The organism is Burkholderia sp. AU30280 (assembly GCF_020420125.1).
In the GTDB taxonomy this organism is placed as follows: Bacteria; Pseudomonadota; Gammaproteobacteria; order Burkholderiales; family Burkholderiaceae; genus Burkholderia.
The window spans coordinates 57,079-114,749 of record NZ_JAIZRY010000013.1 but is presented as its reverse complement, the minus strand read 5'-3'; the positions used below and the strand labels follow the sequence as shown (position 1 = coordinate 114,749).

Here is a 57,671-nt window from a genome sequence, read left to right as displayed (position 1 = left end):
GTGCCCCACAGCAGCCGCACGCCGCTTGCCTCCTGACGCTCGCCGAGATAGTCGGCCATCCGCGCGAAATTGGCCGCATATTCCCGCAGGCTGTCGCCTTCCGGCGCGACGTCGGTGTCATGGAACGTATAGAACGGCGTGCCGAGCTTCGTGAAGAATTCGAACGCCGCATCCGCCTTCTGCCGCGCCCGCTCGAGCGCGTCGCCCGGCTGCTGCCACGGCCGCCGGAACGTGCCTTGCCCGAACATGTCGTTCCCCGGCCATACGAACGTGTGCCAGTAGCAGACCGCGATCCGCAGATGCTCGGCGAGCGTCTTGCCCAGCACGCGCTTCTCGGGGTCGTAATGGCGATAGGCCAGCGGATTGTCCGACTGCGGGCCTTCGTAGCGAATCGCGGGAATGTGTTCGAAATGCGACATGGCGTCTCCGTGTACGGTCTTGTTGCAGCGCAACGCGCGTCGCGGCGACGCACGCGGCCGAATTCGGTTGGCTGGATCGTGCCTGTGCGCCTGCCGGCCGGCAATTGCGAAATTGCGCAGCACGCTTAATGTTTCTTGCCAGCCGCTGCGTGCGGCGCACGTTCCGTCCTACAATCGCCGAACACCAGACCATCGCGCGCCGCCGCCCCGGGCGCGCCCCGGAGACAACGGCGCGGCGTCGCCCCGACGCGCGCGCCCCGAGATCGAGATGACACGCGCCCCTTCCGCCCAGACACCGCATCGCATCGCGCTGCTGTTCAACGCGAACAAGGTCTACGACCGCGAGATCATCAGCGGCATCGGCCAGTACCTGCACACGACGCGCGTCGTGTGGGACCTGTTTCTCGAAGACGACTTCCGCTGCCGGCTCACCGGCATCGAGCGCTTCGACGGCGACGGCATCATCGCGGACTTCGACGATCCCGCCGTCGCCGACGCGCTCGCCGGCTCGCCGCTGCCGATCGTCGCGGTCGGCTCGTCGTACGAGGATCTCGCGCAGTATCCGGACGATGTCCCCTATATCGCGACCGACAACCCGAAGCTCGTGTCGCTCGCCTACACGCACCTGATCGGCGCGGGGCTCGCGCATTTCGCGATGTACAGCCTGCCGGTCGCGCAGGAGAACCGCTGGGCGCAACAGCGCGAGCTCGCGTTCGACCGGCTCGCGCGCGCCGACGGGCTGGACGCCCCGATCTACCGCGGGCTGTCGACGAGCGCCTCGGGCTGGAATCACGCCATCGAGCAGCTGATCGGCTGGCTGCATGCGCTGCCGAAGCCCGTCGGCGTGATCGCGGTCACCGATGCGCGCGCGCGGCACCTGCTGCAGGCCTGCCTGATCGCGGGCATCGCGGTGCCGGAACAGGTCGCGATCATCGGCATCGACAACGATCCGCTCACGCGCACGCTGACGCGCATTCCGTTGTCGTCGGTGATCCAGGGCACCGAGGAAATGGGCCGCACCGCCGCGCACCTGCTGCACCGGATGCTGCGCGGCGCGCGCTTTCCGGGGCAGCGCATTCTCGTGCCGCCGGTCGGCATCAACGTGCTCGAGTCGACCCGCCACCAGCCGCTGGCGAGCCCGCACGTGATGCGTGCACGGCATTTCATTCGCCAGTACGCGTGCCAGGGGATCAAGACCGAACAGGTCGCCGACTATGTCGGCGTGTCGCGCTCGCTGCTCGAAGAGCATTTTCGGCGCGAACTGCAGCGCACCGTGCACCAGGAAATCCTGCGTCACAAGCTCGAGGCCGCGCAGGCGCTGCTCGCCGGCCGGCAGGCGTCGAGCGCGGAAGTCGCGATCCGTTGCGGGTTCACGTCGCTTCAGTACATGTACGCAGTGTTCAGGCGCGAGCTGGGCTGCACGCCGCGCGAATTCCAGGAACGCGCGGGCGCCCCATGCTGACGCCCGCCGCCAATCTGACTCCACCCATGCATATCGATACCGCTTCTTCCCACCTGACGCCCGGCGTGGCCCGCGTGCAGTCCGAACCGTGGGGCGCGTTGCCCGACGGCGAACCCGTGCGACGCTACACGCTGCGCAACGCGCACGGGATGCGTGTCGGCATCAGCGATCTCGGCGCGACCGTCGTGTCGTGGCTCGCCCCCGACCGCACGGGGCGTCTCGCCGACATCGTGCTCGCACACGACACGCCGGCCGAGTACCTCGAATCCGGCGCCTACCTCGGCGCGACGATCGGCCGATGGGCGAACCGGATCGCCGGTGCGCGCTTCGAGCTCGACGGCGTCGACTACCTGCTCGACCGTAACGAGAACGGCAACCTGCTGCACGGCGGTGCGAACGGCTTTCATCGCGCGCGCTGGGACGTGATCGACGACTGCGGCGGGCTGACACTGCGGCTCGATTCGCCGGAAGGCGACGCGGGATTCCCCGGCAACGTGTGCGTGCAGGTCCGCTACACGCTCGACGACGACGGCACGCTGACGATCGATTATGTGGGACGGACCGATGCACCGACGCCGCTGAACCTGACGAATCACAGCTACTTCAACCTGAGCGGGCGCCCGGGCAGCGATGTGCGCGGCCATTTGCTGCACATCGATGCCGACGCGTTCCTCGAGGTGGACGACGCGCTGATCCCGACCGGCACGGCCGACGTGACGGGCACCGCGTTCGATTTCCGTCAAAGCGCGCCGATCGGTGCGCGCCTCGACTGGCCGCATGCGCAACTGGCTCGCGCGCGCGGCTTCGACCACTGCTTCGTCCTGAGCGGCGGCGCGCACGAGGTCCGGCCCGTCGCGCGCATCTACGATCCGGAAAGCGGCCGTGAACTGATCGTGTCGACCGACCAGCGAGGCCTGCAGCTCTACACCGGAAACTATCTCGACGGCATGCGCGTGAGCGGCGGCACGCTTTGCGCGCGACACGCGGCGCTGTGCGTGGAGGCCGGCGGCTTCCCGGACCAGGTCAACATGGCCGGCCTGCGCGACGACGTGATCCTTTATCCGGGCGCCGTCTATCGACAGACCACCCGGTATCGGGTAGCCGTTCGTGCATAGTGTGCGCGGCCAGTGTCGCCGGCACCCCGGCCGCGGCCGCGCCGGCTTCGGCCGGTTGCCACGCCGGCTCGGCGCGCGTCAGGCCGGCATCGTCATGCGTCGGGATGCATGCCGGAAACCGGCGGCCCGACGATGCCGGCATGCACGGGCCCCGGCGTGCTGCCCGGGTGAAGCGCGTCGAGAAACCGGCGCCCCTTGTGCGTCAGGTAAGCATGGCGCCTGCCCGCGGCGCCATGCTCCAGCATGACCAGCTGGCGCTCGAGCAGCGCGTCGAGCTCGGTTCGGTGCAGGTCGATCTGGTCCGGCGCCTCGCGGACCAGCATCAGGGTCGCAAATTCGTGTGGGCTGAGCATGTCCATTTCCTGTCAACAATGGAATCGCGAATCGCGGCGGGGCGCGAAAGCCAACCGCGGGGTGCAGGCCTGCCCCCGCCCGCGGCATCGCACGGCCGACCACCGGCGGGCGGCCGTGTCCGCCGGCGCAGCACCGCGCACCGTGCTGCGCCGGTCCGTGCTGCCGATACGCCGGCCTATCCGACGCTCACCTGGATGCGTCGCGGTTTCGCCTCCTCGCGGCGCGGAATGGTCAGCTTGAGCACCCCGTCGCGCAGTTGCGCATCGATGCGCGAGACGTCGAAGTCAGGGCTGATGGTGAACGCCCGCCAGAAGCGCGGATGACGCACTTCGCCGTGCTGCAGCCGCAGTCCGGCCGGCGTCGGGATGACGGCTTCGGCCTCGACGGTCAGGTTGCCGTCCCGCACCTGCACGTCGAGCTTTTCGCGGGGCACGCCCGGCAAGTCCGCGTACAGCGTGATGCCGCGGTTGTCCTCGAAGACGTCGACGGCGGGCGCGACACGGGTGAGCGGCTTCGCCGGCGCCTCGCCGGCCGGGCCGGCAACATCGGTGCCGGCCCCGCGCGTCGTCAGTTCGTTGCTGTCGTTCATGATGTCCTCCGTTCGTTAGGTATCTGGATCAATCCTCACTGGACGGCAATGGCGCGCGGCTTCGAGGCCTCGGAGCGCCCGACGCTGATGGTCAGGCAACCGTTCACATAGCGCGCGTTGACCTTGTCCGGATCGGCGTGCTGCGGCAACTCGATGACCCGCCGGAACGCGCCCATGAAACGCTCCCGCGCATAGACGCGCGTTTCGGCGTCCTCGTTCGACTCGGGCGGCTTGCGCTCGCCGCTGATCGTCAGCAGCCCCTTGTCGATCGAGACGTCGATCGCGGCCGGATCGAGCCCCGGCGCGAATGCGACGATCTCGATGCTGTCGTCGGTGCTGCCGATGTTCACCGCAGGGAAGGTTTCGCTGCGCGTGGCGCGCAGACTGGCGGGATACCCCGCGAAGAGGCTGGCCATCTGCCGTTGCAGGCGGTCGAATTCGCCCAGCAGATCGGTGCCGAAGAGAAAATCGCTCATGACTGGCTCCTTGAATCGGGGGCCCTTCACGAGAGGCGAACGGAACCACGCGCTCCAGTTCGCCTGCCCGTGGGAAACCCCGCAGACAAACAAATCGAAACACGCAGCGCTTAGCGCGACTGCCTTGGCGATCCGTAACATAGCGCAAGAAGCGGAAATTTCAAGAGGCGGTTCGACAGCCCGCCCCGCGACACTTCACGGCCCTCGCCGACAGGCTTCGGGAACCGGCGGAGCGGGTGCGCATGCCGCCCATCCCGGCACGGTCACGGCCGCTGCGCAGGCAATCCGCCGCCCGCCTCATCGCCTCGGAAAGGGCCGTCGTCCCCCGACGCCAGGCTGAAACAAATTGTTACAAACAGGCATTTTGGCGCCCTCTTGAAGCGTGCGGCGGGCGCCTCTATTTCGGTTCCCGCCAGACAGTGGCGCGGCTGCCCGGCGGCGACGCACGAGTCGCGACGGCCGGCAGCCGGATTCCCTTTTTCGTGAACGTTCAATCGCTCAGGAGATGAGAATGCAGATTCGCCCCCTCTACGACCGGGTTATCGTCAAGCGAATCGAGACGCAGCGGACGACGGCGTCGGGCATCGTGATTCCCGACTCGGCCGCGGAAAAGCCCGAACAAGGCGAGGTCATCGCGGTCGGCAGCGGCCGGCTGCTCCAGGATGGAACGCTGCGTGCGCTCCAGTTGAAAGTCGGCGATCAGGTGCTCTTCGGCAAATACGCGGGGCAGACCGTCAAGGTCGATGGCGAGGAACTCCTCGTCATGCGCGAGGAGGACGTCATGGGCGTCCTCGAGGCCGACGCCGGCACCGCCCGCAAGGCCGCCTGAAAGCCTGAACCGGTCGCGAACACCCGAGCGGTGGTTCGCGACGCGTTGAGTCAACGACTATGATCCGGAGTCCAAACATGAGTGCAAAAGACGTCAAATTCCACGACAGTGCCCGCGGCCGCATCGTCAAGGGCGTGAACGTGCTCGCCGACGCCGTGAAGGTCACGCTCGGGCCGAAGGGCCGCAACGTGCTGATCGAGCGCGGCTTCGGCGCGCCCGTCATCACGAAGGACGGCGTGTCGGTCGCGAAGGAAATCGAGCTGAAGGAGCGCTTCGAAAACATGGGGGCGCAGATCGTCAAGCAGGTCGCATCGAAGACCGCGGATGTGGCCGGCGACGGCACCACCACGGCCACCGTGCTCGCGCAGGCGATCGTGCAGGAAGGCATGAAGCACGTCGCCGCCGGCGTGAATCCGATGGACCTGAAGCGCGGCATCGACAAGGTGGTGGCCGCCGTGCTCGACGCGCTTCGCGACCTGTCGAAGCCGATTTCCACGAGCAAGGAAATCGCGCAGGTCGGCTCGATCTCGGCGAACGCCGACGAGGCGATCGGCAAGATAATCGCCGACGCAATGGAGAAGGTCGGCAAGGAAGGGGTCATCACGGTCGAGGACGGCAAGTCCCTCGACAACGAACTCGATGTCGTCGAGGGGATGCAGTTCGACCGCGGCTACATCAGCCCCTACTTCATCAACGATCCCGACAAGCAGGCAGCCTACCTGGACGACGTGCTGATCCTGCTGCACGACAAGAAGATCTCGAACGTCCGGGATCTGCTGCCCATCCTCGAGGCGACCTCGAAGGCAGGCAAGCCCCTGCTGATCGTGGCGGAAGACATCGAAGGCGAAGCCCTGGCCACGCTCGTGGTGAACGCGATGCGAGGCATCCTGAAAGTCGCGGCCGTCAAGGCGCCCGGGTTCGGCGACCGTCGCAAGGCGATGCTGGAGGATATCGCGATCCTGACCGGCGCAACCGTCATCTCGGAAGAGACCGGCAAGCAGCTGCAAAAGGCAACCCTCGAGGATCTGGGGCAGGCAAAGCGCGTCGAGGTGCGCAAGGACGACACGATCATCATCGACGGCGCGGGCGACGAGCAGCGCATCGATGCGCGCGTGAAGTCCATCCGCGCGCAGATCGAGGAAGCCACCAGCGACTACGATCGCGAGAAGCTCCAGGAGCGCGTCGCGAAGCTCGCGGGCGGCGTGGCCGTCATCAAGGTCGGAGCGGCGACCGAAGTCGAGATGAAGGAGAAGAAAGACCGCGTGGACGACGCGCTGCACGCCACGCGCGCGGCGGTCGAGGAAGGGATCGTACCGGGCGGCGGCGTGGCGCTTCTGCGCGCGCGCTCGACGGTCACGGGCCTGAAAGGCGCCAACAGCGACCAGGACGCGGGGATCCAGATCGTGCTGCGCGCGCTCGAAGCGCCGCTGCGCGTCATCGCTTCGAATGCCGGGGACGAGCCGTCGGTCGTCATCGCGAAGGTACTGGAAGGCACGGGCAACTTCGGCTACAACGCGGCCACCGGCGAGTTTGTCGACCTCGTCGAAGCCGGTGTCGTCGATCCCACCAAGGTGACGCGCACGGCATTGCAAAATGCCGCGTCGATCGCCGGCCTGATCCTCACGACCGACGCATCGGTTGCCGACGCACCCAAGGACGAGAAGGCGGCGCCGCACGCGGCACCGGCACTCGAGTACTGACGTACTGACCTGCCAGCGGTTCGTGTCTGCGCCGGCTGAACAGTCGCGGCCGGCGCAACGCGTTCGGCGCCGCACGCGCGATGCGTGCTGCGGCGCCGCTTTTTGCCCGGAATCGACATGAAACTCGTGCTTCACATTGATTCGAAACCGCTCGACATCGAGATCGACGATGTCCTGGCAGGGTTGCTGGCCGCCCGCCTCGAGCTTCCCGGCGGCGCCGCCAACCAGGATGCGCTCGCACAGTACCTCGGTAAAAAGGGCGAACCCTGGATGCTCGACGAAGACCATATGCGAAAGCGCATCTTCCGTCGGCTGATCCTGGACATCGCGGATCCGGCGCTGATCATCAGTCATCTTATGGCAAACGATTGAGGCCGCGTGGCCGTGGCGTTCCTCGCCCGGCGGCGTCGGCGCCTGCGTCGACGCGACCTCGAAACGGCTCACCGCGCTGCGGAATCCCCTGTCACCATGCCCGGCAATTTTCGTTCGCCGGTTCCCGCTCCGACCCGGCTGCCGGTCGGCGTGCTCGGAATCGATTACCTCAAGTTTTTACAGCTTTCGGTCGACGATGCGATGCTGTTCGACACTTCGTTCGACATCGATGCGCTGGAGGAAGCCATCACATCCATCCGCTCGAATTCGATGCGCGCGGCACGGCCGGCAATGAAAGTGTTCTTCGACGGCTGCAGGTTCTGGCTCGCCAGTCACTTTCATCGCTACGAGGCGGCCCGCCGGCTCGGTGCGCGTCACCAGGAATTCTTCTGCGAGATCATGCCGGGCCGGAAAGCCGACGCCGCAGGTCGCACCTGAATCGCCATGGGAATCCCTGACTGCCTACCCGGGCAGCAACCATCTGATTTGACGAGGCTGTTGAGTGGGGACTTCCGCTGGACGATATACGGCCAGGATCGCCCTGACAGGAAAACTGCATGGAAATGCAGATCACCCCGTCCCCCGAAATTGTTAGCGATACTTATGCAAAAAACGAATCGACATTCGACGCGACATCCTGGGGCGGGGACCGGGCGATGCCGCTCGCCACACCTGCGCGCGACGGATATCTGCATTATGATGCTCGCCGCGCAGGCGTACCTGCTACTGCTGCGCTGATCATACGTCTGAAGTTCTGGAGCGAGCATGCGAGACATCATCGATGGCTTTTTGCGTTTTCAACGCGACATCTATCCGCAACGTGAGGCGCTTTTCAAGCAACTCGCCACGTCACAAAACCCCAAGGCGCTGTTCGTCACGTGCTCCGACAGCCGTGTCGTCCCTGAGCTGCTCACTCAGCGCGAGCCGGGCGAACTGTTCGTGATCCGCAATGCGGGCAATATCGTGCCGTCGTACGGCCCGGAACCCGGCGGCGTGTCCGCCACCGTGGAATACGCGGTCGCCGTTCTCGGCGTTCGGGATATCGTGATCTGCGGCCACTCCGATTGCGGCGCGATGGGCGCGATTTCGCGCTGCACCTGCCTCGATCATCTGCCGGCCGTCGCGAACTGGCTGCGTCATGCCGATTCCGCGCGCGTCATCAACGCCGCGCATGAATACGACACGCCGCGCGCGAAACTCGACGGGCTCGTGCGCGAAAACGTGATCGCGCAGCTGGCGAACCTGCGCACCCACCCGTCAGTCGCGCTTGCACTGGAGCAAGGACGCCTGAACCTGCACGGGTGGGTCTACGACATCGAGACGGGCGGCATCGACGCGCTGGACGGCACCTCCCGACGTTTCGTCCCGCTGGCCGAGTCGCCCACGGTGGTCGCCGTGAATTCGCGCGACCGCGCTCAAATCTAGCCCGCCGTTGTTCGCGCCCGATGCCCGGCATCGGGCGTGCACGACGATCCGCCGAACGGAGCGAGAGCGGGAACGCGCGCCGGTTCGTATCGCCCCACCCCACGCGCGAGTCTTGCGGCGTCAATGCGGACGCCGCACCACGTTGACGGGCATCGACACCATCACGCCGGCTCCATCGGCGTTATCCCGCCTTTCGCCATCGGCCACGGCTCCACGCATACGCGGAGTTCGACGTTGCGCCGGGCCCGATGGCGCCGTGCACGCGTGCTGCGTGCGGTCGCCCTAATGCGCGGTGCGCCGCAACATCGTCGTGTCGTAACCGAGCGCCCCAACCCGTTCGACAAGCGCCGCGGCCTGTTCGGCGGAGGGCTTCGCGTCGCGCGTCAGGATCCACAGGAACCGGCCCGACGGTTCACCGACGATCGACCACGCGTAGTCGTCGGCGCGATCGAGCACCCAATAATCGCCGAAGAAGAACGGCCCGAAGAACGACACTTTCAGCTTTGCGTTGCCGCTGTCGGCCACGATCCTTGCGCGCCCGTCGGCGGTTCGCGCGCGGCCGGCCGGCCCGCCTTCGCGGCAGATATTGCGCACGCCGACGAGACCGTCTTCCCGCTTCGCATACTCGGCCGTCACGCCGTCGCATCCGCGCTCGAAGCGGTTTTCATATCGCGCGAACTCGTACCATCTGCCGACGTAGCGATCGAGATCGACGGATTTCGCCGGTTGCGGAACATGGGCATTCCCGCTGGGCCCGCCGGCGAGGCCTGCACATCCCGCAAGCACCAGTGCGGCGCCCGCCACCCACAGCGGTCGGCCAACGATACTTCGCTTCATCGAATAGCTCTCCAGACACGAAACCCGGCCATTGTGCACGCAACCGACGGTGGTCTGCCGCCCTCGCCGCACGTTGCGGCTACCTGCATCCGCGCGGACGCGTCGCTCGTATCTGGCTGAGGATTTCACGGCGGCCGTCGCCCTGCGCAACGTGCAGCGGGCGCGCCGTCGATCGCTCAATCAGACGCATCCGAGAGTGCTATATTTCGCTCGACATTCACATCATGGCGATCCGCGCCATCCACTTCGCATGAGCGACACGCCAAGCGGTGCCAGCGGCTTCGATCAGTCAGCCCCTTCGCGCGATGCCGACGCGGATGCCGCGCGCCGCGAACATCTGAATCGGGTGATGCTTCAAGCGGCAGCCGGCGATCAGGCGGCTTTCGCGGAGTTGTACCGGCTAACCGCGTCGCGGGTGTTCGGGACAATCGTGCGCATGCTTCACGATCACGGGGAAGCCGAGGATCTCCTCCAGGAGGTCTACACGACCGCATGGCGGCGCCTTGACGCGTTCGACCCGGCGCGCGGCGGCGCGATGACGTGGCTGATCACGCTGGCGCGCAACAGGACGATCGACCGCTTGCGGCAGCATCGCGACGCGCAACTCGACGACGAGCAGGCGCTGGCGCTTCCCGCCGAAGATCCGACGCCCGCCGCACTGGCGGAGGCCTCGCAGGAGCGCCTGCGCCTGGAGCGCTGCCTCGCGCAACTCGATCCGCAGCAGGGCCGCGCGGTGCGCGAGGCCTTCTTCAGCGGCGCGACCTACAGTGAGTTGGCAGCGCGACTGCGTGTGCCGCTCGGAACCATGAAGAGCTGGATCCGGCGCAGCCTGATGCAGCTGAAGGTGTGCCTGGAGCAATGAATACGCCGGCCGATCACAATCCCGAATTGCGCTGCGCAGAATACGCGCTCGGCGTGCTCGACGCAGACGCGCGCCGCGAGCTGGAGCAGGCCGCCGCTCGCGACCCGGCATTGCAAGCCACGCTCGAGCGCTGGCAGCGCCGCCTCGCCCCGCTCGCGGACGACATCACGCCCGTCGACCCGCCCGCGCGAACCTGGACCAGGATCCAACACCAACTGGGCTTCATCCCGCCGCCGCGTCCAAGCAGCGCTGCGCCAGCCGCCGGATGGTGGAACAGCCTGCGACTGTGGCGCTGGGTAGGCATTGGCGCGAGCGCGGCGGCGCTGGGGCTGCTTGCGGTCAACGTGATCCGGGTGGATGAAGCGCCGCCGCGCCCCGCTGCCGAAGACAGCCACTACATGGCGGCCACGCTCGCACAAGCGGATGGCGTCGCACGGTGGACCGCCACGGTCGACTTGCGGCGTGCCCGGATGGTCGTGGTGCCCGCGAACACGCCGCCGATCGCCGCGGATCGCTCGACGGAGCTCTGGCTGATTCCGCCGAACGCGAAGCCGATCTCGCTCGGCGTATTCGCGTCGAACGCACCGGCGTCGATGACGCTGCCGCAAGCGATCGTCGCGCGACTCGGTGCGCGCGCGGTGCTCGCCGTATCGCTCGAGCCTCGCGGCGGCTCGCCGAGCGGCCAACCCACCGGGCCGGTGCTCGCCACCGGCGCGATGCACACCGCTTGACGCGCGCAACGCGCGCTCGACGCACAAAACGCGGCGGCGTGCCGCCCGTTGCTGCCTCTCTCGACGGGATCGCGCCGCATCTCGTCGCATCCGGTTGCATCCGGTCGGCCGCCGGCTCCGTATAAGGGGATATCGCGTCCCCGGAGCCCGTATGCCCGCCGTCGCCGTTGCCCTCCTCGCCTTCGTCGGACTGATCGTGTCCTTCACGGCAGTGTGGATGACCCAATTGCATTCCCGGAACGCCGGGATGATCGATCCGGTCTGGGCGGCGACGCTCGGCGGCGTCGCCGTGTTCGTCGCCGCGCTGGCTACCGGCCCGGCATTGAACCGTGCGCTCGTCGCCGCCGGCGGCGGCATCTGGGGGCTGCGACTCGCGCGGCACCTGTGGCGGCGCAATCGCGGGCAGCCGGAGGACCCGCGCTATCGACAGTTCCGCTTGCAGTGGGGCGACGCCGCGCCGCGCAACATGTTCTGGCTGTTCCAGTTGCAAGCGCTGATCTCGATGCTGCTGTCGATAGCGTTCTTCATCCCCGCCTACAGCGCGGCAGCCCCGTCCCGGTTCGCGATTGCAGCGGCAGTCGCGATCTGGATCGTCGCCGTCGCCGGAGAGACGGCCTCCGACCGGCAACTCAAGCGGTTTCTCGCGGATCCCGAGCACGCCGGCCAGGTCTGTCGCGCCGGCTGGTGGCGCTATTCGCGGCACCCCAACTATTTTTTCGAGTGCGTGCACTGGCTCGCCTACACGGCCCTGGCGATCGGCATGCCGTGGGGCTGGCTGACGCTGATACCGCCCTTCCTGATGGCATGGCTGCTGCTCAAGGTATCCGGCTTGCCGCTGCTCGAAGCGCGTCTGGTGCAAACCCGGCCGGGCTACCGCGAGTACAGGCGCACGACCAGCGCCATCGTTCCGTGGCCGCCGAGGCCGGTGCCCAGCCCTTCCCCCACTCGAGCCGATCCCCCTGAAGACCGGAGCACGCGATCATGACCGCTACCACCTCGCAACCGTCGCCGGCCTCGGTGGCGGCACCCGACGACGCCTGGCTGATTCGCTGCTGCGAGCGCGGCTGGCTGCCGGACCGGCTGATCCGGGCCGGCATGCGCTCGCTCATGCGGCAACGCCTGCGCGCCGAACACGCATATGACGCCGAACAGCGCGCGGCGGCCCACGACACGCTGGTGCGTGAACTGGGCGCGAGCCCGATCGCCATCGAGACGCTCGCGGCGAACACGCAGCATTACGAGGTGCCCGGCAGCTTCTTCGAGGCCCATCTCGGCCCGCGGCTCAAATACTCGTGCGGCTACTACCCGCGCGGCGACGAAACGCTGTCGCAGGCAGAGGAGGCCATGCTGGCGTTGTACGCGCAGCGCGCCAGGCTGGCGGACGGCCAGCGCATGCTCGACCTCGGATGCGGCTGGGGTTCGCTGTCGCTCTGGCTCGCCGAGCGGTATCCGGCGGCGCAGATCGTCGGCCTGTCGAATTCGCACGGTCAACGCCACTTCATCGAGCAACGCGCGGCGCAGCGCGGGCTGACGAACCTGCGCATCGTGACCGGCAACGTGGTGGAGTTCGACTTCGATCCCGCGGACGCCGGTTTCGACCGCGTGCTCTCGATCGAGATGTTCGAGCACATGAAGAACTACGGGCAACTGCTCGCGAAAATCGCGCGCTGGATGCACGACGACGGCAAGCTCTTCGTGCACATCTTCGCGCACAAGCTGCTCGCCTATCACTTCGCGGCGCGCGACGACACCGACTGGATGTCGCGCCATTTCTTCACGGGCGGGACGATGCCGTCGGCCGACCTGCTGCTGCGGTTCCAGGACGACGTGCGCGTCGCCCGCCAATGGTGGCTCGACGGCACTCACTACGCCCGCACGGCCAATCAGTGGCTCGCGTCGCTCGACGCGGCGCGCCACCGGATCATGCCGATCTTCGAGACGGTCTACGGCGCCGACGCCCGCATCGGGTTCCAGCGCTGGCGGATGTTCTACATGGCGGTCGCCGAGCTGTTCGGCTATGCCGACGGGCAGGAATGGGGCGTCGCCCACTATCTGTTCGACAAGCGCCGGGGTCTCGCATGAGGGCCGCGATCCCGTACCGGGTCGTCAGCCGCGTCGCCGTCACAGCCGTGACGGCGCTCGCGATCGGGGCCGCCGGGTGCTCGGGCAGCCCGCCGAACCCGAATCCGCGCGCCGCCGTTGCGCTGTCGACCGTCCCCGTCGACTTGCCGCGCTACATGGGCCGCTGGTACGTGATCGCCAATATCCCGTATTTCGCGGAACGCAACTTCGTCGGCAGCCGGGCCGAGTGGAGCCTGCGCGACGACGGCCGGATCGACGACGCCTTCGTCGGCCGCAAGGGCGGCTTCGACCAGCCCGAGCAGCACTATCGGTTCGTCGACTCCGTCAAGCCCGGCAGCGGCGGGGGCGAATGGCGCGTGCGGCTGTTCTGGCCGGTGTACGTCACGCAACTGACGCTCTACGTCGACCCCGACTACCGGTACACGATCCTCGGCTACCCGGGCAAGACGCTCGGCTGGATCTTCTCGCGCAAGCCGACGATGGACGAGGCCACCTATCGCTCGCTGCTCGCCCGGCTCGATGCGATGGGTTACGACACGTCGCGCTTCAGGCGGGTGCCGCAAACACCGGAGCAGATCGGCAAGCCGGGCTTCGCGTCGCCCGGCGATCGCGAATGACGGCCGCACCTGCATCCGCCGCGCGCGGTGCGTCGTATATGAGCACATGTGATTCCCGACCCTGCGCTTGTGATTGACGGAGACCCTTCGCGATGCACCCGAAACCTTCAATGTCGCTGCCCGGCCGACGGATCGCCGTCGTCGGCGCCGGCATCGCGGGCCTGGCCAGCGCGTACTTGCTGGCCCGCCGTCACCGCGTGACGCTGTTCGAGGCCGCCGACTATCTCGGCGGTCACACGCACACGGTCGACGTCGAGCTCGACGGCGCACGCCACCCCGTCGACACGGGCTTCCTCGTGTTCAACGACCGGACCTATCCGAACCTGATCGCGCTGTTCGACGAACTGGGCGTGGCCGCCCATTCGAGCGACATGTCGTTCTCGGTTTCGGTCGACGGCGGCCGGCTCGAATGGGCCGGCAGCAACCTGAACACGGTGTTCGCGCAACGCCGCAACCTGTTCTCGCCGACCTTCCTCGGGATGTTGCGCGACATCCTGCGCTTCAACGCGTCCGCGCACGATCACCTCGTATCGGCGAGCCGGGAGCGTCTTTCGGTCGGGGAACTGCTCACGGCCGGCGGCTACGGCGCATCGTTCCAGCATCACTACCTGCTGCCGATGGCGGCCGCGATCTGGTCGAGCGCGGCCAACGACATCCTGCGGTTTCCGGCGGCGACCTTCCTGCGCTTCTGCCTGAACCACGCGTTGTTGCAGGTCAACAACCGGCCGACCTGGCGCACCGTCGCGGGCGGCGCGCGGCAGTACGTCGAGCGCATCGCCGCGACGCTCGACGACGTGCGCGTGAATACGCCGGTCCGTGCGATACGGCGCGACGACGCGGGCGTGACGGTGGCGACCGACACGGCCGGTCACGAGCGCTTCGACGCGGTCGTGCTGGCGTGCCATGCGCCGACCAGCCTGCGGCTGCTCGCGGACGCCAGCAACGCCGAGCGCGACGTGCTCGGCGCCGTGCGCTACCAGCACAACGTCGCGGTGCTTCATACCGATACGGCGTTGCTGCCGCGTCGGCGGCGCGTGTGGTCGGCGTGGAACTACCTGGGCGGGCGGCCAAGGCGCAACGGCGGCGAATCGCCCGTGTGCGTGAGCTACCTGCTCAACCAGTTGCAGCCGCTGCCGTTCCGCTCGCCGGTCGTCGTCACGTTGAATCCGGTCGACGCGCCCGCGCCCGACAGCCAGCTCGGCCGCTACGATTACGAGCACCCGCTGCTCGACCTCGCGGCCGTGGATGCGCAGCATCGCCTGCCGATGCTGCAAGGGCGGCGCAATACGTGGTTTGCGGGCGCGTGGACGGGCTACGGGTTCCATGAGGATGGACTGAAATCGGCGTTGCGCGTCGCCAGCAGCTTCGGCGTCGCGCCGGCCTGGGCTCGCCCATGAACACGCCCTTTGCCCGCGACGGCATCGCCGCCCGGCTGCTCGTCGGCACCGTGATGCACGAGCGGCTGCGGCCGGTGCGCCATGCGTTCGCGTACCCGCTATTCCAGGTGTGCTGCGACGTCGAGCGGCTGGACGAGATCGACGCCGGCTGGTTCGGCATCGATCGCTGGGCCCCGCTCGCGCTCGCTTGCCGCGACTACGGCCCGCGCGACGGCCGCGCGCTCGGCCCGTGGATGCGCGATGTCCTCGCGCACGCCGGCATTCCCGCCGACGGCCCGATCTGGCTGCAGACGATCCCGCGCATCTTCGGCTACGCCTTCAATCCGGTGAGCTTCTGGTACTGCTACGACCGCGCGGGCCGGCTGCGCGCGCTGTACGCCGACGTGCGCAACACGTTCGGTGCGCACCACGGCTACCTGCTGAGCGCGATGCGCCACGCGCCGATCGACGCCGACACCGTGCTCGTCTGCCGCAAGACGTTTCATGTCTCGCCGTTTTGCGACATCGTCGGGGATTACGCGTTTCGCGTGCGTCAGCGCGGCGATCACCTGAGCGTGGCGATCGACTATCGCGACGACGAAGGCCTGCTGCTGCGCACGGCCATCGGCATGCAGTCCGCGCCGCTGACAGCGGCACGCGCGTGGCGCGCGCTGGCCCGGCAGCCGCTGAACGCGATCGACGTCGTCATGCGCATTCATTGGCAAGCGCTGCGGCTGTGGCTCGCGCGCGTGCCGTTCCACGGCAAGACGCCGCCCGGCCGTTCCGCCGCTGCCGATTCGCCGTTGTCCCGTTCGGCGGGTGCGCCGCCACGCGGCCGCTCGGCGATGTCCGATCACGAGGCTCGTCCATGACCTTGCTGCGCCTGCTGTCTCCCGCATCGCAACCGGCGATGCCGCTCTCGGCCCGGTGGTTCATCGCGTTGCTGCGGCAAATCCGCGACGGTCACCTGACACTCGTGACGCCCGAAGGCGCGCAGCATGTGTTAGGCAATCCGCACTGCCAGCCGGCCGCGACGCTGCAGGTGCGCGACTGGCGCGCGTGCCGTGCGATCCTGCGCGCGGGCGACATCGGCTTCGCGGAAGCGTATCGCGCCGGCTGGATCGACACGCCCGAGCTCGTCGCGCTGCTGCGCCTCGCGATCCGCAACCAGCCGGTGATCGCGAAAACGGTGACCGGCGGCCGCCTGGCACGCGTCTGGTACGCGCTGCGTCACCGGCTGAGGATGAATACGCGGGCCGGCAGCCGCCGCAACATCCACGCGCACTACGATCTCGGCAACGACTTTTACGGGTTGTGGCTCGACGACACGTGGACGTATTCGAGCGCATGCTTCGACGGCGACGCGCAGCGTTCGCTCGCCGACGCGCAAACGGCGAAGTATCAGCGCATCGTCGATGCGCTCGGCCTGCGCGCCGGCATGCACGTGCTCGAGATCGGCTGCGGCTGGGGCGGGTTCGCGTTGCATGCCGCACGGCAAGGCATCCGCGTGCATGGCGTCACCCTCTCGCAGGCGCAATACGCGCTGGCCCGCAAGCGCATTGCGCGCGACGGGCTGTCCGATCGCGTCACGCTCGAATTGCGCGACTATCGCGACGTCGACGGCCAATACGACGCGATCGTGTCGATCGAGATGTTCGAGGCCGTGGGCGAAACGTACTGGCCGGTGTACTTCGACACGCTCAGGCAGCGCCTGAAGCCCGGTGCACGCGCGCTGATTCAATCGATCACGATCATCGAGTCGCTGTTCGACGCGTACCGCACGTCAAGCGACTTCATTCGCGAGTTCATCTTTCCCGGCGGGATGCTGCCGAGCCCGGAGCGCTTCGTCGATGCCGCACGGCGGGCCGGCCTGGCCGCCGAACCGGTGCTCGCGTTCGGCGACGACTACGCGCGCACGCTGCGCACCTGGCGGGCCACGTTCGAGGCACGCATCGACTCGGTGCGCGCGCAACGATTTGACGAGACGTTCATTCGCACCTGGCGTCTCTACCTCGCCTATTGCGAAGCGGGATTTGCCGAGCGGCGGACCGACGTGATGCATTTCATCGTGTCGTCGGGCGGCTGACATGAGGCGCCGGCTTGCGATGCTCGCCGCGGCCGCGGCGCTGGCTGCACCGCCGTTCGCCGGCGCGAGCTGCGTCGACGATATCGCATCGGCGCGCCTGATCGGCTCCGGCCGGTTCTGCATCCTGGGCATCTGCCTGTACGACGCCCAGCTGTGGGCGCCCCGGCCCCCCGGCGCGTTCGACACGCCGTTTGCGTTGTCGCTGGCCTACCGTCACGACGTGAAAGGCGAGCGGCTGGTCGCGACGGGCATCGACGAGATCGAGCGCCTCGCACCCGCGCCGTTGCCGGCTGCGACGCTCGCTGCATGGCGCCGCGATATCGAACGGGCGTTCACCGACGTATCGCGCGGGGACGTGCTTTGCGGCGTGTATTTCCCCGAGCGCGGCGCACGCTTCTACACCAACGGCCGTCTGACGGCCGACGTGACCGACCCGGCGTTCGCGCGCGCGTTCTTCGCGATCTGGCTCGACCCGCGCACGCGGGCAACATCGTTGCGCCGTCAGTTGCTGGGCGACGAGGCGCACTGATTCGACGGTGAGCGAGGGCGATCGGTCCAATGTATCGATGCCGGCAGCGCCGCTCGACCGGACCGTTCGCCACGGATCCTTCTCGACACGTGATACGCCATGGTCGACATCATGTTCGCTGGCGTGAACGGCCTCGGGCCGGATTCCGCCGCATCGACACGCAAATGTGCGACACGATCGATACATGCATCGAAATCGCCTCCCTTCCGGCGTACTTCCCGGCCCGTCTTGACATAGTTTGGCCGCCAGCCCATTGACCTAAAAAGTCGTTTCATATGCATTTCAAACACGTAATATTCTTACAGGAATGAGTATTCACGTGCCTGAAACGCGATTCCCCGGTGCTGATTCGACACTTGACGCACAAACTTCCGGTACAAATTATTCTATGAATCACTTTTCCGCTTCACTTTCCGGGAAATTTGCATACAATCCAGCTGTGACGCATGAATCGACCGAGGGAGGCTCCATGCCAACACGCCATCACGACATCAAGCCGCGCCGGTTTCCGGCGTGTCCGGCTTCATTGATGGCGCGCGTGTCCGTCGCCCCGGCACGCAGCCCGTCACACCACGCCGGTGCGGCGCTCGACCGGCCGATTGCGTCACGCTTGCGGGTCGCCGCGCAACAGCGCGGCCAACGCTGCCGGCGCCGCTCGCCGCAGGTGACCGACCGGTGTGCAAGCGCCGGCCTGAACGGCGCTCTGCCCGAATGGCGATCGAACACCGTCGCGGCTCGCGCGCGTCCGACGCTGCTCGTCACGGGCGGCCTGACCGCATCCGACGAAACCATCGAGCAAGTCGGCCTGCACGTCAGCGAGCGCGTCGAATCGGTGTCGCGGGCGCTGCGACAGCCAGGCCCGGCTGTCGACGCGCTGATCGCCGAGGTCACGTCGTTGCACATGGACCTCGCGATTCAATTCGTGTCGCTGGCACTGGCGCGCCACGCCCGCGCGGCCGCGATCGTCTACGAGCACGGTAGCGTGCAGGCTCTCTCGCTGGTCCGCCTTGCAGGGTTCCACCTGTTTCGCTCGGTCGGCGGCCGCATCGACCCGGCGTTCGTCCTGGCGAAGTTGCAACAATCCGCCGCCGTCACGCTCGCAGCCAAGCCGGCGGCGAACGACCCGATGTTGCGGTTCCGCCGGGACGTCGGCGGCCGGGCCCCGGCAACGCCGGTGGGTCCGTCGTGCGCGATCAGGGCCGGATCTCCGGTGACGCTGCCGGGCCGCCATGCACGCCCGCGCGCGCGCAGGTGAACGTCACCCGATCGACGTGCCGTCGATATGGCGGCAGCGTTCGCCCGACGCTTACCCAAGGAACACAGGCAACTCATCGCATCGCCTCAGTCGCGATCCATTGCATCACCCCCTAACCTCGAGAAACGAACCGAAATGGGCAATCTGATCGACGCTCCCGAGCACACCTTGACTGCGATCGACGAGGGCATTCCTCTGTCGCACATCATTCGTCGTCGGCTCGAGAACGCGGGCGCGCGCTTCCATGCAAACGACAACATCGCCGCGCACCTGCGCGACGGCGAACTGGATGCGTTGCAGAACGAAGTTGCGCAGGGCATGGAAGCCGTGCTGCGCTCGCTCGTGATCGATGTCGACAACGACCACAACACCCGGGAAACCGCACGGCGCGTCGCGAAGATGTTCATCCGCGAAGTGTTCGCGGGCCGCTACGACGCGGCGCCGTCCGTCACCGAATTCCCGAACGTCGAACGGCTGGACGAGTTGCTGATCGTCGGGCCGCTGCGCGTGCGCAGCGCCTGCTCGCATCATCTTTGCCCGATCATGGGCCGCATCTGGATCGGCGTGCTGCCCAGCGCCACGTCGAATCTGATCGGCCTGTCGAAGTACGGAAGGCTGGTGAACTGGGTCATGACGCGCCCGCAGATCCAGGAGGAAGCGGTCAAGCAGATCGCCGACCTCCTCGAGTCGCGCATCTCGCCCGACGGGCTCGCCGTCGTACTCGAGGCCGAGCACTTCTGCATGCACTGGCGCGGCACCAAGGACGACCAGGCAAAAATGACCAACAGCGTGATGCGCGGGAAATTTCTCGCGGACCCATCGCTTCGCCGAGAGTTTCTCGCCTTGCTGTCCGGAAAGCATGCATAAAGCGCGCGACAGGCATTCGCGACGAATGCGCCGGCACCGTGCCCGGCCATGAGCCGCGCACGTTCGTCGCCGCGGGCGCGCAGCAGCGCGAAGCGCAAAGCCATACGGAGTTCACGATGAACTGTTCGCACGATTCACTCCGCCCGTCCTCCGGCCAGGGTCGATCGACGACGCTGCATTCAGTCAGGCAGCCACGCCGGGGCGCGTCCCGCGGGCGGTCGCGCCCCGGCGGCAGAACCGAATTCACCGCCGATGCGCTCGTTCAGCCCGACGAAGCATCCGACGCGCATGCGGAACTCGACCAATTGTTGTCTCGCGTAGCCGCCGGCGACGAGCACGCGTTCGCGCAACTCTATCGCTTGACGGCGGCGCGGCTGTTCGGCGTGATCGTCCGGATGATCCGCGACCGCCACGAAGCGGAAGACCTGCTTCAGGACGTGTTCACGACGGCATGGCGTCGCGCCGATTCATTCGACGCCCGACGCGGCACGGCGCTGACATGGCTGATGACGCTCGCACGCAATCGGACCATCGACCGGATCAGGCAGCACCGCGAGCTTCCGCTCGACGACGAACTGGCGCTGTCGATCCCCGATGAAAACCCGACGCCCGATCTCGGCGCGCAGGCGAGCCAGGAGCGCCTGCGTCTCGAGCGCGGGCTCGCGCACCTGGGCGCGCGGCAGGCGTATGTGCTGCGGGAAGCGTTTCATGGCGGCGCGTCGTATGCGGAGCTGGCCGAACGCATGCAGGTGCCGCTCGGCACGATGAAGAGCTGGATTCGCCGCAGCCTGATGCGACTCAAGATCTATCTCGAGCAATGAGCGGACGAGCCGCTTCGCGAACCGCCTTTCCGGACCAAACTCCTCATGTTGAATCACTTTCCTGCTTCATGTTTCAGGCAAACTGCGTACAATCCTGAGACAACAGTACGTCGACTTCAGGAGAGCAACGATGCCCCCTCGCGATGATCGCGATACACCTCACCGCTATCGCAGCGGCGAGGCCGCGCGCCTGGCGCGCATGCCGGCAGCCACGCTGAGGATCTGGGAAAGGCGCTATGGCGTGATTGCTCCGCCCAAAACGCCGTCCGGACAACGGCTGTACTCGGACGACGACGTACAGCGCATTCGTTTGCTGAAAACGCTCGTCAATCAGGGCCACGCGATCGGCTCGATCGCCAGCCTGGGCCGCGAGGAGCTCGAGGCGTTGTCGTTGACGAATACGCGTAACCCGGCGTTTCCCGAGTCAAGTGTGAGCCTCGCGGTCATCGGTGCGCTTTCGATTCCGGAATCCGCGATAGAGCGAATGGGCATCCAGATCGCCGCACGAATCGACTCGATTGACGATGCGAGCGAGCATGCGGGTACGTCAGCCGACGCCCTCATCGCGACGACCACGTCGCTCCATGAGGAGGTCGTGTCGCAGCTCGCCGACGTGGCGCAAAAGCTCAACGCGCACGCCGTGGCCGTCGTGTACGCGTTCGGCACGGCAGAGGCGGTCGAGCTGGCGAAGCTGTCGGGGTTCGAGCTGTTCCGGTCGACGGAAGGCCAGACCAACCCGATATCCATCATTTCGAGACTGGCGCAAGCCGTCGTCAAGGCGCGCCAGTCGAATGACGCGGATCGCGGGCTTTGGCTGCGCACGCGGCGACGCTTCGACGAAGCGACGCTCGCGTCGCTCAGCGGCCTGTCCACCACCGTCAAATGCGAGTGTCCGCGTCATCTCTCCGAATTGATCATGCAGCTCGGTGCGTTCGAGCGATACAGCGACGAATGCGTGTCGCGATCGCCGGCCGATGCGCTGCTGCATCGCCACCTTGGAGACGCGGCGAACCGGGCAGCCGAATTGCTCGAGACGGCGCTCGCCGTCATTCTTCGCGAAGAGGGATTGGGCGGAACGACGCCGGAGCTGAAGGCGCTGTAGCGCGGCAAGCGCCGCCGGCGGTTCCGACCTGCCCGTGACGACAGGCGGCGATGCTGCGCGGCACACGCGTCAGGCGCTTCGTCGCTCTCGTTGTGCCGGCAACGATTGTCGCCCTGTTGCGACTCGTTCGTCGTTGAGTGGAGACGCCGCGGGCCTGCGTGACCTCACGGCACGCCGTCGATCCCGGACCGGCACACTTTCACGTGCAACGCAGGGCTTGCCCCGATCACTGAACCCAATCCGAAGAACGAGCCACTGCGGCAGGGGATGTCGGCTGCCTGCTCGCGGTACCGGCATTCGACGCGTTCGCGACGCGATCCACGAACGCGGAGAGATCGTCGAGCACTGGCGCCACCCCTCTCAACGGCGCGCCCAGAACGCCGACGATCGACGCGTGGCTCACGTTCCTGTAACGCATGACCACGACGGTATCGCCCATGTCTTGCAACGCGCGCGCGAAGCGGTACGTGTTGCCGGGCTCGACCACCGTGTCCTTCTCCGCGATGGCCAGCCACATCGGCGGCTCGGTACCCTGAATGAATCGAATCGGCTGGCTCGCGGCACGCGCTTCCTGCGGGAATATCCTTTCGAGCGTGGCATCACGCAGCGGCAGGAAATCATAAGCCCCGGCCAGCCCCATCACGCCGGCGATATCGCTCTTCTGCATCCCCTGTGCCGCCAGATAGCGGCCGTCGGTCGCAAGCAATGCGGCAATCTGTGCGCCCGCGGAGTGCCCCATCAGAAACAGGCGACGCGGATCGCCGCCGAACGCAACTGCGTGCTCGCGTGCCCACGCCACCGCCTGCGCCGCATCGTCGACGAAACCGGGAAAGGTGGTCGCCGGGTACGTCCTATAGTCGGGCAAGACGGCAACCAAACCCCTCGACGCGAGTGCCTCTCCCACGAACAGATAGTCCTTGCGCTCGCCGGACTGCCAGCTTCCGCCGTAGAAGAACACGACCACCGGGGCGCCCGCACTCGCATCGGACGGCCAGTGATGCAGGACGCGCGTGGGCAAGTAGACGTCGAGCACTTGTCGCTCGCCGGATCCGTACGGGATACCTGCGAAAAGGCTGAACGTGTAGCTCGGCGTGAGCGCATTCAGGAGCCGCACCGGGCTGCACGCGGAGAGGAGACCGGCCGCGAGCAGCACCGACAGGACGGCAAGCCCGGCTTTCATGTTCATGGGGATCTCCCTGGCTGACGATTCCGGCCGCATTCGCCGCCTTCCTTGGGGGATTACGGAACTTGCGCGGAAGCGGATGCATGCATCGCACGGCAGCCCACACCCCCTCTCTCGGGGCCACGAGCGGATGTTCATCGGTCGGGCGCCGGCACGCTCAGGCTGTCCGGCGCCACATTCGAACGCACTGCCCCGATGCCGACCAGTTGGTCCGTCGGCCCGGTTCAAACCCCGACACTGCGTGGCATGAGGCGCACCGCCCAGATGCGTTGCAGCGGCGGCATCGTAAGCGGCCGTGCAATCCACAGCGCTACCGGCCACCGGGTGCCCCCCTTAACGGCATCCCGATCTTCCCTTCGCAAGTGCATCCATCCGCAATCGAGCGTCGTATGTGGAATGGAGATGTGAATCAACACGGAATGCCGACAATCGCCCCTTGCAAAGCCATCGTCCGGGAATGGGTCCGTTCATCGACGACATTGAGAGCCTTCTGCCATGAACGTTCCACCTGCCGCTTTCCCCGAGATCCAACGTCGACGTGGCGGCAGGACCGATTTCGTTCGTTGTCGAGGGCGACGTATCGCTTTGCTCGGCGCACACGTGTGCGCCGCCGAGGCACGTGGCATGGCGACCATGCCTAAACCGATCCCGCGCGAACGATCATGAGAAGCGCTCCGAATCAACTGACGTCGAGCACGCAAAAGTCGAGCGCCGCTCGCGTGTACGTCTATCTCGCGACGACCCAAACAGGATGGCTGGTATGCGTGATGACTGCCGCATCGCATCACGCCGCGTGGGGCGTCGCCTATGCGCTGATCGCGACGGTCAGCCATCTTCTCTTCGCGCGTCGACCCTCATCCGAGGCGCGGATCGTCATCACGGTCACGGTGTCCGGATGGTTATGGGACAGCGCCGTTGCCCATTCCGGCCTGCTCGTGTACCCGAACGGCGTGTTGCTCAAAGGCACAGCGCCGTACTGGCTTGCGGGGCTGTGGGCGCTGTTCGCGATTCAACTCAATACCTTGCTGCGCTGGCTCCGGGAGCGACCGCTCATCTCGGCGCTCGTCGGCGCATTCGCAGGCCCGGCATCCTTTCGCGCAGGGGCGGCGCTGGGGGCCGTTCATTTCAAAGATCCGGCTGCAGCGCTCGTCGTTGTCGCAACCGGCTGGGCGTTCATCTTGCCGGCGGCGCTTGCGATTGCGAGCCATTGGGATGGCGTAACACCCCGATCTCCGCCGCGAATCGGCGGAGACGGCATGAATGACGCCCCCGCTGGATAGCGATATCGGCTCGATAGAGCCGGGAGCGCCACAAGCCAGCTTCATTTCCGATCCCGTTCAAATTGCCAACGCACCTTCTCAGGCAACGCACATGACAAGCTCCGAATTGCCGCATCAATCCCGCCCCGTCATCGTATGGTTTCGGGATGACCAACGGCTCGGCGACAATCCCGCACTTTCTCACGCGGTCAGTACCGGCCATCCTGTTGTTTGCGTCTACGTATACGACCCTGCCCCGAAGCTCGGGCGTCCGATGGGGGGCGCGCAACGGTGGTGGCTGCACGAGTCCTTGAGCAAACTCGATGAGTCGCTTTCCGCTCTCGGTGGCTCGCTGATCGTGCTTCGCGGCAACGAACGCGAAGCCATCAGGCGTCTCGCCGTCGAGACCCGGGCGGCAAAGGTTTTCTGGAATCGCCGCTACTCGAAAGCGCAAACGGAAACAGATGCATCGATCAAGCAAGACCTGATCGGCCGCGGCATCGACGTGTCGACATTCAATGGCCATCTCTTGCGGGAACCTTGGACAGTCACCACGCGCGAAGGCTTGCCGTTCCAGGTATTCAGCGCGTACTGGAGAGCCGCTCGCCGCGATAATTTCTTTCCTCCATGTCCACTACCGGCGCCGTCTCGAATCACGTTCTTTCCCGTCTCCAAAAACGTCAGCGCACACGTCTGCACGCTTCCCGAGCTTGCACTGCAGCCCTCGAGGCCGGACTGGGCGGAGGGTCTGCGTGCGACCTGGCGATGCGGCGAGGAAGCGGCCGGGCGTCAACTCGAGGCCTTCATTGAAAACTCGTTTTCCGATTATGCCGGCGCCCGAGATTTTCCGGCCAGTCAAGCGACGAGCCGGCTTTCTCCGTATCTTCGCTTTGGAAATATCTCGGCCCGGCAAGTGTGGTACGCGACGTTATCAGCGGTAGACACCCTACGAAGCAGGCGAATTGTTCGCATCGACGATGCCAAAAACGAGTCGTTGAACAAGTTCTTCAGCGAACTCGGCTGGAGAGAATTCTCGTATTACCTGCTCTATCACTGCAAACCCCTTCATCGGTTCAATTTCCGGCGCCAGTTCGACGCCATGCCGTGGCGCACCGACCCAAAGGCGCTTCGCATGTGGCAAATGGGGAAAACGGGATACCCGCTGGTAGACGCCGGCATGCGCGAGCTTTGGCACACAGGTTGGATGCACAACCGCGTGCGCATGGTGACGGCGTCGTTTCTCACCAAGCACTTGCTGATCGATTGGCGCGAGGGCGAAGCATGGTTCTGGGATACGCTGGTTGACGCGGACGAGGCGAGCAATCCCGCCGGGTGGCAATGGGTTTCGGGAAGCGGCGCCGACGCAGCCCCGTATTTTCGAATCTTCAATCCTGTATTGCAGGGGAAAAAGTTCGATCCGAGAGGCGAATACACGCGGCGGTGGGTGCCCGAACTATCTGCACTTCCCGCCGAAACCGTCCACAGCCCATGGACCGCTTCCACTGACGAGCTGCAACACGCATCCATCACTCTCGGCGCAAGTTATCCCTTCCCGATTGTGGATCACCAGCTTGCACGCGCGCGAGCCCTCAGCTCGGTAGAGATCCTGAATATGCAGAGCGAAGCGAAGTGACGCCCGGTCGCTATCGCGAAGGCAGGGGCAGCTTCTGCAAAACGCGGCGTTGATCGCCGGCCTGACCCTCACGACCGATGCATCGGTTGCCGACGCGCCCAACGACGAGAAGGCAGTACTGCACGCGATACCGGTGCTCTCGCGCCTGGCTATCGCATTCGAACACTACAATGAGCGCCACCCGCATCAAGTCCTTCAATTCAGCTCGCCTCGCGAGTTCAAGCGTGCTGCGGTGCCATCAACCTAACGGTGTCGGCGTGTCCTGAGATACAGGGGGAAATTCCAGCCAACTCCATGTGAAAAGTGCCGTTCTGACACTGCGCTCGCCCCATCATTCAAGTTATTGAGATTACGTGACGGCTTCGGAAATCGATCGCCCGACGAACCGGAACCAAGTTTCGCACATCGCATATCTGCAACACGAAACTGAAAACCAGCCCTCATCGAACCATCGGCAAACGACCGGCCGCTCACGACGACTCCATCGCGAGCGGCCGCCGCCCCGCCCTTCAGAACTTCCACAACAGATTGCCGTACAGCGCGTGATCGCTGATGTGGCCGCCGAGCTGACCGCTATACGACAGGCCGAGCGACAGGTTCTTCGTCACGGCCGCATCGACACCGACCTCGAGCACGGCCGCATCGCGCGCAATTGGCACGCCGACCACGCTGAACGGCGCTCCGCCGCTCGCGAACGACAGCGTCGAACCCGGTTGCGTGTTGCCGAACGCATGCCGCCAGCCGATCGTGCCGAAGGTCGTGACCTTGCCCTTCGTCGTGACCGCGACGTCGGTCGAGGCCCGCACGCCGAGCGTCGAGAAGCCGAGGCCCGTCGTGTCGGAATCGCCCTGAAGCGCCGCCGCGCCGCCGCTCTCCTTGAAGCCGCCGGTGTGCAGGCTCGCATACGCAAGCCCGACGAACGGCTCGAGTGCGACGTTGCGGATGGCCGTCGAGTAGCCGAGCTCGGTGAACACCTGCGTCGCGTTCGCGTCGTAGCTGGCGGTATCGTGATCGGAGAAGCTGCCGAACGACGGATTGCGCTCGCTATGCACGCGGTACCACGACTGCGACACGCCACCGCGCACGTTCCACGCGTTGTACCGGCCGCTCGCATACAGTGCGATCGTCTCGCCGTTGACCTTCGCCGACTCGTTCTGGTCGGTATTGAGCAGGCTGCGCGACGCGCCGCCCGCGATACCCACGCGCCAGTGGCTGCTGACCTCCGCGTCCGTCCCGACGACGAAGCCGTACAGATTGCGGTCGACCGCCGTAACGCCGTCGCCGTCGAACCGGCTATGCGAGCCGTACAGCCGGCCCCACACCGCGGGCTTGAACGACTTGGCCGGCGTGCAGCCGTTCTCCGCGGCCATGCGCCGGTCGAGCGCCGCCGCGTGATCGTCCGCCGACACCGGCGCCTCGCATCCGCACAGCGCCCCGCCCGGCTGCGAACCGAGCCGCGCACGATCGAGCACCGCGTCGCGCACGTAGCGGCTATCCGACAGCAGCACGCTTCGCGTACTCGGATACAGATCGCCGGCCAGTTGCGTGAATGCTCGGTTCGCGGTCGGCGCATCCGACGTCAGCACCGTATCGAACAGCGGGTTGCCGGCGCCTAGCGTGCCGACCGCGCCCGCCACCGCTTGCCCGTCGGGCGTCGTCGCAACCGACGAGAACGGCGTGCCGTTCGGTGCCAGCGACATCAGCACCTGCGCCGGGTTGTACGTGAGCGTCGGCGTGAGGAACGCATACGTCGAGTTCACCGCGCTGAACTGCCCTTGCACGCCCGCGCCGGCATTCACAATGGTGTAGAGCTTGCCCGGCTGGTATTGCCCGGTCGCCGCGACGACCTGTACCGACCCACCGTTGAGCGTGGCGGAGCCGGTCACGTCGAGGCCCCCGCTCTGTTGCGGCGTGGCGCCGACCTGCAGCGTCGAGCCCGGCTGGAAGGTGGCGTTGCCCGCGACCTTCAGCGGCTGCCCATACTGGAGGACCGATGCGGTGCCGCCGCCCGACACGACCAGGCCGCCGATCGTGCCCGTCCCGGTGACGGTCGCGCCGCTGCCGACAGTCACCGGCGAGCTGGCCAGCGAACCGGTGACGGCGAGCGTGCCGCCGGTCACGGTCGTCGGCCCGGACAGCGTGTTCGTCCCACTCAGCACCTGTGCGCCCGTGCCGGCCAGTGTCAGCGGGCCGGTACCCGACAGCGTGCCCGCGAACGAGCTGGTGCCCGCGGTATTGACCGTCAGCGGCGTCGCGCCGAGATTCACGTTCGAACCCGTCGCGCCCGACAGCGTGCCGATCGACTGCGGTGCGGCCGAACCCGCGAGATTCAGCGTCGCGCCGCTGCCCGCGAGCATCACCGGGCTCGTCGGCGCAAGGCTGCCTGCGCCGGCGAGCACGAGCATGCTGCCGCTGCCGATCGTCGTGCTGCCGGTGTACGTGTTGGCGCCGGTCAGCGTCTGCGTGCCGCCGCCCTGCACCGCGAAGCCGCCGGTGCCCGCGATCGCGCCGCCGAACGAACCACCCGCCGGGCCGGCCACGGTCAGCGTGTTGCCGCCGAGATTCACGGTCGAACCGGCGGCGCCGGACAGCGCGCTCGTCGTCTGCGGCGTCCTGGCCGCGCTGACATCGAGCGTCGCGCCGTTGCCGGCCAGCGTCAGTGCGCTGCCCGCCGACAGGCTGCCGCCCGCGCCGACCGCCAGCGTGCTGCCGTTGCCGATCGTCGTGCTGCCCGTGTACGCGTTCGCGCCGCTGAGGGTCGTCGTCGACGGGCCGCTCACCGCCAGGTTGCCGCCGCCCGAGATCGGGCCGCTCAGGCCGAGGTTGTTGGCGCCGCCCACCGTCAGCGTCGAACCCGTGCCGAGGTTCACGGCGTTGCCGAGCGTCGTGCCGGGAACGCTGGTCCCGAGCGTGCCGCCGTTGCCGCCGACACTCAGCGTGCCGCTGCCGAGCGCGGTCGGCGTGCCGGCGACGAGCGTGCCGCCGCCGGTGACGCTGGTGCCGCCGGTGTACGTGTTGGCACCGGAAAGCGTCGTCGTCGCGGGGCCGCTGAGCGCGAGCGCACCGCTGCCCGAGATCGGGCCGCTCAGGCCGAGGCTGTTGGTGCCGCCCACCGTCAGCGTCGAACCCGTCCCGAGGTTCACCGCATTGGTCAACGTCGTGCCCGGCGTGCCCGCGGCCAGCGTACCGCCTGCGCCGCCGGTATTGAGCGCGCCCGTGCCAAGCGCCGTGTTGCTGCCCGCGACCAGCGTGCCGCCGCCCGTCAGGTTCGTGCCGCCCGTGTACGTGTTCGGACCGGTCAGCGTTTCGGTGCCGGTGCCCGACAACGTGAGGCTGCCGCCCGCGCCGGCGATCGTGCCGCCGAACGTGCCGCTGCCCGTGCCGCCGAGCGTCAGGTTGTTGCCGCCCAGGTTCACCGTCGAACCGGCCACGCCCGACAGCGCGGTCGTCGTCTGCGGCGTGGTCGCGCCGCTGACGTCGAAGGTTGCGCCCGCACCGGCCAGGTTCAGCGGACTGCTGCCCGACAGGCTGCCGCCCGCGCCGATCGCCAGCGTGCCGCTGTTGATCGTCGTCGCGCCGGTGTACGTGTTGTTGCCCGTCAGCGTTTCGGTACCGGTGCCCGACAGCGTCAACCCGCCCGTGCCGGCGACGGTGCCGCCGTACGTGCCGTTACCGGAGCCGCCCAGCGTCAGCGTGTTGCTGCCCAGATTCACGGTCGAACCCGACACGCCCGACACTGCGCCCGTGGTCTGCGGCGTCGTCGCGGCACTCAGGTCCAGCGTGGCCCCCGTACCCGACAGATCGACCGCGCTGCCCGCCGACAGGCTGCCGCCCGCGCCGACCGCCAGCGTGCTGCCGTTGCCGATCGTCGTGCTGCCGGTGTACGAGCTGGCCCCCGTGAGCGTCGTCGTCGACGGACCGTTCACCGCGAGGTTGCCGCTGCCGCCGATCGCGCCGCCCAGGCCCAGATTGTTCGCACCGCCAACCGTCAGCGTCGACCCCGCGCCGAGATTGATCGCGTTGGTCAGCGTCGTGCCGGCCACGCTGGTGCCGAGCGAGCCGCCCGCGCCGCTGGTGTTCAACCCACCGGTGCCGAGCGCCGAACCGTTGCCGGCGAGCAGCGTGCCGCCGCCGGTCAGGTTCGTGCCGCCCGTGTACGTGTTCGTCCCGTTCAGCGTTTCGGTACCCGTGCCCGCCAGCGTGAGGCTGCCGCCCGTGCCGGCGATCGTGCCGCCGTACGTGCCGCTGCCGGAACCGCCGAGCGTCAGCGCATTGGCGCCGAGGTTCACCGTCGAACCCGACACGCCCGACAACGCGCCGGTCGACTGCGGCGTCGTGGCCGCGCTCAGGTCGAGCGTCGCCCCTGCACCGGCCAGATCGACCGCACTGCCGCCTGACAGGCTGCCGCCCGCGCCGACCGCCAGCGTGCTGCCGTTGCCGATCGTCGTGTTGCCGGTGTACGAGCTCGCGCCGGTGAGCGTCGTCGTCGACGGACCATTCACCGCGAGGTTGCCGCCGCCCGAGATCGCACCGCCGAGCCCGAGATTGTTCGCACCGCCAACCGTCAGCGTCGAACCCGCGCCGAGATTCACCGCGTTGCCGAGCGTCGTGCCGGCCACGCTGGTGCCGAGCGTGCCGCCCGCGCCGCTCGTGTTCAGCGCACCCGTGCCGAGCGCCGAACCGTTGCCCGCGATCAACGTGCCGCCACCGGTCAGGCTCGTGCCGCCCGTGTACGTGTTGGTCCCGTTCAGCGTTTCGGTGCCCGTCCCGGCCAGCGTCAGGCTGCCGCCCGTGCCCGCGATCGTGCCGTCATACGTGCCGCTGCTCGTGCCGCCGAGCGTCAGGTTGTTGCCGCCGAGGTTCACCGTCGAACCCGCGACGCCCGACAGCGTGCCGGTCGTCTGCGGCGTGGTCGCGCCGCTCAGGTCGAAGGTTGCGCCCGCACCCGTCAGGCTCACCGGCGTCGTGCCCGACAGGCTGCCGCCCGCGCCGATCGCCAGCGTGCCGCTGTTGATCGTGGTCGCCCCCGTGTAAGAATTCGCGCCCGTCAGCGTTTCGGTGCCGGTGCCGTTCATCGTCACGCCACCGGTGCCGGCGATGTTGCCCGCATAGGTGCCGCTGCTCGTGCCGCCGAGCGTCAGGTTGTTGTTGCCCAGGTTCACCGTCGAGCCGGCCACGCCCGAGATCGCGCCCGTCGATTGCGGCGACGACGCACCGCTCAGGTCCAGCGTCGCGCCGGACGCCGTCAGGCTGACCGGGCTGCTCGACGACAGGCTGCCGTTGCCGCTGATCGCGAGCGTGCCGCTGTTGATCGTCGTCGCGCCGGTGTACGTGTTGTTGCCCGTCAGCGTTTCGGTGCCGGTGCCCGACAGCGTCAGGCCGCCCGTGCCGCCGATCACGCCGCCGTACGTGCCGCTGCCTGCGCCGCCGAGCGTGAGCGTATTGCCGCCGAGGTTGACGTTCGTGCCCGCGCCGCCGGACAGTGCGCCCGTCGTCTGTGCGGAGGTGGCCCCGCTCAGGTCGAGCGTGGCGCCGGTGCCGGCGAGGTCGATCGCGCTGCCGCCCGACAGGCTGCCGCCCGCACCGACCGCCAGCGTGCTGCCGTTGCCGATCGTCGTGTTGCCGGTGTACGAGCTCGCGCCGGTGAGCGTCGTCGTCGACGGACCATTCACTGCGAGGTTGCCGCCGCCCGAGATCGCACCGCCAAGCCCGAGGTTGTTCGCACCGCCAACCGTCAGCGTCGAACCCGCGCCGAGATTCACCGCGTTGCCGAGCGTCGTGCCCGGCGCGCTCGCGGCCAGCGTGCCGCCTGCGCCGCTCGTGTTCAGCGTACCCGTGCCGAGCGCCGAGCCGCTGCCCGCGATCAGCGTGCCGCCGCCCGTCAGGCTCGTGCCGCCCGTGTACGTGTTGTTGCCGGTGAGCGTTTCGGTGCCGGTGCCGGCCAACGTGAGGCTGCCGCCCGCGCCGGCGATCGTGCCGCCGTACGTGCCGTTGCCCGTGCCGCCGAGCGTCAGGTTGTTGCCCCCCAGGTTCACCGTCGAACCGGCCACGCCCGACAGCGTGCCCGTCGTCTGCGGCGTCGTCGCGCCGCTGACGTCGAAGGTGGCGCCCGCACCGGCCAGGTTCAGCGGACTGCTGCCGGACAGGCTGCCACCTGCGCCGATCGCCAGCGTGCCGCTGTTGATCGTCGTCGCGCCGGTGTACGTGTTGTTGCCCGTCAGCGTTTCGGTGCCGGTGCCCGACAGTGTCAACCCGCCCGTGCCGCCGACCGTACCGCCGAACGTGCCGTTGCCCGTGCCGGCCAGCGTCAGCGTATTGCCGCCGAGGTTCACCGCCGAGCCCGCCGCGCCCGACAGCGTGCCGGTTGTCTGCGGCGACGTGGCCGCGCTGACGTCCAGCGTCGAGCCCGCGCCGGCCAGGTTGATCGCGCTGCCGCCCGACAGGCTGCCGCCCGCGCCAACCGCCAGGGTGCTGCCGCCGCCGATCGTCGTGTTGCCGGTGTACGAGCTGGCACCCGTGAGCGTCGTCGTCGACGGGCCGTTCACCGCGAGGTTGCCGCTGCCCGAGATCCCGCCGCCGAGGCCCAGATTGTTCGCACCGCCAACCGTCAGCGTCGAGCCCGCGCCGAGATTGATCGCGTTGGTCAGCGTCGTGCCGGCCACGCTCGTGCCGAGCGTGCCGCCTGCACCGCTCGTGTTCAGCGCACCCGTGCCGAGCGCCGAACCGTTGCCCGCGATCAGCGTGCCGCCGCCGGTGAGGGTCGTGCCACCCGTGTACGTGTTGATGCCGGTGAGCGTTTCGGTGCCGGTGCCCGACAACGTGAGGCTGCCGCCCGCGCCGGCAATCGTGCCGCCGTACGTGCCGCTGCCCGACCCGCCGAGCGTCAGGTTGTTGCCGCCCAGGTTCACCGTCGAACCGGCCACGCCCGACAGCGTGCCCGTCGTCTGCGGCGTCGTCGCGCCGCTGACGTCGAAGGTGGCGCCCGCGCCGGCCAGGTTCACCGGGCTGCTCGCCGACAGGCTGCCGCCCGCGCCGATCGCCAGCGTGCCGCTGTTGATCGTCGTCGCACCGGTGTACGTGTTCGCGCCGGTCAGCGTTTCCGTCCCCGTGCCGGACATCGTCAGCCCGCCCGTGCCGCCAATCGTGCCGGCATAGTTGCCGTTGCCCGTGCCGGCGAGCGTCAGCGTGTTGCCGCCGAGATTCACGTTCGTGCCCGCTACGCCGGACAGCATGCCGCTCGTCTGCGGTGTGGTCGCCGCGCTGATGTCGAGCGTCGCGCCCGTGCCAGCGAGGTCGAGCGCGCTGCCCGACGACAGGCTGCCGCCCGCACCGACCGCCAGCGTGCTGCCGCCGCCGATCGTCGTGTTGCCGGTATAGGTGTTCACGCCCGTGAGCGTGGTCGTCGACGGGCCGCTGACCGACAGACCGCCGCTGCCCGAGATCGCGCCGCCCAGCCCGATATCGTTCGCACCCCCAACCGTCAGCGTCGATCCTGCGCCGAGATTCACCGTATTGCCGAGCACCGTGCCGCCGACGCTCGTGCCGAGCGAGCCGCCCACGCCCGTCACGTTCAGCGCGCCGGAACCGAGTGCGCTGCCGTTGCCGGCGATGAGCCCGCCGCCGCTCAACGTGGTGCCGCCGTCGTAGGTGTTCGTGCCGGTGAGCGTCGTGGTTCCCGTGCCGGTCTGCGCCAGGGCGCCGCTGCCGGAAATCGTGCCGCTCAGGCCCAGATCGTTCGCCCCGCTCAGCCCGAGCGTCGCGCCCGCGCCAAGCGTAACCGCGTTGCCGAGCGTCGTACCGCTCACGCTCGCGCTCAGCGTGCCGTTGCCGGTCACGTTCAATGCGCCGGAACCGAGCGCCGTATTGCTGCCCACGCTCAATCCGCCGCTGCTCAACGTCGTCCCGCCGCTGTAGGTGTTCGCGCCGCCAAGCGTGGTCGTGCCCGTGCCGGACTGCACCACGCCGCCTGCACCGGAAATCATCCCGTTCAGGCCGAAGTCGAACGCGCCGCCGAGATTCAGTGACGAGCCGGCGCCCAGGTCGACCGCGTTCGCGAGCAGGAGGTTCGCCGTGCTCGCGCTGAGCGCGCCGCCGCTGCCGGTGACGTTGAGCGCGCCCGTGCCGAGCGCCGTGTTGCTGCCGATCGACAGGCCGCCGGCACTCAGCGTCGTGCCGCCGGTGTAGGTGTTCGCGCCGGTGAGCGCGGTCGTTCCGCTGCCGGTTTGCGCGAGACTGCCGCCGCCGGCGATGATGCCGCCGAGGCCCAGGTCGTTCGTGCCGCCGAGCGTCAGTGCCGAACCGGTGCCGAGATTGATCGCGTTGGTCAGCGTCGTGCCGGCCACGCTCGTGCCGAGCGTGCCGCCTGCGCCGCTGGTGTTCAATGCACCCGTGCCGAGCGCCGAACCGTTGCCGGCGAGCAGCGTGCCGCCGCCGGTCAGGTTCGTGCCGCCCGTATAGCTGTTCGCACCATTCAGCGTTTCGGTGCCCGTGCCCGACAGCGTCAGGCTGCCGCCGGCCCCCGCGATCGTGCCGCCGTACGTGCCGCTGCCCGAACCACCCAGCGTCAGGCCATTGCCGCCGAGATTCACCGTCGAACCGGCCACTCCCGACAGCGTGCCGATCGCCTGCGGCAGCGCCGCGCCGCTCAGGTCGAACGTTGCGCCGGCCCCACCCAGATTGACTGCGCCGCCCGCCGCCAGGCTGCCGCCCGCGCCGATTGCCAGCGTGCCGTTGTTGATCGTCGTGCCGCCCGTGTACGTATTCGTGCCGGTCAGCGTCTCCGTGCCGGTGCCGGACAGCGTCAGCCCGCCCGCCCCGCCGATCGTGCCGCCGAACGTGCCGTTACCGGAACCGCCGAGCGTCAGCGTATTGCCGCCGAGATTCACGGCCGAGCCGGCCGTGCCGACGAGCCCGCCCGTCGTCTGCGGCGACGTCGCCGCGCTCAGGTCGAGCGTCGCGCCCGCGCCGGCCAGGTCGAACAGACTGCCGCCCGACAGGCTGCCGCCCGCGCCGACCGCCAGCGTGCTGCCGTTGCCGATCGTCGTGTTGCCGGTGTAGCTGCCCGCTCCCGTGAGCGTCGTGATCGACGGGCCGGTCACCGACAGATTGCCGCCGCCCGAAATCGCGCCGCCGAGGCCGAGATTGTTCGCACCGCCAACCGTCAGCGTCGCGCCCGTGCCCAGATTCACCGCATTGCCGAGCACGGTGCCGCCGACGCTCGTGCCGAGCGAGCCGCCCGCGCCCGTCACGTTCAGCGCGCCGGTGCCGAGTGCGCTGCCGTTGCCGGCGATGAGCCCGCCGCCGCTGAGCGTCGTGCCGCCCGTGAACGTGTTCGCACCCAGCAGCGTCGTCGTGCCGGTGCCGGTTTGCGCGAGGCTGCCGTCGCCCGACAGCACGCCGCCGAGGCTCAGGTCCGCCGAACCGTTCAGCCCCAGCGTCGCGCCGGCGCCGAGGTTCACCGCATTGCCGAGCACGGTACCGGCGACGTTCGTGGCGAGCGTGCCGCCCGCACCGCTCACATTCAGCGCGCCGGTGCCAAGCGCCGCGCCGTTGCCGGCGATCAACCCGCCAGCGCTGAGCGTCGTGCCACCCGTGTACGTGTTCGTGCCGGTGAGCGTCGTCGTGCCCGTGCCGGTTTGCGCGAGGCTGCCGTTGCCGGCGATCGTGCCGCCCAGGCCGAGATCGTTCACGCCGTTCAACCCCAGCGTGACGCCGCCGCCGAGATTGACCGCGTTGCCGATCGTCACGCCCGGCACGCTCGCACCGAGCGAAGCCGAACCGTTGACGTCGAGTGCGCCGAGGCCGAGCGCCGCGCCGCTGCCGACGACCAGGCTGCCGCCCGTCAGCGCCGTGCCGCCCGCGTACGTGTTGTTGCCGGTGAGCGCCTGCGAACCGGTGCCGGAAAGCGTCAGCCCGCCCGCACCGCCGATGTTGCCCGCGAAGACGCCGCTGCCGCTGCCTGCCAGCGTCAGGTGGTTCGAACCGAGATCGATCGTCGAACCCGCGACACCCGACAGCGTGCCGATCGACTGCGGCGTGGTCGCGCCGGCGATGTTGAACTGCGCGCCGGCACCGGTGAGGTTGACGGGGCTCGACGCGGCGAGGCTGCCGCCTGCACCGATCGCCAGCGTGCCGCCGCCGATCGTGGTGCCGCCGGTGAACGTCTCGGCCGCGGTGAGCGTCGTCGTGCCCGGTCCGGCCACGGACAGGCCGCCGGCACCGGAAATGATCCCGCCCAGCCCGAGATCGTTCGCACCGCCAACCGTCAGTGCCGCGCCCGCGCCGAGCTGGATCGCGTTGCCGAGCACCGTGCCGCCGACGGTCGTGCCGAGCGAACCGCCCGCGCCGGTCACGTTCAGCGCACCCGTGCCCAGCGCGGCGCCGTTGCCGGCGAGGATTCCGCCGCCGCTCAGCGTCGTGCCGCCCGAGAATGTGTTCGCGCCGGTCAACGTCGTGATGCCCGAGCCGATTTGCGCGAGACCGCCGTTACCGGCGATCGTGCCGTTCAGGCCCAGATCGTTCGCGCCGGTCAACGCGAGCGTCGCGCCCGCGCCGAGGTTCACCGCGTTGCCCAGCGCGATGCCGTTCACGTTCGCGCCGAGCGCACCGCCCGAGCCGGCGACGCTCAGCGCACCGGTACCCAGCGCCAGGTCGTTGCCCGCCAGCACCGTGCCGGCGCTCAACGTCGTACCGCCGCCGAAGGTGTTCGCGCCCGACAGCGTCGTCGTCCCCGTGCCGCTCAGCACGAGACCGCCGGTGCCGCCGATCGCGCCGCTCAGGCCGAGGTCGTTCGCGCCGTTCAGCGTCAACGATGCGCCGTTCAGGTTGATGCCGTTCGCGAGTGCCGCGCCGGCGGCCAGATCCGCGCTCAACGAACCGCCGAGACCGCTGACGTTCAACGCGCCGCCCACGCCGAGCGCCGTGCTGCCGCCGACGATCAGGCTGCCGCCGCCCGTCAGGCTCGCGCCGCCCGTGAACGTGTTCGCGCCGGACAGCGTCGTGGCGCCGGTGCCGCCGAGCGCCAAGCCGCCTGCGCCCGAGATCGCACCGCTCAGGCCGAGATCGGCTGCACCGTTCAGGCCGAGCGTCGCGCCCGCGCCGAGGTTGACCGCATTGCCGAGCACCGTACCGCCGACGTTCGTCGCGAGCGAGCCGCCCGCGCCGACCACGTTCAGCGCACCGGTGCCCAATGCCGCGCCGTTGCCGGCGATCAGCCCACCGCCGCCGAGCGTCGTGCCGCCCGTGAACGTGTTCGTGCCGAGCAGCGTCGTCGTACCCGTGCCGGTCTGCGCGAGACTGCCGCTCCCGCCGATCGCTCCGCCAAGGCTCAAGTCGGCCGCGCCGTTCAGGCCGAGCGTGGCGCCCGCGCCGAGGTTGACTGCATTGCCGAGCAGCGTGCCGCCGACGCTCGTCGCCAGCGAGCCGCCCGTGCCGGACACGTTCAACGCTCCCGTGCCGAGCGCCGCGCCGTTGCCGGCGATCAGCCCGCCGCCGCTCAGTGCGGTGCCGCCCGAGAACGTGTTGACGCCGAGCAGCGTCGTCGTGCCCGCGCCGCTTTGCACGAGGCTGCCGCTACCGGCGATCGTGCCGCCGAGGCTCAGGGCCGCCGCACCGTTCAGGCCCAGCGTGGCCCCTGCATCGAGATTCACCGCATTGCCGAGCAACGTGCCGCCCACATTCGTCGCCAGCGAGCCGCCCGCGCCGGTCACGTGCAGCGCGCCGGTTCCGAGCGCCGCGCCGTTGCCGGCGATCAGCCCGCAGCCGCTCAGCGCCGTGCCGCCGGTGAACGTGTTCGCGCCGAACAGCGTCGTCGTCCCCGTGCCGGTTTGCGCGAGACCGCCGCTGCCTGCGATCGTGCCGCCCAGACCGAGGTTGGCCGAACCGTTCAGGCCCAGGGTGACGCCCGCGTCGATATTCACCGCGTTGCCGAGCACCGTGCCGCCGACGCTCGTACCCAGCGAGCCGCCCGCGCCCGTCACGTTCAGCGCGCCGCCGCCGAGCGCCGTGCCCGTGCCGACCATCAGCCCGCCGCCGCCCGTGAGATTCGTTCCGCCGGTGAACGAATTGGCACCGTTCAGCGTCAGCGTACCGGTACCGCTCGCGGTCAGCGCGCCGCCGCCGCCGATCGAGCCCGACAACGCGAGCCCGGTCGCGCCGTCGACCGTCAGGCCGCCGCTCAGCGTCACGTTGTTGAGCAGGTTCACACCGGCCGCGCCGGCCTCGAGCGTGCCGCCGCCGGCGACGATCGTGCCGGTGCCCAGTGCACCGGCGCCGTGAACGATCGCGGTGCCGCCGGTCAGCGACGCGTTCGTCGCGGTCGATGCGCCGGTGATGTCCCACGTGCCGCCCTGCACGGCGAGGTTGTTGAAATTGCCGTACGTATCGACCGCGATGGTGCCGTTCGTCGCGCCCCCCGCGGCCGTGTTCAGTTGCAGGTTGAGCGTGTTGTTGCCGCCCAGGCCCGCATCGACGCCGAGCCCGACCGACGATCCGGTCAGCGCATTGAACGTGTTCGACGTGCCGAGGGCCGCGCCCAGCGACACGTTGCCCGCGACGGTGCCGGCGTTGGTGAACGTGTTCCCGGCGCCCGGTGTCGCGCTGGGCGCGAGCGCCACCGAACCGTTGATGGTGCCGCCGCTCGCATTGGTGAAGTTGACCTGCGCGCCGCCCGACGTGGTCACGACCTGCGCGGTCGGCCCCGGGCTGAAGCCCAGGCCGGTCGTACCGATCGTGCCGGCATTGGTGATGTTCGTCGTGCCGCCCGTGCCGTTGTATACCGTCAACGCCGGCCCGTTGAGCAGCGAGCTCGTCGAGCCCATCATCACGCCCGAGCTGGTGTTCGTGACGTTGACGGTGCTTGCGGACGCGCTATTGCCGACCACCGTACCGTTCGACACGAGGCTCAACCCGGACAACGCGGGGTCGATCGTCCCGTTGTTGGTCAGCGTGACGCCGCTGCCCGTCAGCGACAGCGCCGTGCCGCCGAACAACGGCACCACGCTGACGGTCGCGCCGGATGCGACGGTCAGGTTGAGATTGTTCGTGCCGTTCGAATAGGACGTGCTGGCTCCGGTACAACTGATGGTCGTCGTTCCGGTGCAGGCGGCCAGTGCGTCGGCTGGAATGACCCCGGCGCCGACCAGCGCGACCAGCATGCCGGTCGGAACCAGGAGTTTCGAACGTGCTTCCGCGCGCTTTTTATTCGAACCCATGCGCATACGCATAATCACACCTTCCGGTTATAAAATCGACGACGACAAGCATCGCTTCGGCATTCTTAAAATGCCGAAGAGAAACCCAGGAATGCGCCATACAGTTTCTGAATAAATACCTTCCCGTCGCCAAGCCGAAGCGAATGGCATGATTGACAACTGTCGGGAATTAATCTGGGATGATCATGGATTCGGCATTTTTTGCTTGCGCCCCCTTGCTCGGTAATTCTTCCACCCAATAAAACTTTTGTATTTGGCGAATCGAACATATTGCCCGGCGGTCGGCGCTTATGGCGCGCCTATCTATCCAGGTCAAACGTGTCGAGCGTCCAAGCCGCGCTCGCAGTCCACCTTCCGCCGATTAAAAGAACGCTGAACATCGATCTTCCTGACAGCCGGAGTTCGATTTTCCGCATATCGACCTGGTGGTGCCCGTCGTTCGACCTCTAAGCCTCCTGGCGTGATCGCGAGTCAAATATATGCTCGACTCGCAAACGTTTTCCATGAGTCGGAGAATTTTTTGTCAAAACTCAACAATCTTTCGTGCCGATTTGATGATTCGTATGAGAGATGTAATATTTCAGCTTTAAATAAATCACGTGAATTATTAAGAAAGGAAAAACGCCGAATCCCGGGGTGCTGATTTATTCTCGAGTCTGCTTTAATTGATTCACATCCGCCGCATTGCGGTTTCGTGATGCGCGCGATAACGAGATGCCCGAGGGAGAACATCACGATGGTGACGTTGAATATCAACAACCGGCTGGCGGAGGTCGACGCCGCCCCGTCGACGCCGGTGCTCTGGGTGCTGCGCGACAACCTTGGCCTGACCGGCACCAAGTTCGGGTGCGACACCGGCGACTGCGGCGCCTGTACCGTCCATGTCGACGGACGGCCCACGCATAGCTGCACGCTCGCGCTGTCGGCGGTGGGCCAAGCCCGTATCACGACGTCCGAACACCTCGCCGACGATGCGATCGGCAAGGCCGTGCTCGACGCGTGGGTCCGGCACGACGTCGCGCAATGCGGCTACTGCCAGAGCGGCCAGATGATGAGCGCGGTCGGCCTGCTGCGCAGCAACAAGGCGCCGACCGACGCCGACATCGATACCGCGATGGCCGGCAACCTGTGCCGTTGTGCGACCTACCAGCGCATCCGCGCCGCGATTCACGATGCGGCCGGTGCGCTTGCATAAGCCTGTCGGGAGACTGTCACCATGCGAATCCGCACTGTCGGCGGCTCGGCGAGCGCCGACGCTCAACACCTCCACGCCGCGCCCGCCTCGACCGTTTCGCCGAACCCGGGCCGACGCGGCTTTCTGAAACTCACGATGGCCGCGGGCGGCTGTCTCGCGCTGGGCATCCCGCCGCTGCGTACCGCGGCCGCGACCGACACCAGCCTGCGAACCTCGCCGCCCCAGGCGTTCGTCATCATCGCGCCGGACAACACGGTGACGGTTGCCGTCAACCGGACCGAGTCCGGCCAGGGCGTCAGCACCGCGCTGCCGATGGCGCTGGCCGACGAACTGGATGCCGACTGGCGCAATGTGCGCACCGTGCTCGCGCCCGCCGGCGAACCGTACCGGGATCCGGTGACCGGCATCCAGATGACCGGCGGCTCGACCTCGGTCAACCATTCGTTTACGCAATACCGCGAACTCGGCGCATCCGCGCGCGCGATGCTCGTCGCCGCGGCCGCCCGGCGCTGGGACGTCGATCCCGCCACGTGCCGCACCGCGAATGGCGTCGTGACCTCCGGCAACCATCGCGCGACCTACGGCGAACTCGCGCCCGATGCAATGGCAATGCAAGTGCCGCAACACGTACCGCTGAAGTCGCCGGACCAGTTCCGCATCATCGGCAAGCCAACCCCGCGCGTCGATTCGCGCGCGATGCTCGACGGCACGCTCAAGTACGGGATGGACTGGCGTCTGCCGGACACGATGGTGGCCGTGGTCGCGCGCCCGCCGCGCTTCGGCGGCAAGGTCGCGAGCTACGACGCGGCGGCGGCCCGGGCAGTCAAGGGCGTGGTCGAGGTCGTCGAGATTCCGACCGATCGCGGCGGCACCGGCGTGGCCGTGATCGCGAACGGCTACTGGCCGGCCAAGCTCGGCCGAGATGCGCTGAAGGTCACGTGGCAGGACGCCGGCTCGACCGTCACGTCCGCCGAACAGATGCAGGCGTACAAGCAGCTCGCCGATACGCCGGGGACCATGGTACGCACGGCCGACACCGGCAGCGCGCCGCCGGCGACAACGCGGATCCAGAAGGACTACGAATTTCCGTATCTCGCGCACGCGGCGATGGAGCCGCTCAGCTGCACGGTCGACGTCGGGCCGCCGAGCTGCGCGTGCGGGATCAAGATCTGGGGCGGCTCGTCGCTTCAGATGACCGACCGCGCGGCGGTCGCGAAGGCACTCGGCGTCGCGCCGGAGAAAGTCCAGATCTTCACGATGGCGACGGGCGGCGACTACGGCCGGCGCTCGACGCCGACGTCGGACTACGTGGTCGAAGCCGCCCGCGTGTCCGCCGCATACCTGGCGGCCGGCCACCTGGGCCCGGTCAAGACGATCTGGACACGCGAGGACGATCTGCGCGGCGGCTATTACCGCCCGATGGTGCTGCATCGCGTGGACATCGGTGTCGATGGCAGCGGCGCGGTGCGGGACTGGCAGCACGTCGTCGTCGGCCAGTCGGTGCTGAAGGGGTCGCCGCTCGAACGCACGACCATTCGCAAAAGCGGCACCGATCCCGACCTGACCGAAGGCGTGGCGAACAGCCCGTACGGTTTCCCGATGCAGGTATCGGTCCATCAAACCGACGTCGACGTGCCGGTCCAGTCGTGGCGTTCGGGCGGCCACACGCATACGGCGTTCGTGATGGAAACGCTGGTCGACGAACTCGCGCACGCGGCACGACAGGATCCAGTCGCTTACCGGCAGGCGCGGCTGGCCGGCCCCGAGCATACGCCCCATCGCCAGGCGCTCGCGCTGGCCGTCGACAAATCCGGCTACGGCACACGCACGCTGCCGGCCGGGCATGCGTGGGGCGTCGCGATGCACGAAACGGCCGGCTCGGTCGTCGCGTACGTCACGGAAGTGTCGATCGAAGCGCAGCAGCCGCGCGTGCATCGCGTGACGGCGGGCGTGTATGCGGGCCGCATCGTCAACCCGACCGGCGCGGAAGCGCAGATCCAGGGCGGTGCGCTGTTCGGCCTCGCGATGACGAAGCCGGGATTCGCGATCGACATTGACCATGGCGCGGTCCGCAACGCCGGTTTCGCCGACTATCCGCCCGTGCGCATGCAGGAAGCGCCGCCGGTGGATGTCTTCTTCGTTCCGTCGGACGCACACCCGACCGGGCTGAGCGACGCCGGCGTGCCGCCGATTGCGCCGGCCGTGGCCAACGGTGCGTTCGTGCTGACCGGCGAGCGGCTGCACGCGCTGCCGTTCGGCCCGATGCTGGTCGCATCGGCGGCCCCCGGAATGCCGGCGGCCCCCGCGGCGGCCGTCGACGAGGAACCGTACGGCGACCTGCCGGCCGGCGGCTGCCGGATGCCGCGCAAGGTCAAGCCGGCCGCGTTGAAGCCCAGGACCGATCAAAGCCAAGCAGGTGTCGGCCAGGCGAGCACGGTGCCGAAATTCCTGCGGCCGAAACGGCGCGCCGGCATCCCATGCATCGACGAGCTGAAGAAAGGGACGATGACGTAAGTGGCAATCGGGCGGGATCGCGCGAGTTTCTCGCGACAACGATTGCAAGTCGAGCAAATCCGGAGCTCGATCGGAACGCTGCCGGCTGGCGCGGGCCGGATATCGGCCGCGCACGCGGTCAGCCTGCTTGCGCTCGACCTCGCATATGAGCGCGTGGACGGATCCGGTGTCGCGATGTGGGCACCGCATTGATCAAATGAGTTGCAACACCCTGTTGAATCCATCCATTTCGCGGGCCACTACCCCCGCAGCCTGCCAATCGCGTAGCCGTCGCCAGCACGTCACGCGCGAGCCGCAGCCCATCTCGGCGGGCAAGTTGCGCCAGCGCAGTCCCGTCTCGAGAACGAACAGGATGCCGGTCAGCGCGGCGCGATTCGAAACTGGCAAGCGGCCTGGGCCCTTCTCGCGCCGTGGCTTGAGCGGCGTAGTAACGGCTCGATCAATATCGCCAGTTCGTCGTCGATGATCGGTTTGCCCATCTCCTCGGCCTCGGTTATTCCGATGCCGAAGGTTAAGAGCGTGCCGCGAAAGTTGACAGCCCCACGGGAGCATTTTGAAACCGCTTCTAATGGCGAGGCCGTAGTCAGTTGCCGTTCAGCACCGTGAAGTCGCCCGGCGGTAGCGGTCGATTCGCGACATCCTCCGCCTCGGCACGCGTCAGGCCGAGCGTCTGCAACACACTCGCTGCGGCTCGTTCCGCGAGCGCCCCCTTCTCGACGGCCAGCCCCCTTCGACTACCCGCGGCCGTGCCGGCCGCGTGAAGTTCCGCCGTGATTGCCGCCAGGACCGTACCCATCATCGTCAGGGCGCTCATGAACGGATCGGTCACGACGAAGCGGCGTGCCGCGATACCGCGCTCGCTGTCCCGTAGCAACCGCTGACCCAGCCCGCGGTCGAGCGCACGCACCGAGAACGCCTCGCGCACCAGGAAGCAGCCCCAGAGCCGCTCGCGGCGCGCGCGCATGAGCGTGTGACGCACGCATACGGAGACGACCTCCGCGGGATCCGACAAGCCGCCCGCGAGACGCTCGAGCTCGTCCGCGAAATCGTCGAACACCCACTCGGTCAGCGCGTCGAAGATGCCGTCCTTGGATTCGAAGTGGTAGTAGAACGAGCCGAACCCTACATCCGCGGCATCGGTGATCTCGCTGATCGCCACGTTATCCCTCCCTTTTTCCGCCATCAGCCTGAACGCTGCCTGCAGCAGACGCATGTGCGTCGCCTGCTTGCGGCGAACGCCGCGTGGTTGGCGGCGCTCCGCTTCCCCGGTGGAGACTTTCGAGCGATGGGGCCCGACCGTTCGGTTCATGAGCGCGTCTCCCTTATCCGAATGAATTTTCTGCATGCCTCGATTCTAGATGACCCACTCATACTTGACAATATTATCAGTTATGAGTTTAATCTCGGAAAAGTCGACGCGGATTCCCGGGCCGATACGGTCTCCGATGCGCGGTAGCGGGCAAAGCCAGTGCGTCGATGACCTGTGCAAGCCGTCGCCGCTGGTTCGTCATTCCGCCGCGCGCGCACATCGCGCAACGGCGATGTGCGGCATCGCCCGGTTCCGTCGCCGCCCGGCTAAGCGGTCGATCCGTCCGCAGGTCCACCGCCTTCGCCATGCATGGGCATCGGCATGCCGGCAACCCGGACGATTTGCAACACAAACATTGGAGTCCTGATTTATCAGCAGAAACGTCCGCGACGGCGAAGCCGGAGCGCGCCTGTGCAACCGGGCGACCTGTCGTGGTCGCCGAACCCTTTTCAGTTGGCCCCTCACTTGTCTTGGAAACATCGTGAAATCACCCGGTCTTGACGCGCGGACTTCACCGCGCCCGTTTCTGACACGCTTCGCGCCGCCGGCCCGGCGCGCGCCGATCGCGTTCGCCTGCTGTGCGATTCTTCTGACGGCCTGCCACTCGCACGAGGCTCCCGCACCCGAGCTGCAGCCGGTGGTCGCGCTGGCGGTGCATGCGGACAACGGCGCCGAGCAGCGCGTGCTGCCCGCGCAGGTTCAGGCACGATATTCGACGCCGCTGTCGTTCCGCGTCGGCGGCAAGATCGTCGAGCGGCGCGTACGGATTGGCGACACCGTCAAGGCGGGCCAGGCCCTCGCGATGCTCGATCCGGCCGATCTGCACAACACGTTGCTGAATGCGCGTGCGCAGCTCGATGCCGCCGAGCACCGCGTCGCCTATGCGAAACAGCAACTGGATCGCGACCGTGCGCAGGCTCAGGCCAACCTGATCGCGCCCGCCCAGCTCGAAACGACGCAGGACGCGTATGCATCGGCGGTCGCGCAACGCGATTCCTCACTCGCGCAAATGGCGCTCGCGAGCGATCAGCTGCGCTACGCGACGCTGGTCGCGGATCACGACGGCGTCATCACGTCGGAGGATGCCGATACCGGGCAGAACGTGCAGCCCGGCCAGGCGGTGTTTCATCTGGACTGGAGCGGCGACCTCGACATCGCCTGCGACGTCGCGGAGCGCGACCTGCGCGATCTCGCGGTCGGCCGCACCGCGCACGTCAGCCTGACGGCACTCCCCGGCAAGGTGTTCGACGCGCGCGTGCGCGAAGTCGCGGCGGCCGCCGATCCGCAGAGCCGCACCTGGCGCGTGAAGCTGACGCTGCTCGCGCCGGGCCCGGACGTCCGCTCCGGCATGACCGCCAGCGTGACGTTCGACGCCGACGCCGCGGATCATGCGATCACGCTGCCGGCCACGGCGCTCTTTCATCGCGGCGACGCGCCGGCCGTCTGGGTGGTCCGCAAGGGTAGCGACACGCTCGAACTGCGGCCGGTGTCGGTCGGACGCTATGACGAACGCACGATCACCGTCACGTCGGGCCTCGCGGACGACGAACGCGTCGTGATGCAAGGCGTCCATACGGTCAGCGCCGGCCTGCACGTGCGCGTCGTGCCGCCGCTGCATGCGGAGGATTTCGCGTCATGAATGCCCCAGAACACCGGCACCCGGACGACGGCGGGCACGGCGCGCACGCCGGCGCCGCATCACGCGACGACGACCGTTTCAACCTCTCCGCGTGGGCGCTGAAGCATCAGCAACTGGTGATCTTCCTGATCGGCCTCGCGACAATCTTCGGCGTGATCGGCTATACGCGTCTCGCGCAATCGGAGGATCCGCCGTTCACGTTCCGCACCATGGTGATCCAGACTTACTGGCCGGGCGCCACGGCGCGCGAAGTGCAGGAACAGGTCACCGACCGGATCGGCCGCCAGCTCCAGGCCGCGCCCTACGTCGACAATATCAAGAGCTATTCGCGGCCCGGCGAGTCGATGATCTTCTTCGCGATGAAGGATTCGGCGCCGGTCGACCAGGTGCCGGAAACCTGGTATCAGGTGCGCAAGAAGGTCGGCGACATCCGCGCGACGCTGCCGAAGGGAACCGTCGGCCCGTTCTTCAACGACGAATTCGGCGACGTCTATACCAACCTCTATGCGCTGGAAGGCGACGGCTACTCGCCCGCGCAACTGCACGACTATGCGGACACGCTGCGCACCGCGCTGTTGCGCGTGCCGGGCGTCGCGAAGGTCGACTACTTCGGCGATCCCGCCCAGCACGTGTTCGTCGAGATCTCGAATGCGCAGCTGACGCGGCTGGCCATCACGCCGCAGCAGCTCGCACAGGCGATCGATGCGCAAAACACCGTCGCACCGGTCGGCACGATCACGACGGCGGACGATCGCGTGTTCGTGCGGCCGAGCGGCGCATTCAAGGACACGCAGGCGCTCGCCGACATGCTGATCACGGTGAACGGCCGGACATTCCGGCTCGGCGACGTCGCGAAGGTCACGCGCGGCTACGACGATCCGCCCGCCACGCAGATGCGTGCGAACGGTCACGCCGTGCTCGGCATCGGCGTCACGATGCAAAAAGGCGGCGACGTGATCGACCTCGGCAAGGCGCTCGATGCGAAGGCGGCCGAACTCCAGGCCGGCCTTCCGGCCGGTCTGAAGCTCAGCGCGGTGTCGAGCATGCCGCATGCCGTCAAGCACTCGGTGGACGACTTCGTCGAAGCGGTCGGCGAAGCCGTCGCGATCGTGCTCGTCGTCAGCCTCGTGTCGCTCGGCCTGCGTACGGGCATGGTCGTCGTCATCACGATCCCGATCGTGCTCGCCGTGACCGCGCTGTGCATGCACGCGTTCGGCATCGGCCTGGACAAGGTGTCGCTCGGCACGCTGGTGCTCGCGCTCGGACTGCTGGTGGACGATGCGATCATCGCCGTCGAAATGATGGCGGTGAAGCTCGAGCAAGGCTGGAGCCGGGCGCGCGCCGCGGCATTCGCGTACACGAGCACGGCGTTCCCGATGTTGACCGGCACGCTCGTCACGGTCTCGGGCTTCCTGCCGATCGCGCTCGCGAAATCGAGCACCGGCGAATACACGCGGTCGATTTTCGAGGTGTCGGCGATCTCGCTGATCGTGTCGTGGTTCGCCGCCGTCGTGCTGGTGCCGCTGCTCGGCTACCACATGCTGCCCGAGCGGCAGCATCACGACGGTCATGCACATGGACAGGAGGTGTACGAGACGGGATTTTACCGGCGGCTGTCCGGGTGGATCTCGGCCTGCATCGAGCGCCGCTGGGTGGTGCTCGGCGTGACGGCGGTGCTGTTCGCGATCGCGATGGCGGCGTTCACGCGCGTGCCGCAGCAGTTTTTCCCGAATTCGGAACGGCCCGAACTGCTGGTCGACATGCGCTTGCCGGAGGGCGCTTCGTTCGACGCGACGCTGCGCGAGGCGAAGCGGCTCGAAAAGGTGCTCGACGGGCGGCCTGAAATCGATCATGTCGTCGACTTCGTCGGCACCGGTGCGCCGCGCTTCTATCTGCCGCTCGACCAGCAGCTTCAGCAGCCGAACTTCGCGCAGTTCGTGATCACGGCCAAGGACGTCGAAACGCGCGACCGGCTGTCGCACTGGCTCGAGTCGACGCTCGCAAGCCACTTCCCGACCGTGCGCACGCGCGTCGCGCGGCTCGAAAACGGGCCGCCCGTCGGCTTCCCGATCAAGTTCCGCGTCAGCGGCGACGACATCGCGACCGTGCGCGGCATCGCCGAAAAAGTGGCGGACAAGGTGCGCGCCGATGCCCGCACGCGCAACGTGCAGTTCGACTGGGACGAGCCGGCCGAGCGATCGGTGTCGTTCGAGATCGACCAGCTCAAGGCCCGCCAGCTCGGCGTGACGTCGGAGGACGTGTCGGGCTTCCTCGCGATGACGCTGTCCGGCTACACGGTCACGCAGTATCGCGAGCGCGACAAGCTGATCGACGTCGACCTGCGCGCGCCGAAAAGCGAACGCGTCGACCCGTCGAAGCTCGCGGGTCTCGCGATCCCGACGCCGCACGGCCCGGTGCCGCTCGGCGCGATCGGCCACGTGCGCGACACGCTCGAATACGGCGTGATCTGGGAACGCGACCGCCAGCCGACCGTCACCGTGCAGGCCGACGTGCGCGGCGAAGCGCCGAGCATCGGCGTGACGCGCGACATCGACAGCGCGCTCGCGACGGTGCGCGCGACGCTGCCGGCCGGTTACCGGGTCGAGATCGGCGGCGCGGCCGAGGAAAGCATGAAGGGCCAGACGTCGATCAACGCGCAGATGCCGCTGATGATCATCGCGGTGCTGACGCTGCTGATGATCCAGCTCAAGCGCTTCTCGCGCACCTTCATCGTCGTGCTGACGGCGCCGCTCGGCCTGATCGGCGTGGTCGCCGCGCTGCTGCTGTTCGGCAAGCCGTTCGGCTTCGTCGCGCTGCTCGGCGTGATCGCGATGTTCGGGATCATCATGCGCAACTCCGTGATCCTGGTCGACCAGATCGACCAGGACATCGCGGCCGGCCAGCCTCGCTTCACGGCGATCGTCGGCGCGACGGTGCGCCGCTTCCGGCCGATCATGCTGACCGCCGCGGCCGCGGTGCTCGCGCTGATTCCGCTGCTGCGTTCCGGCTTCTTCGGCCCGATGGCCACCGCGCTGATGGGCGGCATCACGATCGCGACGGTGCTGACCATCTTCTTCCTGCCGGCCCTCTATGCGACCTGCTTCAAGGTGCGCGGCGACGAACGCGAGTCGCGCGCAATGGACGTCGCGTCCTCGGAGACATGCTGATGAAACTCTCTCGTATCCCATCGGTGCTCGCCGCGAGCGCGGCATTGGGCCTGAGCGGCTGTGCGATGGCCCCGAGCAGCACGCCGCCCGCGATGCCGTCGCCGGCGCACTACGGCGCGACACCCCAGGCGTCGCAGACCGCCGAGGCGGCGGGCGTCGCCCAGCAATTCGACGTCGGCGCCGCGCCCGTCCCGCAATGGTGGCGGCTGTATCGCTCCAGCGCGCTCGACGCGCTGGTCGACGAAGGCTTGCGCGCGAACCCGACGCTGGCCGCGACCGAAAAGACGCTCGCCGCCGCGCAGCAGGAGCTGCGCGCGCAGGTCGGCGCGTCGACGCTGCCGTCGATCGACGCGAACGCACAGGTCGCCCGCACGCGCACGCCGGACATTTCCGGCACGGGTACACAGACCCTGCGCTACAACGTATTCGTCGGACAACTGCAAGCGCATTACACGTTCGACCTGTTCGGCGCGACGCGGTATGCGAACGCGGCGAGCGCCGCGCGCGTCGACGTGCGCGGTTGCGAACTCGAAGCGGCGCGGCGCGCGCTGGCGGCCAACATCGTCGGCACCGCCATCGGCGCCGCGGCGCTCGACCGCCAGATCTTGCTGACCGAGCGCCTGGTCGCCGTCGCCGAAGCGTCCGCACGCGACAACCAGCAACGCTACGCGCTCGGCGCGGTGTCACACGTGCAGGCGCTGGCGTCGACGCAGGGCGCGGCGTCGCTCGCCGCGACGCTGCCGCCGCTGCGCCAGCAACGCGCGACCGCCGTCCACGCGCTCGCGATCCTGCTGGGCCGCACGCCCGACACGCCGCCGCCGGTCCCTGCGTTCGCCAGCCTGTCGCTGCCAGCGCACGTGCCCGTCGTCGTGCCGTCCGGCCTGTTGAAGGCGCGCCCCGACATCCGCGCGGCCGAAGCGGCCGTGAAGGCCGCCTCGGCGGACGTCGGCGAGGCGACCGCGCAGTTGTTCCCGAGCCTGTCGCTCACCGCGACGATGGGGCGCGGCGGATTCAGCTGGCCGGCCCTGTTGTCGGGTGCGGGCGGGCTGTGGGCAGTCGGCGCCGGCCTGTCGCAGCCGATTTTCCACGGCGGCGCGCTGCTGGCCCATCGGCGCGCGGCGCTCGATTCCTACGACGCGGCCGTGCTTCAGTACAAGTCGGCGGTGCTGTCCGCGTTCGGCGATGTCGCGGATTCGCTCGCGGCGCTGGAAAACGACGCCCAGGCACAGGCCGCGAACGAAATCGCGGCGCGCGCGGCGGGCACGGCTTTCGACGAAACGGTGCAGCGCCGCACGCTGGGCGCCGTTCCAGTGTCCGCGCAACAGGCGAGCGAGCAGCAATACCTGAACGCGGAGCTCGACGCGGTGCGTGCCGCGAGCCGCCGGATGACCGATACGGCGGCGCTCCTGCAGGCGATGGGCGAGCTGCCGCCCGACACCGGCACGACGGTCGCGGCCCGGCAATAGCCGCTGCTTGCGTCGACGGACCGGCCGCGTGCCTTCGGGTCGCACCGGTCCGACACCTCGAAGCCCGATGTCCGGTGCCCCACGGCGCCGGGCGTTCGTTACCCGCATGATCGATTCCCGATGAAACCCGACAACCTGGTCGCCTGCCACGAATGCGACCTGCTGCTTCAGCGTCCGCCGCGCCTGCGCGCGCTGGCGGCACACTGCCCGAGGTGCCGCGCCCGCGTGAGCGGTGCGGCGCACGGCCGCCGCTCGCTCGACCGGATGTGCGCATTGACGCTCGCCGCGCTGCTGACGTGTTGCATCGCGCAGGCCTTTCCGATCGTCGCGCTCGATGCGGCCGGCATCGCGTCGCACGCGACGCTCGGCGACGCGGTGCTCGCGCTATGGTCGAACGACCAGCCGGTGGTGGCCGCGCTCGTGTTCTGCACGACGATGCTGTTCCCGCTGCTGGAGCTCGCCGCATGGCTGTACCTGCTCGCGCCGTTGCGCGCCGGCCGCGTACCGCGGCACTTTGCGCCGGTCCTGCACGGCATTCAGCGATTGCGGCCGTGGAGCATGGTGGAAGTGTTGATGCTCGGCGTACTGATCACGATCGTCAAAATGACGAGCCTCGCGCACGTGCTCGCCGGGCCCGCGCTGTTCGCGTTCGGCGGGCTTACCGTGATGCTCTGCGTTCTGTCGTCGGGAGAACCGGGCCGCCTGTGGGATGCGCACGACGAACTCGTCGCACTGCAGCCCGGCGACGCCGGCCGCACGAAGCGGCCCTGCCCCGACATGACGCAACATAGCGCGCCGCGGGCAACCGAAGGCAGCGGATCGGCGGCCATGACGGCCCGCGCAGCGGGATTGATCGCCTGTCACCTCTGCTCGCGCGTGCAGCCGGCGCACGCATGCGGCCAGCGTTGCACGCGCTGCGGATCGCCGCTGCACGCACGCCGCCCTGACAGCGCCGCCCGTACAGGCGCCCTCGTCGCCGCCGCCGCACTCCTCTACATCCCGGCGAACCTGTTGCCTGTCATGCACGCGACGTCGCTCGGCCGCGCCGAGGACGACACGATTCTCGGCGGCGTCGCGTACTTCTGGACGTCCGGCGACTGGGCGCTCGCCGTCGTCGTGTTCGTCGCCAGCGTGCTCGTGCCGATGCTCAAGCTCGCGATCCTCGCGTTTCAGGCGATTGCCGCGCATCGCGGCGCGCAATGGCGCCCGCTCGAACGAGCCCGGCTCCATCGGCTGGTCGAGCGCGTGGGCCGCTGGTCGATGCTCGACGTGTTCGTCGTCGCGCTCACGATCGCGCTCGTGCATTTCGGCTCGTTCGCCGACATCACGCCCGGCCCCGGCGCGCTCGCGTTCGGCGCCGTGGTCGTGCTGACCATGTGCGCGTCGCTGGCGTTCGATCCGCGGCTCATCTGGGACGGCGCGGCGCGCCCGGTCGCCGCCCGGCGCCAACCCTGACCGGGCGAAAGCCCGCCGATTTCCTTCACATTCCCAAACGATGCATCCGTCCGATTTGCCTCAAACCGAGATCCGGCCGCGCAGCCGCTGGATCCCGTCCCTCGTCTGGATCGTGCCGCTCGTGTGCGCGCTGATCGGGCTGTCGCTCGTGATCCGGACCGTCGCCGCGACCGGCCCGACGATCTCGGTCACGTTCGCCAACGCCGAAGGCCTCGAAGCCGGCAAGACCAAGGTCCGCTACAAGGATGTCGATATCGGCTCCGTCCAGGCCATCACGCTCACGCCCGACTTCAAGCGCGTCGTCGTCAGCATTCAACTGACGCGCGACGCCGCGCGGTTCGCGAACCGCGATACGCGCTTCTGGGTCGTGCGGCCGCGCGTCGGCGCCAGTGGGATTTCCGGGCTCGGCACGCTGCTCTCCGGCGCGTACATCGGTGCGGACCTCGGCCGCTCGCAGCAGAAGCAGACCGACTTCACCGGCCTCGAGACGCCGCCGGCCGTCACCGCGGACCAGCTGGGCCACAGCTATCTGCTGCATGGCGACTCGCTCGGCTCGATCGACATCGGTTCGCCGGTGTTCTACCGGCATCTGCAGGTCGGTCAGGTCGTCGGCTTCTCGCTCGACAAGGACGGTACCGGCGTCGACGTACAGGCGTTCGTCAAGGCCCCCTACGACAAGTACGTCGGCACCAACACGCGCTGGTGGCACGCGAGCGGCGTGGACCTGCGGCTCGACTCGAGCGGCCTGAAACTCAACACGCAGTCGCTGGCGACGGTGATCGTCGGCGGTCTCGCGTTTCAGTCGCCGCCCGGGCAGCCGGAGGCGCCGCAGGCGGCCGACAACGCGTCGTTCCGGCTCGCATCCGACGAAGCCGACGCGATGCGCGACCCGGACGGCACGCCGCTGATGGTCGTGATGCGCTTCGACCAGTCGCTGCGCGGGCTGTCGGTCGGCGCGCCGGTCGATCTTCGCGGCATCGCGCTCGGACAGGTCACGAACATCGGCATCGAGTACGACGAGCACACGCGCAGTTTCAGCATGAAGGTCACGATGGCGCTGTATCCGGCACGACTGAGCCGACACAGCGACACGGCGCTGCCCGCGCCCGATACGGCCGGCGGCCATGAACTGCTCGAACACCTGGTAGTCCAGGGGCTGCGCGGACAGTTGCGCACCGGCAGCCTGCTGACCGGCCAGCTCTACGTGGCGCTCGACATGTTCCCGAAGGCGCCGCGCGCGAGCGTGAACGTGCACCGCACACCGGTCGAACTTCCGACCGTCCCGAACACGCTCGACGAACTCCAGGTGCAGATCGCCGATATCGCGCGCAAGCTCGACCAGGTTCCGTTCGACCGGATCGGCAACAGCCTGAACAGCGCACTGGAGCATGCGAACCAGTTGTTCGGCCACCTCGACGAGCAGGTCGTGCCGCAGGCGCGCGACACGCTGGCCGCCGCGCAGCGCACGTTCAACACCGCCGAGTCGACGTTGCGGCAGGATTCGCCGATGCAGTCCGACGTGCACGACGCGATGCAGTCGCTCACGCATACGCTCCAGTCGTTGAATGCGCTCGCCGACTATCTGGAGCGGCATCCCGAAGCGCTGCTGTTCGGCAAGAAGGGAGAGCGGCAATGAACGCGCGCCCGTTTCGCCTCCTTCGCATGACGGCGCGCATCGCGACGTGCGTCGCGCTGGCCGCGCTGAGCGCGTGCGCGTCGCCGCCCGTGCGCTTCCATACCCTGGCGGCGCCGGCCAGTGCCGGCGGCGGCCCCGCCGCGCATCCCGCATGGCTGATCGACATCCAGGCCGTGCACGTCGTGGCGCCGGCGGACGGCAACCGGCTCGTCGTGCAGCGTGGCCCCGCGCGGGCCGACATCCTGGAGCAGGAGCGCTGGGCCGCACCGCTCGGCGACGAACTGCGCGGCGGGCTGTCGACGCGCGTCGCGTCCGAGCTGGGCACCATCGACGTTCACCGCGTCGCTTACCCGGACGGCACGCCCGTCTACCGGGTCGCGGTGGACGTCCAGCGCATCGAATCGTGGCCGGCATCGCACGTGCTGCTCGACTCGACCTGGAGTGTCAGCGCCGGTGCCGGACAACTCGCACTGACGTGCCGCAGCATCGTTCGAACCGGTGCGTCGGCGGGCTACGACGCGCTCGTCGACGCGCACCGCCATGCGCTCGACACGCTCGCGCTCGGAGTCGCCGCAGGCATTCGGGCGGAGGCGACGCACGCGCCGCCACCCGCCGGATGCCGCGCGGCAACACCCGACCGACGGAGCGCGCCATCCGCCATCGAGCGCGGCGCGCGGGATCCGCGCGTCGATTGAATCGGACCGCGAAGACGCGCCCGGCCAGGTCGGGCGGCCGGCCTCAAAAGCACCGGTGCCCTTGCACGATCGAGCGACATCGTCAGACGGAATCGTCCCGATGAAAAACGCATCGCCGCACCGCCGTTCCCGCGTCGCGCCGTCGTTTTGCGCGACGCGGCATTGCGCCGCCTCGACCATTTCCACCTGCATGGACAACCCACGATGAAACCCGCCCGCCTCACGCGCGAGCAACGCAGGCTCGACACCCGCGAACGGCTCATCGCCGCCGCTCGCGCGCTATTCATCGCGAAAGGCTATGCCGATACGAGCGTCGAACATATCGCCGACGGCGCCGGGTACACGCGCGGCGCGTTCTATGCGAACTTCGAACACAAGCGCGAATTGTTGGTCGAGATCCTTCGCCGCGACCGCGATCGAATGATCACGAAAGTTCGGCTGGCGGCACCGAAGAGCGGCGGCTCGTGCATCGCAGCCGACTACGCGGACATTGCCGCCAGCTGGGAATGTTTCCCGCTGTGGGTCGAGGTCCATCTGTACGCGCTGCGCGATGCCGGGTTCCGGCGCATCGTCGACTGCCTGCACACCGAACCGGCCACGACACCCGAGACGACAGGCGGCGCGACGGCCACCGCCGATCGGATGCCGTCCACGGCCGCTTGGGCGGCCGCGCTCGGCGTTGCGCTGCTGAGCGCCGGCGCACGGTATGCGCGGCGAGACGATCCAGCGTAGCAGGCAGCCATGCGGGCACCCGTTCGAACCGTCGCCCCGGCTATAATTTCAGCCGTTCCCCGACGAGTATCCGCACAATGACGGACGCCAACCTTCCTCACGTGCTGGTGGTCGACGACGATCCGGCGATCCGCGAACTGCTGTCCGGCTATCTGTCCGACAACGACATCCGCGTGACGGGCGCTGCTTCCGGCCACGAAATGGCTGGCGCGCTGGACGCGTTTGCGATCGATCTCGTGATTCTCGACCTGCGCATGCCGGGCGAAGACGGCGTGCAGATCGCCCACGAGCTGCGCGCGCGCTCGAACCTGCCGATCATCGTCGTATCCGGCAAACGGGACGAAGCCGACCGCGTGATGGCGCTCGAACTCGGCGCCGACGACTACCTGACCAAGCCGTTCAGCAACCGCGAGCTGCTCGCGCGCATCCGCGCATTGCTCAGGCGGGCGGGCGCGACCGCCCCTGCGGCCGGGCGCAACAACGATGCCCGCGCGTATCGATTCGGCGGCTGGGAGTTGAACGTCGGCACCCGGCGGCTGACGGACCCGGACGGCGCCCCGGTCGAACTCACCAACGGGGAATTCTGTCTGCTCAATGCGTTTCTCGCCGCACCCGGGCGCGTGCTGTCGCGCGACCAGTTGCTCGAATCCAGCCGGCTGTACGACGACGTGTACGACCGCTCGATCGACGTGCAGATCCTGCGTCTGCGCCGCAAGATCGAACCCGATCCGTCGCATCCGGTTTTCATCCGTACCGTACGCGGCGCAGGTTACCTGCTGGACATGCCGGTCACCCGCTTGAGCGCGGCGGCTGGGTGGACGAGCGCATCCTCCGGGTGAGCGGGCCGGCCGCGCATCCCGAACAGCCTCGCCTTCCCCGCGCCGCCGCGCGTGACGGACGAAACCCGCCGTCGATGCAGGACTGAACGCCAATGCCACACACGTCGCCCTATCACCGTACGCTTTGGCGAGCCAGACGCCACCGGGCCATGATGCTGGCCGCCTGCCTCGCCTTCCTGCTCGTGCTCGCCGCGTTCGCGCACGACACGACGTTTCGCGTCGGCGCCATCTGCGTGTGCGTGATGCTGCTGATGTATGTGCTGACCGCGTACATGCGCCGGCTGGAACACGCGAACCGGGCAATGCGCGCAAGCGAGCAGCGCTGGCGCACCGTCTTCGAGAACGCCCCGGTCGGGATCCTGGTGCTGCGCGCGCATGACCGCTACCTGATGGCCAATCCCGCCTTTCAGCAGATGGTCGGCTATAGCGACAGCGAGCTGGCGGAGCGGCGCGCATCGGACATCACCCATCCCGACGATCGGGCGCTCACGCAAAATTATATCGACCAACTGGTGCGCGGCCAGGATCGCGTCAGGTTTCAAAAGCGTTACGTGCACCGGGACGGCCGCGTCGTGTGGACCGACATGAGCGTGGCGCGCGTGTTTTCCGCTCATCAGCCGGCCGACGCGGACGCGGAAGACCTGATCATCGCGACGGTCGAGGACATCACGCAGCGCCGGGCCGACGAAGAAACGCGACATGGCCTCGAGCGCCAGTTGCGGCAGTCGCAGAAGCTCGAAGCGCTCGGCACCTTTGCCGGCGGCGTCGCGCACGATTTCAACAACATCCTTGCCGCGATTCTCGGCTTCGGCGATCGGGCGCTCGCCAGCGTCGCGCCCGACGCACCGGCGCACCGCGACATCGAGCAGGTGCTGAGGGCCGGCGAACGCGCGCGACTGCTGGTCGAGCGCATCCTGACGTTCAGCCGCAGCGGCCGGACGGACAGGGTGCCCGTGGATGTCGGCGCGGTGGTCGACGAGGCGATCGAGCTGGTGCGCGCGACGCTGCCGGCGCATGTCGCACTCGACGTGCGCATGATGGCGCGCGACGCGCGCATTCTGGGCGACGCCACGCACCTGCACCAGGTCGTGATGAACCTGTGCAGCAACGCGATCCACGCGATGCCGTCAGGCGGCACGCTGCACGTCGAACTCGACCTGGTCCGCATCGACACGCCGCGCTCGCTGTCGCACGGCGCGGTGGGCGCCGGCCGTTTCGTGCGTCTCGCGGTTGCGGACGACGGCAACGGCATTCCGGCCGATATCCTCGAACGCATCTTCAATCCGTTCTTCACGACGCGCGCCGCCGGCGAGGGAACCGGTCTCGGCCTGTCGCTCGTCGACGGCATCGTCCGAGAACACGGCGGGGCCGTCGACGTCCACTCCACACCCGGCGAAGGCGCGCGTTTCGACGTTTATCTGCCCGCCGCGGACGTGCAACCGGCCGTGCCGGCCGAGACGATCCCGGTGCCGCGCGGCAGCGGCCAGGTGGTGCTGCTGATCGACGACGAGGACGCGCTCGTCCGGCTCGGGGAAGACGTGCTGGCCGATCTCGGCTACGAACCGGTCGGATTTTCATCGAGCGAGGCCGCATGGGCTGCATTCGACGCCGATCCGGCCCGCTTCGACGTCGTCGTGACCGACCATACGATGCCGGACCTGACGGGCCTGCAGCTCGCGGCGCGCATCGCGCAGCGGCGCAAGGACCTTCCGGTCATCCTGTGCAGCGGTTTCAGCACGCCGGCGCTCGAACGAGAGGCCCACGCGCTCGGCGTCAAGATGGTGCTGCGCAAACCGCTGAAGACGCACGATCTCGCGCGCGCGCTCGCCGCC

The 57,671-nt window shown here is 68.2% G+C and carries 42 protein-coding genes and 2 pseudogenes (2 of these 44 only partly in view); 35 read left to right on the top strand and 9 right to left on the bottom strand.

Annotation, left to right across the window (positions count from 1 at the left end):
- Positions 1-419: the 5' end (the start) of a xylose isomerase gene (gene xylA, locus LGN17_RS27025; protein WP_175970257.1), read on the bottom strand. Its footprint begins 904 nt before the window's first position; the window shows 419 of its 1,323 coding nt (coding positions 1-419); its start codon is at positions 417-419; its stop codon lies beyond the left edge, outside the window.
- 268 nt (positions 420-687) lie between these two features.
- Here xylA and LGN17_RS27020 point away from each other — a divergent pair, with 268 nt between their 5' ends.
- Both LGN17_RS27020 and LGN17_RS27015 read left to right on the top strand, forming a co-directional pair.
- Entirely contained in the window at positions 688-1,881 is a 1,194-nt protein-coding gene (locus LGN17_RS27020) for a XylR family transcriptional regulator (protein ID WP_226199736.1), read from the top strand.
- A 26-nt stretch (positions 1,882-1,907) separates the two neighbouring features.
- A complete protein-coding gene (locus LGN17_RS27015) occupies positions 1,908-2,996 on the top strand; it encodes an aldose epimerase family protein (RefSeq protein ID WP_226199733.1) in 1,089 nt (362 codons plus the stop codon).
- A gap of 92 nt (positions 2,997-3,088) precedes the next feature.
- Here LGN17_RS27015 and LGN17_RS27010 read toward each other — a convergent pair whose 3' ends face one another.
- The 3 genes from LGN17_RS27010 to LGN17_RS27000 form a co-directional block, all read right to left on the bottom strand.
- A complete protein-coding gene (locus tag LGN17_RS27010) occupies positions 3,089-3,349 on the bottom strand; it encodes a hypothetical protein (RefSeq protein ID WP_226199732.1) in 261 nt (86 codons plus the stop codon).
- A gap of 176 nt (positions 3,350-3,525) precedes the next feature.
- Complete coding sequence (locus LGN17_RS27005; RefSeq protein ID WP_175951843.1) at positions 3,526-3,939, bottom strand: Hsp20/alpha crystallin family protein; 414 nt, start codon at positions 3,937-3,939, stop codon at positions 3,526-3,528.
- Positions 3,940-3,974: 35 nt separating this feature from the next.
- A complete protein-coding gene (locus LGN17_RS27000; protein WP_175952157.1) occupies positions 3,975-4,415 on the bottom strand; it encodes an Hsp20/alpha crystallin family protein in 441 nt (146 codons plus the stop codon).
- Positions 4,416-4,926: 511 nt separating this feature from the next.
- Here LGN17_RS27000 and groES point away from each other — a divergent pair.
- From groES to LGN17_RS26970, 6 genes are all read left to right on the top strand, one after another.
- Entirely contained in the window at positions 4,927-5,244 is a 318-nt protein-coding gene (groES, locus tag LGN17_RS26995) for a co-chaperone GroES (RefSeq protein WP_175951842.1), read from the top strand.
- Between the two features lie 77 nt (positions 5,245-5,321).
- Positions 5,322-6,944: a chaperonin GroEL gene (groL, locus tag LGN17_RS26990; RefSeq protein ID WP_226199730.1), complete on the top strand. Its 1,623-nt coding sequence runs from the start codon at positions 5,322-5,324 to the stop codon at positions 6,942-6,944.
- Positions 6,945-7,061: 117 nt separating this feature from the next.
- The gene (locus tag LGN17_RS26985; RefSeq protein WP_226199728.1) at positions 7,062-7,316 is read left to right on the top strand and encodes a hypothetical protein; all 255 of its coding nucleotides are present in this window, start codon (positions 7,062-7,064) and stop codon (positions 7,314-7,316) included.
- Positions 7,317-7,322: 6 nt separating this feature from the next.
- Entirely contained in the window at positions 7,323-7,754 is a 432-nt protein-coding gene (locus LGN17_RS26980; protein ID WP_226199726.1) for a hypothetical protein, read from the top strand.
- Positions 7,755-7,873: 119 nt separating this feature from the next.
- Entirely contained in the window at positions 7,874-8,140 is a 267-nt protein-coding gene (locus LGN17_RS26975) for a hypothetical protein (protein ID WP_226199724.1), read from the top strand.
- Positions 8,082-8,741 (top strand): carbonic anhydrase, encoded by a 660-nt coding sequence (locus tag LGN17_RS26970; protein WP_226199722.1) that lies wholly within the window; start codon positions 8,082-8,084, stop codon positions 8,739-8,741. The genes LGN17_RS26975 and LGN17_RS26970 overlap by 59 nt, the downstream gene beginning before the upstream one ends.
- Before the next feature lie 282 nt (positions 8,742-9,023).
- On the opposite strand, the gene LGN17_RS26965 is transcribed toward LGN17_RS26970, so the two are convergent.
- Entirely contained in the window at positions 9,024-9,578 is a 555-nt protein-coding gene (locus LGN17_RS26965; RefSeq protein ID WP_226199719.1) for a lipocalin family protein, read from the bottom strand.
- Between the two features lie 250 nt (positions 9,579-9,828).
- On the opposite strand from LGN17_RS26965, the gene LGN17_RS26960 reads away from it, so the two are divergent.
- From LGN17_RS26960 to LGN17_RS26900, 13 genes are all read left to right on the top strand, one after another.
- On the top strand, positions 9,829-10,440 hold the full coding sequence (locus tag LGN17_RS26960) for a sigma-70 family RNA polymerase sigma factor (protein WP_226199717.1): 612 nt from the start codon (positions 9,829-9,831) through the stop codon (positions 10,438-10,440).
- A complete protein-coding gene (locus LGN17_RS26955) occupies positions 10,437-11,171 on the top strand; it encodes an anti-sigma factor domain-containing protein (protein WP_226199715.1) in 735 nt (244 codons plus the stop codon). The genes LGN17_RS26960 and LGN17_RS26955 overlap by 4 nt, the downstream gene beginning before the upstream one ends.
- A 151-nt stretch (positions 11,172-11,322) precedes the next feature.
- Positions 11,323-12,156 (top strand): DUF1295 domain-containing protein, encoded by an 834-nt coding sequence (locus tag LGN17_RS26950; RefSeq protein WP_226199713.1) that lies wholly within the window; start codon positions 11,323-11,325, stop codon positions 12,154-12,156.
- Positions 12,153-13,253, top strand: coding sequence for an SAM-dependent methyltransferase (locus LGN17_RS26945; RefSeq protein WP_226199711.1), 1,101 nt, complete (start codon positions 12,153-12,155; stop codon positions 13,251-13,253). Before LGN17_RS26950 ends, LGN17_RS26945 begins: the two co-directional genes overlap by 4 nt.
- On the top strand, positions 13,250-13,870 hold the full coding sequence (locus LGN17_RS26940) for a lipocalin family protein (RefSeq protein WP_226199709.1): 621 nt from the start codon (positions 13,250-13,252) through the stop codon (positions 13,868-13,870). Before LGN17_RS26945 ends, LGN17_RS26940 begins: the two co-directional genes overlap by 4 nt.
- Before the next feature lie 92 nt (positions 13,871-13,962).
- Positions 13,963-15,267, top strand: coding sequence for an NAD(P)/FAD-dependent oxidoreductase (locus LGN17_RS26935; RefSeq protein ID WP_226199707.1), 1,305 nt, complete (start codon positions 13,963-13,965; stop codon positions 15,265-15,267).
- On the top strand, positions 15,264-16,118 hold the full coding sequence (locus LGN17_RS26930; protein ID WP_226199705.1) for a DUF1365 domain-containing protein: 855 nt from the start codon (positions 15,264-15,266) through the stop codon (positions 16,116-16,118). The genes LGN17_RS26935 and LGN17_RS26930 overlap by 4 nt, the downstream gene beginning before the upstream one ends.
- The gene (locus tag LGN17_RS26925) at positions 16,115-17,332 is read left to right on the top strand and encodes an SAM-dependent methyltransferase (RefSeq protein ID WP_226199703.1); all 1,218 of its coding nucleotides are present in this window, start codon (positions 16,115-16,117) and stop codon (positions 17,330-17,332) included. Before LGN17_RS26930 ends, LGN17_RS26925 begins: the two co-directional genes overlap by 4 nt.
- A 1-nt stretch (position 17,333) precedes the next feature.
- Positions 17,334-17,861 carry a chalcone isomerase family protein gene (locus LGN17_RS26920; protein WP_226199701.1) on the top strand — a complete coding sequence of 176 codons (528 nt, stop codon included), beginning with the start codon at positions 17,334-17,336 and terminating at the stop codon, positions 17,859-17,861.
- A 388-nt stretch (positions 17,862-18,249) separates the two neighbouring features.
- Positions 18,250-19,116: a hypothetical protein gene (locus tag LGN17_RS26915; RefSeq protein WP_226199699.1), complete on the top strand. Its 867-nt coding sequence runs from the start codon at positions 18,250-18,252 to the stop codon at positions 19,114-19,116.
- Positions 19,117-19,251: 135 nt separating this feature from the next.
- On the top strand, positions 19,252-19,983 hold the full coding sequence (folE, locus tag LGN17_RS26910) for a GTP cyclohydrolase I (RefSeq protein ID WP_175970238.1): 732 nt from the start codon (positions 19,252-19,254) through the stop codon (positions 19,981-19,983).
- A 116-nt stretch (positions 19,984-20,099) separates the two neighbouring features.
- Entirely contained in the window at positions 20,100-20,804 is a 705-nt protein-coding gene (locus tag LGN17_RS26905; protein ID WP_226200000.1) for a sigma-70 family RNA polymerase sigma factor, read from the top strand.
- Between the two features lie 130 nt (positions 20,805-20,934).
- Positions 20,935-21,906 (top strand): MerR family transcriptional regulator, encoded by a 972-nt coding sequence (locus LGN17_RS26900; protein WP_226199697.1) that lies wholly within the window; start codon positions 20,935-20,937, stop codon positions 21,904-21,906.
- A 226-nt stretch (positions 21,907-22,132) separates the two neighbouring features.
- On the opposite strand, the gene LGN17_RS26895 is transcribed toward LGN17_RS26900, so the two are convergent.
- Positions 22,133-23,092, bottom strand: coding sequence for an alpha/beta hydrolase (locus LGN17_RS26895; RefSeq protein ID WP_226199695.1), 960 nt, complete (start codon positions 23,090-23,092; stop codon positions 22,133-22,135).
- A gap of 659 nt (positions 23,093-23,751) precedes the next feature.
- Here LGN17_RS26895 and LGN17_RS26890 point away from each other — a divergent pair.
- The 3 genes and pseudogenes from LGN17_RS26890 to LGN17_RS36905 all read left to right on the top strand — a co-directional run.
- Entirely contained in the window at positions 23,752-24,369 is a 618-nt protein-coding gene (locus LGN17_RS26890) for a DUF2878 domain-containing protein (protein WP_226199692.1), read from the top strand.
- Between the two features lie 91 nt (positions 24,370-24,460).
- Positions 24,461-25,981 (top strand): cryptochrome/photolyase family protein, encoded by a 1,521-nt coding sequence (locus LGN17_RS26885; protein ID WP_226199998.1) that lies wholly within the window; start codon positions 24,461-24,463, stop codon positions 25,979-25,981.
- A 34-nt stretch (positions 25,982-26,015) separates the two neighbouring features.
- Positions 26,016-26,120: pseudogene (locus LGN17_RS36905) on the top strand (molecular chaperone); the annotation flags it as partial.
- A gap of 370 nt (positions 26,121-26,490) precedes the next feature.
- Here LGN17_RS36905 and LGN17_RS26880 read toward each other — a convergent pair.
- Positions 26,491-39,204 (bottom strand): autotransporter-associated beta strand repeat-containing protein, encoded by a 12,714-nt coding sequence (locus tag LGN17_RS26880; protein ID WP_226199689.1) that lies wholly within the window; start codon positions 39,202-39,204, stop codon positions 26,491-26,493.
- Positions 39,205-39,928: 724 nt separating this feature from the next.
- Between LGN17_RS26880 and LGN17_RS26875 the strand changes: the two genes are divergently transcribed.
- Both LGN17_RS26875 and LGN17_RS26870 read left to right on the top strand, forming a co-directional pair.
- Entirely contained in the window at positions 39,929-40,387 is a 459-nt protein-coding gene (locus tag LGN17_RS26875; RefSeq protein WP_226199687.1) for a (2Fe-2S)-binding protein, read from the top strand.
- 21 nt (positions 40,388-40,408) lie between these two features.
- The gene (locus LGN17_RS26870) at positions 40,409-42,901 is read left to right on the top strand and encodes a xanthine dehydrogenase family protein molybdopterin-binding subunit (protein WP_226199685.1); all 2,493 of its coding nucleotides are present in this window, start codon (positions 40,409-40,411) and stop codon (positions 42,899-42,901) included.
- Between the two features lie 240 nt (positions 42,902-43,141).
- Here LGN17_RS26870 and LGN17_RS26865 read toward each other — a convergent pair.
- Together LGN17_RS26865 and LGN17_RS26860 are read right to left on the bottom strand one after the other, a co-directional pair.
- A pseudogene (locus tag LGN17_RS26865) lies at positions 43,142-43,380 on the bottom strand (transposase); the annotation flags it as partial.
- A gap of 104 nt (positions 43,381-43,484) precedes the next feature.
- Positions 43,485-44,210, bottom strand: coding sequence for a TetR/AcrR family transcriptional regulator (locus LGN17_RS26860; RefSeq protein ID WP_226199996.1), 726 nt, complete (start codon positions 44,208-44,210; stop codon positions 43,485-43,487).
- Positions 44,211-44,691: 481 nt separating this feature from the next.
- On the opposite strand from LGN17_RS26860, the gene LGN17_RS26855 reads away from it, so the two are divergent.
- The 9 genes from LGN17_RS26855 to LGN17_RS26815 all read left to right on the top strand — a co-directional run.
- Positions 44,692-45,849, top strand: a complete 1,158-nt coding sequence (locus LGN17_RS26855) for an efflux RND transporter periplasmic adaptor subunit (protein WP_226199681.1) — start codon at positions 44,692-44,694, stop codon at positions 45,847-45,849.
- Positions 45,846-49,016, top strand: coding sequence for an efflux RND transporter permease subunit (locus LGN17_RS26850; protein ID WP_226199679.1), 3,171 nt, complete (start codon positions 45,846-45,848; stop codon positions 49,014-49,016). The genes LGN17_RS26855 and LGN17_RS26850 overlap by 4 nt, the downstream gene beginning before the upstream one ends.
- A complete protein-coding gene (locus LGN17_RS26845) occupies positions 49,016-50,482 on the top strand; it encodes an efflux transporter outer membrane subunit (protein WP_226199676.1) in 1,467 nt (488 codons plus the stop codon). The genes LGN17_RS26850 and LGN17_RS26845 overlap by 1 nt, the downstream gene beginning before the upstream one ends.
- A 120-nt stretch (positions 50,483-50,602) precedes the next feature.
- Positions 50,603-51,937, top strand: a complete 1,335-nt coding sequence (locus LGN17_RS26840; RefSeq protein ID WP_226199673.1) for a PqiA/YebS family transporter subunit — start codon at positions 50,603-50,605, stop codon at positions 51,935-51,937.
- 40 nt (positions 51,938-51,977) lie between these two features.
- Positions 51,978-53,573, top strand: coding sequence for an intermembrane transport protein PqiB (locus tag LGN17_RS26835; protein WP_226199670.1), 1,596 nt, complete (start codon positions 51,978-51,980; stop codon positions 53,571-53,573).
- Positions 53,570-54,268 carry a membrane integrity-associated transporter subunit PqiC gene (locus LGN17_RS26830; RefSeq protein ID WP_226199668.1) on the top strand — a complete coding sequence of 233 codons (699 nt, stop codon included), beginning with the start codon at positions 53,570-53,572 and terminating at the stop codon, positions 54,266-54,268. The genes LGN17_RS26835 and LGN17_RS26830 overlap by 4 nt, the downstream gene beginning before the upstream one ends.
- 204 nt (positions 54,269-54,472) lie before the next feature.
- Positions 54,473-55,000 (top strand): TetR/AcrR family transcriptional regulator, encoded by a 528-nt coding sequence (locus tag LGN17_RS26825; protein WP_226199666.1) that lies wholly within the window; start codon positions 54,473-54,475, stop codon positions 54,998-55,000.
- Between the two features lie 77 nt (positions 55,001-55,077).
- A complete protein-coding gene (locus tag LGN17_RS26820; protein WP_226199663.1) occupies positions 55,078-55,839 on the top strand; it encodes a response regulator in 762 nt (253 codons plus the stop codon).
- Between the two features lie 149 nt (positions 55,840-55,988).
- Positions 55,989-57,671 carry the 5' portion of a PAS domain-containing sensor histidine kinase gene (locus LGN17_RS26815; protein WP_226199661.1) on the top strand. It continues 12 nt past the right edge of the window, so 1,683 of the gene's 1,695 nt are visible here — the first part of the coding sequence; the start codon lies at positions 55,989-55,991; the stop codon falls past the right edge of the window.

Coding starts and splice junctions, on each gene's coding strand:
- LGN17_RS27020 (WP_226199736.1), top strand. CDS start 688: ATGACACGCGCCCCTTCCGCCCAGACACCGCATCGCATCGCGCTGCTG.
- LGN17_RS27015 (WP_226199733.1), top strand. CDS start 1,908: ATGCATATCGATACCGCTTCTTCCCACCTGACGCCCGGCGTGGCCCGC.
- LGN17_RS27010 (WP_226199732.1), bottom strand. CDS start 3,349: ATGCTCAGCCCACACGAATTTGCGACCCTGATGCTGGTCCGCGAGGCG.
- LGN17_RS27005 (WP_175951843.1), bottom strand. CDS start 3,939: ATGAACGACAGCAACGAACTGACGACGCGCGGGGCCGGCACCGATGTT.
- LGN17_RS27000 (WP_175952157.1), bottom strand. CDS start 4,415: ATGAGCGATTTTCTCTTCGGCACCGATCTGCTGGGCGAATTCGACCGC.
- groES (WP_175951842.1), top strand. CDS start 4,927: ATGCAGATTCGCCCCCTCTACGACCGGGTTATCGTCAAGCGAATCGAG.
- groL (WP_226199730.1), top strand. CDS start 5,322: ATGAGTGCAAAAGACGTCAAATTCCACGACAGTGCCCGCGGCCGCATC.
- LGN17_RS26985 (WP_226199728.1), top strand. CDS start 7,062: ATGAAACTCGTGCTTCACATTGATTCGAAACCGCTCGACATCGAGATC.
- LGN17_RS26975 (WP_226199724.1), top strand. CDS start 7,874: ATGGAAATGCAGATCACCCCGTCCCCCGAAATTGTTAGCGATACTTAT.
- LGN17_RS26970 (WP_226199722.1), top strand. CDS start 8,082: ATGCGAGACATCATCGATGGCTTTTTGCGTTTTCAACGCGACATCTAT.
- LGN17_RS26965 (WP_226199719.1), bottom strand. CDS start 9,578: ATGAAGCGAAGTATCGTTGGCCGACCGCTGTGGGTGGCGGGCGCCGCA.
- LGN17_RS26960 (WP_226199717.1), top strand. CDS start 9,829: ATGAGCGACACGCCAAGCGGTGCCAGCGGCTTCGATCAGTCAGCCCCT.
- LGN17_RS26955 (WP_226199715.1), top strand. CDS start 10,437: ATGAATACGCCGGCCGATCACAATCCCGAATTGCGCTGCGCAGAATAC.
- LGN17_RS26950 (WP_226199713.1), top strand. CDS start 11,323: ATGCCCGCCGTCGCCGTTGCCCTCCTCGCCTTCGTCGGACTGATCGTG.
- LGN17_RS26945 (WP_226199711.1), top strand. CDS start 12,153: ATGACCGCTACCACCTCGCAACCGTCGCCGGCCTCGGTGGCGGCACCC.
- LGN17_RS26940 (WP_226199709.1), top strand. CDS start 13,250: ATGAGGGCCGCGATCCCGTACCGGGTCGTCAGCCGCGTCGCCGTCACA.
- LGN17_RS26935 (WP_226199707.1), top strand. CDS start 13,963: ATGCACCCGAAACCTTCAATGTCGCTGCCCGGCCGACGGATCGCCGTC.
- LGN17_RS26930 (WP_226199705.1), top strand. CDS start 15,264: ATGAACACGCCCTTTGCCCGCGACGGCATCGCCGCCCGGCTGCTCGTC.
- LGN17_RS26925 (WP_226199703.1), top strand. CDS start 16,115: ATGACCTTGCTGCGCCTGCTGTCTCCCGCATCGCAACCGGCGATGCCG.
- LGN17_RS26920 (WP_226199701.1), top strand. CDS start 17,334: ATGAGGCGCCGGCTTGCGATGCTCGCCGCGGCCGCGGCGCTGGCTGCA.
- LGN17_RS26915 (WP_226199699.1), top strand. CDS start 18,250: ATGAATCACTTTTCCGCTTCACTTTCCGGGAAATTTGCATACAATCCA.
- folE (WP_175970238.1), top strand. CDS start 19,252: ATGGGCAATCTGATCGACGCTCCCGAGCACACCTTGACTGCGATCGAC.
- LGN17_RS26905 (WP_226200000.1), top strand. CDS start 20,100: ATGAACTGTTCGCACGATTCACTCCGCCCGTCCTCCGGCCAGGGTCGA.
- LGN17_RS26900 (WP_226199697.1), top strand. CDS start 20,935: ATGCCCCCTCGCGATGATCGCGATACACCTCACCGCTATCGCAGCGGC.
- LGN17_RS26895 (WP_226199695.1), bottom strand. CDS start 23,092: ATGAACATGAAAGCCGGGCTTGCCGTCCTGTCGGTGCTGCTCGCGGCC.
- LGN17_RS26890 (WP_226199692.1), top strand. CDS start 23,752: ATGAGAAGCGCTCCGAATCAACTGACGTCGAGCACGCAAAAGTCGAGC.
- LGN17_RS26885 (WP_226199998.1), top strand. CDS start 24,461: ATGACAAGCTCCGAATTGCCGCATCAATCCCGCCCCGTCATCGTATGG.
- LGN17_RS26880 (WP_226199689.1), bottom strand. CDS start 39,204: ATGCGTATGCGCATGGGTTCGAATAAAAAGCGCGCGGAAGCACGTTCG.
- LGN17_RS26875 (WP_226199687.1), top strand. CDS start 39,929: ATGGTGACGTTGAATATCAACAACCGGCTGGCGGAGGTCGACGCCGCC.
- LGN17_RS26870 (WP_226199685.1), top strand. CDS start 40,409: ATGCGAATCCGCACTGTCGGCGGCTCGGCGAGCGCCGACGCTCAACAC.
- LGN17_RS26860 (WP_226199996.1), bottom strand. CDS start 44,210: ATGAACCGAACGGTCGGGCCCCATCGCTCGAAAGTCTCCACCGGGGAA.
- LGN17_RS26850 (WP_226199679.1), top strand. CDS start 45,846: ATGAATGCCCCAGAACACCGGCACCCGGACGACGGCGGGCACGGCGCG.
- LGN17_RS26845 (WP_226199676.1), top strand. CDS start 49,016: ATGAAACTCTCTCGTATCCCATCGGTGCTCGCCGCGAGCGCGGCATTG.
- LGN17_RS26840 (WP_226199673.1), top strand. CDS start 50,603: ATGAAACCCGACAACCTGGTCGCCTGCCACGAATGCGACCTGCTGCTT.
- LGN17_RS26835 (WP_226199670.1), top strand. CDS start 51,978: ATGCATCCGTCCGATTTGCCTCAAACCGAGATCCGGCCGCGCAGCCGC.
- LGN17_RS26830 (WP_226199668.1), top strand. CDS start 53,570: ATGAACGCGCGCCCGTTTCGCCTCCTTCGCATGACGGCGCGCATCGCG.
- LGN17_RS26825 (WP_226199666.1), top strand. CDS start 54,473: ATGAAACCCGCCCGCCTCACGCGCGAGCAACGCAGGCTCGACACCCGC.
- LGN17_RS26820 (WP_226199663.1), top strand. CDS start 55,078: ATGACGGACGCCAACCTTCCTCACGTGCTGGTGGTCGACGACGATCCG.